General features: G+C 69.6%; 36 protein-coding genes. 31 read left to right on the top strand and 5 right to left on the bottom strand.

All coding sequences use genetic code 11. The features are described 5' to 3' along the window. The first annotated feature begins 174 nt into the window (after positions 1–174). From D7Y11_RS15810 to D7Y11_RS15800, 3 genes are read left to right on the top strand one after another with little or no spacing between them, the layout of a single operon-like run. Positions 175–654, top strand: a complete 480-nt coding sequence (locus D7Y11_RS15810; RefSeq protein ID WP_014400585.1) for an RNA polymerase sigma factor — start codon at positions 175–177, stop codon at positions 652–654. Then, on the top strand, positions 651–1493 hold the full coding sequence (locus D7Y11_RS15805; RefSeq protein WP_126934117.1) for an ActD-like protein: 843 nt from the start codon (positions 651–653) through the stop codon (positions 1491–1493). The genes D7Y11_RS15810 and D7Y11_RS15805 overlap by 4 nt, the downstream gene beginning before the upstream one ends. Beyond that, positions 1490–3754: a caspase family protein gene (locus D7Y11_RS15800; protein WP_126934116.1), complete on the top strand. Its 2265-nt coding sequence runs from the start codon at positions 1490–1492 to the stop codon at positions 3752–3754. The genes D7Y11_RS15805 and D7Y11_RS15800 overlap by 4 nt, the downstream gene beginning before the upstream one ends. A gap of 57 nt (positions 3755–3811) precedes the next feature. Here D7Y11_RS15800 and D7Y11_RS15795 read toward each other — a convergent pair whose 3' ends face one another. After that, entirely contained in the window at positions 3812–4315 is a 504-nt protein-coding gene (locus tag D7Y11_RS15795) for a DUF6748 domain-containing protein (protein ID WP_126934115.1), read from the bottom strand. Positions 4316–4579: 264 nt separating this feature from the next. On the opposite strand from D7Y11_RS15795, the gene dnaN reads away from it, so the two are divergent. The 14 genes from dnaN (at position 4580) to D7Y11_RS15725 (ending at position 22942) form a co-directional block, all read left to right on the top strand. Continuing rightward, positions 4580–5686, top strand: coding sequence for a DNA polymerase III subunit beta (gene dnaN, locus D7Y11_RS15790; RefSeq protein WP_121752558.1), 1107 nt, complete (start codon positions 4580–4582; stop codon positions 5684–5686). Positions 5687–5798: 112 nt separating this feature from the next. Next, the gene (locus D7Y11_RS15785) at positions 5799–7031 is read left to right on the top strand and encodes a hypothetical protein (RefSeq protein WP_233604899.1); all 1233 of its coding nucleotides are present in this window, start codon (positions 5799–5801) and stop codon (positions 7029–7031) included. Between the two features lie 84 nt (positions 7032–7115). Next, a complete protein-coding gene (locus D7Y11_RS15780; protein WP_126934113.1) occupies positions 7116–7850 on the top strand; it encodes a hypothetical protein in 735 nt (244 codons plus the stop codon). Then, complete coding sequence (locus tag D7Y11_RS15775) at positions 7843–8913, top strand: site-2 protease family protein (protein WP_126934112.1); 1071 nt, start codon at positions 7843–7845, stop codon at positions 8911–8913. The genes D7Y11_RS15780 and D7Y11_RS15775 overlap by 8 nt, the downstream gene beginning before the upstream one ends. Next, on the top strand, positions 8910–12308 hold the full coding sequence (locus D7Y11_RS15770; RefSeq protein ID WP_126934111.1) for a serine/threonine-protein kinase: 3399 nt from the start codon (positions 8910–8912) through the stop codon (positions 12306–12308). The genes D7Y11_RS15775 and D7Y11_RS15770 overlap by 4 nt, the downstream gene beginning before the upstream one ends. After that, positions 12305–13105 carry an RNA polymerase sigma factor gene (locus D7Y11_RS15765; RefSeq protein WP_126934110.1) on the top strand — a complete coding sequence of 267 codons (801 nt, stop codon included), beginning with the start codon at positions 12305–12307 and terminating at the stop codon, positions 13103–13105. The genes D7Y11_RS15770 and D7Y11_RS15765 overlap by 4 nt, the downstream gene beginning before the upstream one ends. Then, entirely contained in the window at positions 13102–13983 is an 882-nt protein-coding gene (locus tag D7Y11_RS15760) for a serine/threonine-protein kinase (RefSeq protein ID WP_233607299.1), read from the top strand. The genes D7Y11_RS15765 and D7Y11_RS15760 overlap by 4 nt, the downstream gene beginning before the upstream one ends. Positions 13984–14088: 105 nt before the next feature. Beyond that, entirely contained in the window at positions 14089–14979 is an 891-nt protein-coding gene (locus D7Y11_RS15755; RefSeq protein ID WP_126934109.1) for a nucleotidyltransferase, read from the top strand. Between the two features lie 36 nt (positions 14980–15015). Further along, the gene (locus D7Y11_RS15750; protein WP_126934108.1) at positions 15016–16818 is read left to right on the top strand and encodes an SAVED domain-containing protein; all 1803 of its coding nucleotides are present in this window, start codon (positions 15016–15018) and stop codon (positions 16816–16818) included. Positions 16819–16829: 11 nt separating this feature from the next. Further along, on the top strand, positions 16830–18299 hold the full coding sequence (locus D7Y11_RS15745; RefSeq protein WP_126934107.1) for an SAVED domain-containing protein: 1470 nt from the start codon (positions 16830–16832) through the stop codon (positions 18297–18299). A gap of 145 nt (positions 18300–18444) precedes the next feature. Next, positions 18445–19764, top strand: a complete 1320-nt coding sequence (locus tag D7Y11_RS15740; protein WP_126934106.1) for a hypothetical protein — start codon at positions 18445–18447, stop codon at positions 19762–19764. A 172-nt stretch (positions 19765–19936) separates the two neighbouring features. Next, complete coding sequence (locus D7Y11_RS15735; protein WP_126934105.1) at positions 19937–21220, top strand: hypothetical protein; 1284 nt, start codon at positions 19937–19939, stop codon at positions 21218–21220. A 14-nt stretch (positions 21221–21234) separates the two neighbouring features. Next, positions 21235–21702 carry a hypothetical protein gene (locus D7Y11_RS15730; RefSeq protein ID WP_120577952.1) on the top strand — a complete coding sequence of 156 codons (468 nt, stop codon included), beginning with the start codon at positions 21235–21237 and terminating at the stop codon, positions 21700–21702. Positions 21703–21811: 109 nt separating this feature from the next. Next, positions 21812–22942, top strand: coding sequence for a DNA replication/repair protein RecF (locus D7Y11_RS15725; protein WP_120577953.1), 1131 nt, complete (start codon positions 21812–21814; stop codon positions 22940–22942). On the opposite strand, the gene D7Y11_RS15720 is transcribed toward D7Y11_RS15725, so the two are convergent. Beyond that, a complete protein-coding gene (locus D7Y11_RS15720) occupies positions 22939–23319 on the bottom strand; it encodes a hypothetical protein (protein WP_120577954.1) in 381 nt (126 codons plus the stop codon). The genes D7Y11_RS15725 and D7Y11_RS15720 overlap by 4 nt on opposite strands. Before the next feature lie 337 nt (positions 23320–23656). Between D7Y11_RS15720 and D7Y11_RS15715 the strand changes: the two genes are divergently transcribed. From D7Y11_RS15715 to D7Y11_RS15660, 12 genes are all read left to right on the top strand, one after another. Further along, positions 23657–24163 (top strand): hypothetical protein, encoded by a 507-nt coding sequence (locus tag D7Y11_RS15715; protein ID WP_120577955.1) that lies wholly within the window; start codon positions 23657–23659, stop codon positions 24161–24163. Continuing rightward, positions 24160–24954 (top strand): ABC transporter permease, encoded by a 795-nt coding sequence (locus D7Y11_RS15710; RefSeq protein ID WP_120577956.1) that lies wholly within the window; start codon positions 24160–24162, stop codon positions 24952–24954. Before D7Y11_RS15715 ends, D7Y11_RS15710 begins: the two co-directional genes overlap by 4 nt. Positions 24955–24967: 13 nt before the next feature. Then, complete coding sequence (locus tag D7Y11_RS15705; protein WP_120577957.1) at positions 24968–25798, top strand: ABC transporter ATP-binding protein; 831 nt, start codon at positions 24968–24970, stop codon at positions 25796–25798. After that, a complete protein-coding gene (locus tag D7Y11_RS15700) occupies positions 25795–26979 on the top strand; it encodes an MlaD family protein (RefSeq protein WP_126934104.1) in 1185 nt (394 codons plus the stop codon). The genes D7Y11_RS15705 and D7Y11_RS15700 overlap by 4 nt, the downstream gene beginning before the upstream one ends. A gap of 116 nt (positions 26980–27095) precedes the next feature. Next, positions 27096–27998 carry a zinc metalloprotease gene (locus tag D7Y11_RS15695; protein ID WP_120579780.1) on the top strand — a complete coding sequence of 301 codons (903 nt, stop codon included), beginning with the start codon at positions 27096–27098 and terminating at the stop codon, positions 27996–27998. 171 nt (positions 27999–28169) lie between these two features. Then, positions 28170–29069: a zinc metalloprotease gene (locus D7Y11_RS15690; RefSeq protein WP_120579781.1), complete on the top strand. Its 900-nt coding sequence runs from the start codon at positions 28170–28172 to the stop codon at positions 29067–29069. Between the two features lie 156 nt (positions 29070–29225). Continuing rightward, entirely contained in the window at positions 29226–30389 is a 1164-nt protein-coding gene (locus D7Y11_RS15685; RefSeq protein ID WP_126934103.1) for an alanine--glyoxylate aminotransferase family protein, read from the top strand. A gap of 273 nt (positions 30390–30662) precedes the next feature. Then, on the top strand, positions 30663–31292 hold the full coding sequence (locus D7Y11_RS15680; protein ID WP_120579783.1) for a TIGR02265 family protein: 630 nt from the start codon (positions 30663–30665) through the stop codon (positions 31290–31292). Between the two features lie 230 nt (positions 31293–31522). After that, entirely contained in the window at positions 31523–33151 is a 1629-nt protein-coding gene (locus D7Y11_RS15675; RefSeq protein ID WP_233607298.1) for an ATP-binding protein, read from the top strand. After that, a complete protein-coding gene (locus tag D7Y11_RS15670) occupies positions 33148–33525 on the top strand; it encodes a response regulator (RefSeq protein ID WP_126934102.1) in 378 nt (125 codons plus the stop codon). The genes D7Y11_RS15675 and D7Y11_RS15670 overlap by 4 nt, the downstream gene beginning before the upstream one ends. A 108-nt stretch (positions 33526–33633) precedes the next feature. Continuing rightward, complete coding sequence (locus D7Y11_RS15665; RefSeq protein ID WP_126934101.1) at positions 33634–35799, top strand: cation:proton antiporter; 2166 nt, start codon at positions 33634–33636, stop codon at positions 35797–35799. A 5-nt stretch (positions 35800–35804) separates the two neighbouring features. Next, positions 35805–36623 (top strand): helix-turn-helix domain-containing protein, encoded by an 819-nt coding sequence (locus D7Y11_RS15660; protein ID WP_120579787.1) that lies wholly within the window; start codon positions 35805–35807, stop codon positions 36621–36623. Positions 36624–36630: 7 nt separating this feature from the next. Here D7Y11_RS15660 and D7Y11_RS15655 read toward each other — a convergent pair whose 3' ends face one another. Next, positions 36631–37383: a GNAT family N-acetyltransferase gene (locus D7Y11_RS15655; RefSeq protein ID WP_120579788.1), complete on the bottom strand. Its 753-nt coding sequence runs from the start codon at positions 37381–37383 to the stop codon at positions 36631–36633. Between the two features lie 113 nt (positions 37384–37496). Between D7Y11_RS15655 and D7Y11_RS15650 the strand changes: the two genes are divergently transcribed. Together D7Y11_RS15650 and gyrB are read left to right on the top strand one after the other, a co-directional pair. Next, the gene (locus tag D7Y11_RS15650; protein WP_120579789.1) at positions 37497–37952 is read left to right on the top strand and encodes a hypothetical protein; all 456 of its coding nucleotides are present in this window, start codon (positions 37497–37499) and stop codon (positions 37950–37952) included. Positions 37953–38074: 122 nt separating this feature from the next. Continuing rightward, on the top strand, positions 38075–40528 hold the full coding sequence (gyrB, locus tag D7Y11_RS15645; RefSeq protein ID WP_120579790.1) for a DNA topoisomerase (ATP-hydrolyzing) subunit B: 2454 nt from the start codon (positions 38075–38077) through the stop codon (positions 40526–40528). 152 nt (positions 40529–40680) lie between these two features. Here gyrB and D7Y11_RS15640 read toward each other — a convergent pair whose 3' ends face one another. Together D7Y11_RS15640 and D7Y11_RS15635 are read right to left on the bottom strand one after the other, a co-directional pair. Next, positions 40681–41238, bottom strand: a complete 558-nt coding sequence (locus tag D7Y11_RS15640) for a hypothetical protein (RefSeq protein ID WP_120579791.1) — start codon at positions 41236–41238, stop codon at positions 40681–40683. Between the two features lie 149 nt (positions 41239–41387). Continuing rightward, entirely contained in the window at positions 41388–44219 is a 2832-nt protein-coding gene (locus D7Y11_RS15635; protein WP_126934100.1) for a serine/threonine-protein kinase, read from the bottom strand. Between the last annotated feature and the right edge of the window lie 151 nt (positions 44220–44370).

Below are 44370 nucleotides of genomic sequence, written 5' to 3'. Positions count from 1 at the left end.
GGTGTGCTCCGCTCGCCCAGGTCAGGGCTGGCGGGCGGACGTGCTGGCTTCCTTTCCCGGCCCGGGGTGGCCCGGGTGGGGGGAAACGGGGTAGGCACGCCGCTTTCGTCAAAATGCCGGTGACAGGTTTTCGGGGCACCGGTGTTCCCCTGGTCCAACCGGGAGGCGCGTGCGGTGTCCGTCGATGTGGAGGCCTATTACCGACGCTATGGCCCCCAGGTGCTCCGGCGCTGCCGCTTCCTGCTGCGCGACGAGGAACAGGCCGTGGACGCCATGCATGACGTGTTCGTTCAACTGCTGCGCTACCAGGCCGCGCTGAAGGACGCCGGGCCCTCCAGCCTGCTGCATCAGATTGCCACCCGCGTGTGCCTCAACCGCCTGCGCGGCGCCAAGCGGCGCCCCGAGGACCGCGACGATGAGCTGGTGCTGAAGATCGCCGCGTCCGGCGACACCGAGGCGCGCACCGCCGCCCGGGGCCTGCTGGACCGACTCTTTGGCCGCGTCCCCGCGTCCAGCCGCGACATCGCCGTGCTCCACCTGGTGGACGGCATGACGCTGGAGGAGACCGCCCGCGAAGTGGGCCTGTCCGTGTCCGGAGTGCGCAAGCGCCTCCGGGCCCTGTCCGCTGTCCTGCAGGAGCTGGAGGCCGCATGACGTCCCCCCACCGCACCCCAGACTGGCTGCTGGAGCGAATCGCCCTGGGGGAGCTGCCCCCGGACGAGCTCGCCGCCGCCCGCGACCGCCTGTCCCGCGAACCCGATGGCCCCGCGCGCCTCGCTGCCCTGGAGGCCGACTCGCGTGCCACCCTGGAGGCCCTGCCCCCCGACCGCGTCGCCCGCGAGGTGAAGGCCCGCTTCGCTCGCGCCGACTCGCCCGCCGCGCCTCGCGCCGAGGCCTCGCCATCGCGCCCTTCCTGGCGCTTCCTGCCCGCCCTGGTGCCGGTGCTCGCCGCCGCGACCCTCTTCGTCCTCGTCCGGCCGGGGGCGTCGTCCCAGGAGCAGGAGGCGCACAATCCGTGGACGGGCACCGGCGGCACTCCCGGCGTCCTGGAGCCCACGCGCAGCAAGGGACTCCAGCCCCGGCTCGACGTGCACCGCCAGGTCGGCACCCGCACCGAGCACCTCACCGACGGCGCCCCCGCCCAGGCCGGTGACGTGGTGCAGCTGTCGTACACCGCCGCCGGCCACGCCCAGGGCGTCATCCTCTCCGTGGACGGCCGGGGCACCGTCACCTCGCACCAGCCCGCGCTGGGAGACACGTCCGCGTCCCTGGAGCGCAGCGGCACGCACCTGCTGCCCCGCGCCTACGAGCTGGACGACGCCCCCGGCTTCGAGCGGTTCTTCCTCATCACCTCGGACACCCCCTTCGAACTGGAGGGTGTGATGGCCGCCGCGCGCGTGCTCGCCGCATCCCCCGAGGCGCGCACCGCGCCGCTGACCCTGCCCACGGGCCTGGGGCAGACCTCCTTCCTGCTGGAGAAGCCCTCCCCATGAGAGCGCTCGTCATCCTCCTGTTCGCGCTGGGCGCGGCCACCTCCGCCCACGCCGCCGAAGCCACGGCCGTGCGCCGGCTGGCCCTGCTCGTGGGCGTCAACGACGGCGGCCCGGAGCGCGTGCGGCTGCGCTACGCGGAGACCGACGCGAAGGCCTTCTCCACGGTGCTGTCGGAGCTGGGCGGCGTGCTGCCCCAGGACCGCGTGCTCCTCACGGACGTGGACCGCGCGGGCGTGCTCGCCGGCTTCGACCGCGTGCGCCGCCTGGCGGAAGGCGTCCGCACCGCCGGGGCCCGCCGCGTGGAGGTGCTGCTGTACTACTCCGGCCACTCGGATGACGAAGGGCTGCTGCTCAAGGGCCAGCGCCTGGACTACGGCGAATTGCGCCGCTCTCTGGAGGGGCTGCCCGCGGACGTGAGAATCGCGGTGCTGGACTCTTGCGCGTCCGGCGCGTTCGCGCGCAAGAAGGGCGGCGTCTCGCGGCCCGCGTTCCTGGTGGACTCCGCCATCCAGGTGAAGGGCCACGCCATCCTCACCTCATCCAGCGCGGACGAGGCGTCGCAGGAGTCGGACCGGCTGGGCGGTTCGTTCTTCACGCACCACCTGCTGTCCGGCCTGCGCGGCGCCGCCGACGTCACCCACGACGGCCGCGTCACCCTCACGGAGGCCTACCAGTTCGCCTTCCACGAAACGCTCGCGCGCACCGAGCGCACGCAGGGCGGCGCGCAGCACCCCAACTACGACATCGAGCTGGCGGGCACCGGCGACCTGGTGATGACCGACCTGCGCGCCACCACCGCGGGCCTGGTCCTCACCGAGCCGCTGGAGGGCCGCCTGTACGTGCGCGACGCGGTGGGCACGCTGGTGGTGGAGGTGCAGAAGCAGTCCGGCCGCGCCACCGAGCTGGGCCTGGCCCCCGGCGCCTACCGCGCCCGGCGCGAGTGGGACGGCGGTGTGTCCGAAGCGGCCTTCACGCTGAAAGAAGGCATGCGCACGCCGCTGTCCCCCGGCGACTTCCTGGGCGTGGGCCACGAGGCCACCGTGATGCGCGGCGGTGGCGGCGGCATGGCCCTGTCCCCCCAGGGCCGCACGATGCTTCCGGTGAACCTGAGTCTCGTGCCGAGCATGAGCACCAACACGCTGCGAGCAGGCCGCGCGCAGGTGGAGAACCGCTTCGCGCTGGGCGTCGTCAACGGCGGCGCGGCGCTGGGCGGCGGGCTGGCGTTGGGGCTCGCGGGCAACGTGTACGACGCGGAGGTGTCCGGCCTGTCCATGGCGCTGGGCTTCAACACGTCCGGCGGCGACGTGGACGGCGGGCAGCTGTCGCTGGTCACCAACGTGGCGGGCGGCGCGGTGCGCGGTGCCCAGGCGTCGCTGGGGCTCAACGTGACCAACGGGGACGTGGACGGCATCGGGCAGCTGGCCCTGGGCGCGAACGTCGCGCGCGGCGCGCTGGGCGGTGTGCAGGCGGCGCTGGGTGCCAACGTCACCACCTCGGACGCCACCGGGCTGCAGCTGTCACTGGGTGTCAATCACGCGAACGGCACGATGAAGGGCGTGCAGTTCACGCTGGGCGTCAACTCCGTGGCGACGGCCGCGCGGGGCATCCAGGGCTCGGTGCTGCTCAACCACGCGCCGTCCCTCACCGGCATGCAGCTGGGGTTGATCAACGTGGGCGGAGACGTGTCCGGCATGCAGCTGGGTGTGATCAACGTCGCGGACACGGTGCACGGCATGCAGCTGGGCCTGATCAACGTCTCCGACGAGGTGAACGGCGTGCCGGTGGGCCTGGTGTCCTACGAGAAGAAGGGCCAGCTGCACCTGGAGGTGTTCGGCAGCGACGTGCAGCTCACCAACCTGGCGCTGAAGTTCGGGGGCAAGCACTTCTACACGACGCTGCTCGCGGGCATTGGCCCGGACGACCGCTTCCAGCGCTTCAGCCTGGGCCTGGGACTGGGCGGGCACATCCCGCTGGGCTCGCGCTTCTGGGTGGACGTGGACGTCGCGGCCAGTCAGGTGCTGTCCACGCGAGACCCGTTCTCCAGCGCGTCCAACAGCCTGCTGTCGCAGGCACGCGCCATGCTGGGCTTCCAGGTCATGCCCCGGCTGGCCGTGTTCGCGGGCCCTACCTACAACGTGGCGTTCACCTGGGGAGAGCCGGAGTTCGCGAAGCTGACCACGCTGCCGGTGCGCTCGCACGTCATCAACGCGGACACGCGCATGCAGCGCTGGCCCGGCTTCCAGGTGGGCGTGCGGCTCTGAGGCTCTGGAATCCGGCCGGGGCCGCGCAGGACGCGGTCCCGGTGGGAAGGGGCGCGCTCAGCCGACGATGCGGGTGGCGCGCAGGACGATGGCGTCGCCACCGGGGCCGGCCTTCAGCCGCTTGTCCAGCGAGCCCTCCACCTTGAGGCCGGGGCCGCCCTTGGAGGCGCGCTGCATGAGCTCACCCAGCTTCGCGTCGTCCCCGCCCGTGACGGCGGTCAGGTCGATCTCGTGGAGGGACTGGAGCTTCTTGTCCGGCGCGTCCGCGCTGAACAGGTCGTAGTGGTCGCAGGGCGGCGCGAAGCAGCGCTTCCCGTTGTCCTTGACGATGTAGACGGTGCTGGTGGTCATGGTGGCGTCTCCGGGTGAGGGGGTGGGGGCGGCCGTGCCGGGCTCGTTGGCGGCTCCCGCGGGCGCGTCCACGTCGGTCCGCTTCAGGTCGGCGGGGGCCTCCGCGCCGGACACGTCGCTGGAAGGCTGCGCGGTGGGGGAGGACGGCGTGCTGCACGCCACCGGGCCGAGTACGAGCACGGCGGACAGGAGCAGGGAGCGGGCGTTCATGGCGACTCCGGGAAGGAGAACGGGGTGCCCTCCTACAACGCGGGAAGGGCACGGCCGGGTCCACTCTGCCCGGCCGCGCGCCCGGCCACCAGGGCAACAGGGGCCTTTTTCCTGCCTGTCCCACCTGGACACCCGAACAGTCCAGAATTGGGCCTCCAGCCCGCGGACAAAGGCGCCAAGACGGTGGAAGGGCCCCCCCGTTCGTTGTACACCCGCGCCCCAAGAGATCGGCCTCCGGGGCCGTGACCTGTAAGGACGCCCACGATGGAATTCCGCATCGCCGCCGACGAGCTGAAGAAGGCCCTCTACCGCGCCCAGGGCATCGTGGAGCGCAAGACGACGATGCCCATCCTCGCCAACGTGCTGCTCACGGCGAACAAGGGCAGCATCACGGTCACGGCCTTCGACCTGGACATCGGCATCGTGTCCGAGCACCCGGCGGACGTGTCCAAGCCGGGCGCCGTCACCCTGAGCGCGAAGTACGTCTTCGACATCGTGCAGAACCTCCCGGACGCGGAGGTCACGCTCAAGAAGCTGGCGAACAACTACGTCGACATCTCCTCCGGCTCCGCGCACTTCAAGATCGTCGGCATGGCCGCCGAGGAGTACCCGAAGCTGCCCAAGGAGGAGAACGCTCCCCTGGTGCAGATCTCCGGCAACGTGCTGCTGGAGATGATCAAGAAGACCCAGTTCGCCATCTCCAGCGACGAGACGCGCTACATCCTCAACGGCGTCTTCTTCGAGCCCCAGTCCAGCGGCAAGGTTCGCATGGTGGCCACGGACGGCCACCGGCTGTCGCTCATCGAGCGCGAGATGTCCGGCGACTTCAAGCTCAAGAGCGGCGTCATCATCCCGCGCAAGGGCCTGATGGAGCTCAAGCGCCTGCTGGACGAGGCCCCGGACGCGGAGTGCCACCTGGGGTTCGCGGAGAACTCGGCGCTGTTCAAGAAGCCGGGCCTCACCATGGTGATGCGCCTCATCGACGGGCAGTTCCCGGAGTACCAGCGCGTCATCCCCAAGGAGGGCGAGAAGGTCGTCCTCGTGCCCAAGGTGCGCCTGCTGGAAGGCCTGAAGCGCATCGCGCTGCTGTCCGCGGACAAGAGCAACGCCATCCGCATCGGCCTGGAGAAGGGCAAGCTGCTCATCACCGCCAGCAACCCGGACCTGGGTGAGGCGCGTGACGCCCTGGACGTGGACTACCAGGGCAACGACATCACCATTGGCTTCAACGCCCGTTACCTCATGGACGTCCTGGGCGTGACGGAGACGGACGAGGTCAGCTTCGAGCTGGGTGACGAGCACAGCCCGGGCGTGCTGCACGGCCCCGGCGACCGCAGCTTCACGGCCGTGGTCATGCCCATGCGCGTCTGAGCCGACACAGTCGTCCAACTTCCCACGTCGGCGGGACGTCACCGTTCCAAGTCCGACGCTCCGCGCCATGGGGAGGCCTGCGCCCGGCGCGGGGGGCCCTTATGATGAGGGCGTGGCCACCCGTCCAGACGACCTGAGAGCGCGGCTGGAGGACCGGGCGGACCTCCTGGAGGCCACGCGCCTGCGCTATCGCGCACTCAAGGGCGTACTGGAGTCCTTCTTCTGGAAGGACCGGATCCGCAACCACTTCGAGCTGCTGCGCGAGGTGGCCGCCGACCAGCCGGAGGTGGACGCGACGCTGGCCGCGATGAGGCGCCGCGTGGAGGCGGAAGGCTGGCCACCCAACGCCGCCCCCGTCCGGTTGATGCACGAGGTGGAGCGCCTGCGAGAGGCGGTGGAGCGCGCGGCCGAGAAGCGGCTGTCCGCCAGTGCCTCCCCGGGTTCCGACGACGAAGACACCGCGGAGGAGGACGGCGGCCCCACCACGCTGGGAGAGCGGCTGCTGCGCCTGGAGACGAAGGTGCTGGACGCGGCGCCATTCCTGGGCGGCCGCGTCTGGGCCCAGGCGGTGGAGCTGTTGCCGCGCAACCTGCCGGAGCTGCGCGCCGCATGCGCCGCGGGCGAGGTGTTCGAGCGAGTGTTCATGCGCCCGGTGACGGAAGGGGCGCCGGCCTTCTCCGACGATGAGGCGCGGGAGCTGGCCCGAGCGCTGCCGCTGGGCGCCGCCGCGCTGGTGGCGCTGTGGGAGCGGCTGGAGCGCTACGACAGCCGGGGACGGGTGAAGGACTTCCTCCAGCGGCGCATGCGGCGAGCACCGACGCGGGTGGCGCGCAGTGGGCCGGAGCTGCTGTTGCACGCGGCCTTCTGGCACGACGTGGCGCGGGTGCGGGTGCGCGCGGTGCTGGAGGCGGAGCTCGCGCCGGTGGTGCCGCGCGAAGCGGAACTGCCCACGCTGCTGTCCTGGCGGGCCGCACTGTCGGAAGACCCGGCGCTGCGACTGTCCGCGCGGAGCGTCTTCACGGAAGGGCGCGCGGGGTTGGTGGAGACGGCGGCGGCGCTGGCGGCCCTGTCTCGCGAGCGGCCCCGGGGCGCGTGGAGTGAAGAGGTGGCGTGGTCGCGGCTGGAGCAGGCCGCGATGAGGGCGCGCGCGGAGGAGGGGACGGAGGCGGAGGCCCTGCGGGACGCCCTGCGCCTCTTCGTGATGCTGCGAGGCCAGGCACGCACACCCGCGCGGCTGTTCTCGCCGGAGCACGCGAAGCCCGCGGGGGGCGACGTGGCTCGGAATGGGGACCTGGTGGCGCTGGTGCAGGCGGCGCGGCACGCGGCGCTGCGGCAGGGCGGCTGAAGACAGACACCGGTTTGAGGGGGGCGGAAGGCTTCTGTTAGGTTGGGTGGGCCCGTTTCCCTTTCTCTGTCGCAATCCCCGCCCATGACCCAGCCTGTTCCTCCGCCGTCCGATGACGCGGCGTCGCTCCAGTTCGACCGCGCCGAGTTCACCGAAGCCCCCTCGGCACCGAAGTGCTCCGTCTGTCAGCGCGCCATCAAGAGCGTGTATTACGACCTGAACACGCGCCTGCTGTGTCCCGCGTGCCGCGAGGACGTGGAGGCGGCGATGACGGGCGGCTCGAAGGCGAAGCGCTTCCTGACGGCGTCGGTGTTTGGCTTTGGAGCGGCCATCGCGGGGGCGCTCCTCTACTGGGGGGTGGGACTGACGGGCTACAACATCGGCCTCATCGCCATCGCGGTGGGGTGGATGGTGGGGACCGCGGTGTTCAAGGGCTCGGAGTCGCGCGGCGGCTGGGTCTACCAGGTGTTGGCGGTGGGGCTGACGTACTTCGCGGTGGCGGCCTCGCTCGCGCCGGATGTCTACAAGGAGCTCACGACGCAGCCTCCGGCCGAGGTGGCCACCGACGCGCCGGCGGAGGAAACGGAGGCGGTCTCCCCCGCGGTCAACGTGGTCCTCGCGGGAGTGATTTCCGTGGCTGCGCCGGTGCTGGTCGGAATCAACAGCCCCCTCTCCGGGCTCATCTACGGCTTCGCGTTGTTCGAGGCGTGGCGCCGCACCAGGCGGACGGAGCTGAGCATCGCGGGGCCGTTCAAGCTGGTGGAGGCGCCGGCCGAGGGTGAGGCCGCGCCGGCGGAGCAGGAGCGGTCCGTTGGCTGAGGCGCTCGCGGTATCGCTCCTCACGCAGCGGTGTGAGGGGTGTGGTTCGGAGCTGGCGCCCCGGCTGCTCACGTGTCCGTCGTGCCGGAAGCTGGTCCATGGGAAGCGGCTGACGCAGCTGGCGGCGGATGCACAGGCGGCGTCGCAGAGGGGCGCGTCCATGGAAGCGCTGGCGCTGTGGCGCGAGGCGCTGGACCTGTTGCCGCCGGACACGGCGCAGCACGCGCAGGTGACGGCGCGGGTGACGGCGCTGAGTCAGCAGGCGGATGCGCTGGGGTTGGCGGCGCCGCTGGCGGAGGCGGAGCGCAAGCGTTCGGGGATGCCGAAGGTGTTGGCCAGCATGGGCGCGGTGGGCCTGATGCTGTGGAAGTTCAAGTTCGTGCTGGCGCTGCTGTTGGGCAAGGGGAAGCTGCTGCTGCTCGGGCTCACGAAGGCGAGCACGCTGTTCTCCATGATGTTCGCGGTGAGCGTGTACTGGACGGTTTGGGGTTGGCGCTTCGCATTGGGAGTGGTGGCCTGCATCTACGTGCACGAGATAGGGCACGTGGCGGCGCTGCGGCGGCTGGGCATCAAGGCCAGCGCGCCCATGTTCCTCCCAGGCTTCGGGGCGGTCGTGCGCCTGAAGCAGAATCCGGTGGATGAGCGCGAGGATGCGCGCATGGGGCTCGCGGGGCCCATCTGGGGCAGCGTCGCGGTGGTGGTGACGCTGGTGGCTGCGGTGCTGACGGGGTGGAAGGTCCTGGGCGCCATCGCGCACTTCGCGGCATGGATGAACCTGTTCAACCTGGTGCCGGTGTGGCAGCTGGATGGTTCGCGAGGGTTCCGGGCCCTGGCGCGCCAACAGCGGTGGCTGGTGGTGGCCGTGGTGGGCGCGACGTGGTTCGCCACGGGAGAGAACATGCTCCTGCTCGTCGGAGGGGTGGCGGCATACCGAGCCCTGCTCACGCCTTCGTCGGAGAAGGGCGACCTGCGCACCCTGGTGGAGTTCATCGCGCTGGTGGTGGGCCTGGGCGCGCTGGGCTGGGCCGCGCAGCACTGGACGGGAGCGACGGCGGCACTGTGACTGGACCTGAGACGCCCATCCAGGTGGGCCCCTACCGGCTCCTCCGCCTGCTGGGAAGCGGAGGCATGGGGCAGGTCTTCGCGGCGCTCCACGAAGGAACCGGACAGGAGGTGGCCCTCAAGCTGCTGTCGTCCGAGGCCGCGGAGGCTCCCCATCTTGTCGCGCGCTTCCTTCAGGAAGCGCAGGCCCTGGCGCGACTCGACCATCCTGGCGTGGTGCGCGTCCTCGACAGTGGGCGGATGGGCACCACCGCGTTCCTCGCCATGGAGCTGCTCCAGGGGCAGTCCCTGCGCGAATGGATGAACGCGTCCAGGGGCGACTTCCACGGGGCCCTGGCGCTGTGCCGTCAGATCGCCAGCGTCATGGTGGACGTCCACGCACGCGGCATCGTCCACCGCGACCTGAAGCCCGAGAACATCTTCCTCTGCCCGGATGCCACGACGGCTCCGGGTCAGAGGGTGAAGCTCCTGGACTTCGGCATCGCCAAGCTGCCGCCCGGAGACGCGGGGCCCTTGGATCCGACCCAGGTCCATACGCATGAGTCGACCCTCATCGGCACGTACGCGTACATGGCGCCCGAACAGTTTCGCAGCGCCGCGACTGTCGGGCCCCGCGCGGATGTGTACTCCCTGGGGGTGGTGCTCTTCGAACTGCTCGCGGGCCGCACGCCCTTCGACTCGACCGAGCCCGTTGAACTGCTGACCGCGCATGCGCGGGAGGAGCCTCCCGCCTTGCGGCAATGTGCTCCAGATGTGCCCGGAGCACTGTCCGCATTCGTGGCCACCCTCCTCGCCAAGGAGGCGGAGGACCGGCCCACCATGGCGCGGTGCCAGCAGGTCCTGGAGCAGCCCTGGAAGCCTGAACCCGAGGTCTGCTCCATCCCGGGGCTCGCCTCCTTCACCGAGTCCCAGGCCGCGCTCTTCTATGGCCGTGACGCCGAAGTGGCGGCGCTGCTCGGGCTCCTGGAGGAAGCGCGCGTCGGGGCTCGACGCTGGGTCCAGGTGGAAGGCCCCAGTGGTGGAGGCAAGTCCTCGCTGCTCCACGCGGGACTCCTGACCCGGCTGAGGACCTTGGATATCCGGGAGGGAGCCCGATGGCTCATCGCCACGGTGCGTCCGTCGGCGACCCTCTGGGATGGCCTGGCCCAGGCGCTCACGACGGCGTTGGCCTCCGAGTCGAAGGATGCCCTGCTTGGGACGCTGCGAGCGGGGCCCACCGCGCTGCGGGACTTCGTCTCGTCGAAGACGCCACGGGGCTTCCTCCTGCTGCTGGTCCTCGAGCCCCTGGAGGAACTGCTTACGCTCGACGTGGCGGACCGGCAGGCTGTTGATGCGTTGTTGGCCGAATCCTTGAGGGGCGGCGAAGTGCCACTGCGCCTGCTCACGGCGGTGCGCGGTGATTTCCTCCATCGGATGGAACAGCAGCTCCCCGCGCTGGCCCGGAACCTTCCCGAGGCCGTGCGCTACCTGTTGCCACCCATGAGGGCGTCTGGCCTCGCGCAGGTCGTCCACGGCCTGTCACGCCACGCGGGGCTCCATCTGGAGGAAGCGCTGGCTTCGCGGATGGTGGAGGACGCCCGTGATGAGGACGGACGCCTGCCGCTGTTGAGCCATGCGTTGAGGGGTCTCTGGGGTCTGCATGCGGAAGGTTCACTGACGCTCGCGGACTACGACCGGATGGGAGGCGTGGGCGGCGCGCTGTCGCGGCAGGCAGAGGGCTTGCTGGACGCCTTGGGGCCGCAGGGGAGGGAGCGGGCGAAGTGGCTCCTTCTCGACCTGGTGCAGGTGGGCCGAGGCGTGCCCGACACCCGGCGCCCGCGTTCGCGGCAAGAGGCGCTCCATGCCGCGGGAGGCGATGGGCTGGCGGAAGAGGTCCTCTCGAAGCTGTCGGGGACGTTCCCGGGCCTGGAGCCCGGCCCGCGTCTCGTCATGCTCTCGGGAGACCCCGAACCGGCGCGGCAGCGGGTGGACCTGGCGCATGAGACGCTGTTGCAACAGGTGCCCTCGCTCGTGGGCTGGTTGGACCGCGAGCGGACGCTGCTGGAGCGGCAGGCGGACCTGGAGACGGCCGCGAGCGCCTGGGAGCAGGCCCGGAATCCGGATGAGGGGCTGCCCACGGGAGCGCTGAGGCTGCACTACCAGGGGGGCTCGGATGCTTTGGAGGAAGGCGGTCTCCAGGCAAGGCGGTTGAGTCCGCGCGCCGTGCACTTCCTGAAGGCAGCCCGAAGACTCGAGCAGCGACATGCGCGGACGCGATGGATGTGGCGGGGCTTCGCTACGCTGGCCAGCCTGTTGATCCTCATATCCGCGGTGCGCTCGGAGCAGCAGCGCCAGCGAGCGGAGGCGAATCTGGGCAGCCTCATCCAGTCCACCGACGACTTCGTGGACCAGGTGGACTGGAGGCTGAGCTGGCTGCCCTTCACCCTGGAGCCTCGCGAGACGATGCTTCAGCGCTATCACGAACTGCTCTCCTCGCTCCCCGACTCCGAACGTGAGCGGGCCACGGTCCGCCTCACCCGGATCAAGCTCTTCCACCGGATGGGAGACATGGCTTTCATCGACGCGCGCCTGTCAGACGCTGAGGGCGCGCTGGACAAGTCCTTGGAGGAACTGCGTGCCGGCCGGGCCCTTCACCCGGATGACAACGACTTGCGAAAGGCGCAGGGGCTCCATGACTCCAAGCGAGCCAAGGTGGCCTGGGCCCGGGGCCGCCGGGATGAAGCGCGAGTCCTCCTGGAGGCGTCGCTCGAATCGCTGAAGCGCTCCGACGACGGAAGGGATCCGGAGGACTCACGTCGCAGTCTGGCGGTGAGCCTGACGGAGATTGGAGACCTGGAACTCGCGAATCGGCGGCTGGAGGACGCCGTCAGGCGGTATGGGGAAGCAATCGAGCTTCACGCGCGGAACCCCGGGCCCTACAACAGCGCGCTCCTCGCCGAGACGCTGGCCGTCCGGGGATCAGCCCTTCGGATGCAGGGCGACTTCGCCCGGTCGCGGGTGGACCTGGAACGGGCGTTGGGCCTGGCGCGCGATTGCGTCCGGGCCGATAGGGGACAGCATTACTTCCAGTGGGTGCTGACCCGGGTCCTCGTGGATCTCGCCACGCTCGACACCGAGGAGGGACACGCCGCAACCGCGCGGGAACGTTACGAAGAGGCCATGACGTTGGGACAGCAACTCCGGCAGGGGGAAATGCCCAGCAAGCGCTTCGCCCTGGTCCTGCTGCAAGCCCTGTCGGGGTATGAAACCTGGGCGCGAATGCAGGGGCAGGCCTTGCTGGAACAGAAGCTCCAGCAGGAGCGCTGCGGTCTGGCGCGGGAGTTCCAGCAGAAGGACCCCGAGGACCTGAGGTTCCAGTCCGCGGGGTGCGAGGTGACGAGGGGGAATCGGGAATGAGCGGGGATGGACTGACTCTGACGGAGGCATCGATTGAAGAATTGATCCACCGGGCACGGACGGGGGAGCCCAAGGCACTGGAGGTCTTGCTGAAGCGGTGCCAGCCCGCCTTGCGGAAGTGGTCCACGGCACGCGTGGGGGATGGCCTACCCGGTGGCGCACGGGTTTCGGACGTCGTGCAGGAATCCGCGCTGAGGGCTTTCGAGAAGTTCTCCACCTTTCGTGGGCAGAGCGAAGGGGAATGGATGACCTGGCTTCGCCGTGTCGTCGCCAGTCAGGCCAGCAGCCTCGTTCGAGCGGCCCAGACGGACAAGCGGGACGCGGGAGACGTCCAGGCGCTGGATGAGACGGCGGTGGCGCCCGGACAGAGTCCCAGCCAGTTCTCCTCCCAGCAGGAAGAGTGGCGCCGGCTGCTCACGAATTTCTACGGGCTCCCGGATGACCAGCGCAGGGCGCTTTCCCTCTTCCACCTCAAGGACCTGTCGGTGGCGGAGGTGGCGGACCAGATGGGGCGAAGCCCGACCGCCATCGAGTCCCTGATGCAGCGAGGAATGAAGACGCTTCGTGAACGGATGAGGGGTGTCGAGGCGCCCGACGCGCCCATGTCTTTGCAGGAGGCCCAGCTCCACAACGCAGTGGATGCCGCAGTGCTTGTCTATTTGCGCCGGTGCTCGGCGGGGGAGCGGGTGGATCCGGAGGTCTTCGCAGCCAGCCATCCGGAGTGCGCGGATGAATTGCGCGGGATGCTCCACTGGATGGAGCAGTTGCGCGCACTCAAGCCGCCAGAGGCTTCTTGAGTGCCCGGAAGGGTGCGGGCTCCCATGCTCGCGTGAACGGCTACACGCTCCAGCAGAGGATCGCGGTGGGCGCGATGAGCGAAGTCTACGAAGCCATCCAGGATGGGCAGGGCGCGCGGGTGGCCATCAAGCTCCTGCGGCCCGAACAGTCCCTGCACGCCGAGGTCGTGGCTCGCTTCCTCAACGAAGCTCGGGCCCTGATGGCACTGCAGCATCCGAACCTGGTGCGCGCGCTGGAAATGGGGGTGATTCCGGACGGGCCGCCATTCATGGTCCTGGAATGGCTGCCCACGAACCTGCAGGAGGTGCTTCTCCATGCAGGAGGCCGTCTCCCTGCTGGAGACTGCGTGCGGGTGGTCCAGCAACTGGCCCGGGTCCTGAGCCATCTGCACGGGCAGGGCCTTGTCCACCGAGACCTGAAGCCTGCCAACGTCCTGCTGGCCCGGAGCGAACCCGGGCGAATGGAGGTCCGGCTGGCCGACCTGGGATTCGCCCGGCGGATGACGGAAGCATCGGCCTCCACGGCGGTGCTTGCGGTCTCCACGGCGCGGGAGGCGCGGCTGGGGACCTGGGACTTCATGGCGCCGGAGCAATGGGTTGACTCCAAGCGCGTGGATGGGAAGGCGGACGTGTATGCGTTGGGCATCCTGTGGTTCCAGATGCTCGTGGGGCGCCTCCCCTTCGAAGCGAGGAATGAGCAGGGATTGATGTTTCAGCACCTGCTGGAGGCTCCTCCCGTGGGGTTGCTCGAACCCCGGGCTTCTCCCGTCACCCGCGGCTGGGTGGCCCGGTTGTTGGAGAAGAATCCCGCGGAGCGTCCGGCGCTGGAGGACCTGCTTGGCGCGCTGGCTTCCTTTCCGGAGCTGCAAGGCCCGTAGGACGGCCCTGACAGGGCCCTTTTTTGAAAAGTGCATGGGTCCGCGACGGCTCCCCGCTGGTTTTCGCGTCCTTCCTGTCGAAGGCAAAAAAAGCGAGGAACGGGCATGTGGAGCGTGCGTCACGCCGTTGAGCAGTTCATCCAATCCCTGGAGTTGACCCCTGGCCAGCGCGAGGCCTGCAACGGGCAGCAGACCCGCCTGCGGGAGGTGATACAGGCTGGACTGGGTGCCCAGACCACCTTCCTCTCCGGCTCCTACGGCCGCAACACCGCCATCCGGCCGTTGCACGACATCGACATCTTCGTGGTGCTGCGGGACATCTCACTTGCCGCCCCTGGAACAGGGAAGCCGCTGGCGGACTCCCAGCACGAACTGCTCCTGCAAGTACAAGGGGTGCTTCGTGAGAAGTGGGAGAACAAGGCCCCTCCGCGCATCCAGCGGCGCTCGATCAAAATCGAGTTCTCCGGCACAGGCCTCGACTTCGACGTCGTGCCCGCCTTCAAGCTTACGGGGCGGGATGCCTTCCTCATTCCCGAGCGGGGAACGGACCGCTGGATCCAGACCAATCCACGCCTGCACGCGGAACGGTGCAGGGAGGCGGACCGGGTCGCGGGACACATGCTCAACCCCCTCATCAAGACGGTGAAGAAGTGGAACCGGCAGCAGCAGTCCAGCCCGCTGCGGTCCTTTCATCTGGAGGCAATGAGCTACAGCGCCTTCCGCGCGCCGCCCACCAATGGAGGCAAGCTGGAGACGCTCAAGACACTCTTCGAGCACCTGTCCACGAGCGTCCAGCGGCCCTGCCCGGATCCCGCGCACCTTGGCGAGGACGTGGACGCCGGCATGATCGCGACCCAACGCGTGGCGGCCCAACAGTTGCTGTCCCGCGCGGCGACGCAGTTGGGGCACGTGCTGCGAGAGGAGAAGACCGATCCCGCCCAGGCCCACAGCCGGCTGCGACAGCTCTTCGGCAACGATTACCGGGACCACGACTGAACCCAACGCCACCTCCTTCTATCGTCCGGTGGACCCATGAACCTCACCATCAACAAGAAGACCGATGCACTGCTGCTGCGCTACGAGCACGACCGTGCGGTCATCGACCCGGCGGCGCGGGCGGCCATCACGCAAGCGGGCATGGAAGCCCATCAATACGTTGAGAGTGTGGCGGTCCACGAGCTGGACTCCGAGCGGAACGTGCGCAAGCAGCGCCCTCAGGACTGGGCTGGAGCGTTCGCGGAGAACGACCGCTTCGCCGAGACGCTGACGCGCCAGGAGGCCGAGCTTGGCGTGAATCACGTGGCCGTCCATCTGTTCCCCCTGGCACCGTTGATGCTGGGGATGCACCTGGCTTCACGGCTGGAGCGACGGCCGCTGTGTGTCTACCAGCAGAACCCGAACGGGGATTGGTGGCTGGGCTATCAGCGCGGCCATGCGCCCTCGGATGAGCCCTACTTCGAGGTGGAAGGGCTGCCGACGGGGCCTCAGGGGGGACGGGGCCATGTCGCGCTCGTCGTAGAGGTGACGCGCTCCATCCGTGAGAAGGCCGTCGCGCAGTTCAAGGCGCGTCATCCCTCGGCGCTGCTGGCCACCGTTGTCCTTCGGCCCGTGCGTGGTGTGTCCCCAACAGCGTTCGAGGGCCCGGCCCAGGCCGCGAGGGCGGCGCAGCAGTTCCGGCAGGTGCTGGATGCGCTCCACGAGCGATTGGAGGGAGTGGAGTCGGTGCTACTGGCGATGGACGGTCCTGGCGCGCTTGCCGCGGCGCTGGGCACCGCCATCAACCCGGAGACGCAACATCCCCTGCGGCTGCACCACTTCGACCCGGAGACGAACGAATACATCCCCGTTCATCTCTTGCGCCCACGTCGCAAGGAGGAGCGACCGGCGGTGATCTTGACGGCGGATCAGCTGCTGGAGGCCACCCGGGTGCTGAATGAGGTCCGCAGGATCCATCAAGACTTGGTGGGCTGGCTGGGGCAGGCGGAGCAGTCCTCACTGGTGGAACACATCCAGGGCCGGGACCTGCTCCGGAGCCGCATCGAGGATGTGCCTGCGACATCCAGTGGCCCGTTCTATCGCCACCTCAAGGGACTCTGGAGCTTCCATGCCGACCTGTTGCTTGGCCTGGGGGCCCTGCGTCAGCGGCTTGCATCCGACGAGGACTGGAAAGAGTGCGTGCGCCTGCTGCTGGTGCATGAGGTCTTCCACGTCGGGCAGGGCGGGCTGACCTCCTACAACTACAGCGGGAGCGGGCGCACGGGCTTCGTACTGGAGGTCGCGGACTTCGACGCGGACGAGGTGGCCATTGAGGTGGCACTGGCGTGGCGACGGGCGAAGCATGGCGGCACCGTGAGGGATCAGGGAGAGACCCAGACCGTGGAGCAGATCGTCTGGAACGTGGTGGAGAGCCTGCGCGTCTTCGAGCCGGAGCGGCCAGTCCTGGAGCTGTCCGAGCGCAGGCTGCGGCGCTACCTCATCTGGTTCTTCCATGCCTGCCGCCTCTCGGCGCTCGCGCAACGGGCGGAGAACGCACCCGGATTGGGGCGAGTGACGATGGAGATCGCCGGTCTGCCGACCTTCCCGGACCCCTACGAGCAGTACGCGCAGCAGCGCATCCGGCTGGACAGATTCGAGAAGGACACGCCAGTGGCGGTGGCTGTCTATTTCCAACGTCAGTTGGTGCGCGAAGAGAACCACCGGGCATGGGTCGAGCGCCTGTTCCAGGTGTTCCAGGGTTGGGAGTCGATGCCTCTGAATAAGGCACGCGATGACATGCAGCTCATCTTCGAGGAGTTGTTCAACCGCAACCGTGACCTCGTCGCGCCCGGCTCGTAGGGACCTGCCGCATGGGCGAACAGAGCGCATCCCGGATGGAGGGCGACCGCTATCAGCACCTCTACAGTTGGTTCCTGTTGCTGCCATTGCTCGACGAGGACAGCCCCTTCGAGATGGCCTTCGTTGAGCACCCTGAAGCAGGGGCGGCGGATGACGTCACGCTGCATCCTCGTCCTGGTGCGGCCGTGGCACATCAGTATGTGCAGGTGAAGTGGCACGTGGACCACCGCTCGCTCTACACGCTGGAGGGCCTGACGGAGGTGGTCGGCCGGGGACGGTCGCTGCTCCAGAAGCTCTTCGCGGCCTGGCGGCTGTTGCGCGGCCATGGGCCCGTGGAGGTATGGCTGGTGAGCAACTGGCCCGCGGATCCAGAGCTGGGTCGATACCTCCAGGGGCGGGACTGGCGCCTCACCGAGGACTTCTTCGCGGAGGCTCCGACCGGGGTGCTGAAGATGGCTCGGATGCGATGGCTGGAGCACCTGGGGGCGGAGTGGGATGTCCTGCGCGCCTTCTGCGGGGCTCTTCGCCTGCGTCTGGGATTTGCGAGCATCGCGGAACTGGAAGAGCGCGTGGATGAGCGCATGCGCATGCACGGGCTGAGGCAGGGCCCGGAGCCCCGGGCCATCGCGTTGGATGGGATTCGGGAGTGGATCGAGGCCGGTGGCGAGGCCAAGCGGTTGGATAGGGCGAAGCTCCAGGTCTTCATCCGGGAGCGTGGGCTTCTGTCGCCGAGGACCGACACCCCAGGCGTGGGGTTGTGGATCCACGGGTGGGCCAGGCGCCAGTGGCGCGAACCACCGATGGTGGAATTGGACTGGACGCAGCAGTTCAACAGGGAAACCCGAGAAGTGCCGTCGGAGGTGGTCTGGCGTGAGCGATTGCTTCCTGAACTGCGAGAGGCCCGAGGCAGGCTGGCATCCCGACCACCGGAGGCGCTGATCGACTTCCGGGGCAAGGTGCCGTTGTCGGTTTCGCTGGCCGTGGGTGCCTGTTTCCCGGAAGTCGCGGGCGATCGCTTCCGGGTGGAACAGGCAACACGCGGCGAAACGGTGCTGTGGCGCTCGGACGCGACGCCAACGCGGCGGGAGCTGCGAAGCACCGAGCGAGAGGGAACACCGGACGCGAAGGACCTGCTGGTGGTGTTTCAACTCACGGGTGACGCGGGCCCGGACGTGGAGCGGTTCGAAGCCGAGCATCAGGGGCGCTTCCGCGCGGTCCTGGTGCTGGAGCCGGATGGAGGGCCGCACGATGGTGTGGTGGGCTCTGACGGAGACGCAGTCGCCTTCGCGGTGCGGGCACGCGAACTCATCCGTCAGTCCCGCGTCCGGTTTCGCACCGCCACCACGCACCTCATCCCCTATGCCCCAGCAGGCTGCTGCCTCTTTCTGGGCCAACGCCTCAATGCGATGGGCCTGGTGGTGGCCTACGAGCGGACTGCCAAGGGCGGTTACGTCCCTTTCTGGATGATGGAAACCGGGTGAAGGTCCATCCGCCTTCCAGTCGGCGCCACTCGCGAAGCCCCTCTCTGCTGTCCGCCTTCGTCGAGGGCCGTCAAGTCAGACCACCCTGGTAGTCATTGTCTCGCATGGCTGCGCGGTGGCTTCACGCAAGGCGAGGGGGCGATTCATGGGCGGAAGATGGGGCGTGGTGCTGTGTCTTCTGTTCTGGGCATGGCCTGACCGAGTGGCCGCACAGGAACTGGAACCGTCCAATGCCGCGGAGGACTGGCACTTCCTGACCCGGCTCGACGTGTCGACCCTGGCCCTGCTGCCTGGCGGCGACAGCGGGACACGCGAAGGTTTCATCCAGTTCGGTCCTACCCTGATGCTGGATGGTGGCGCGGGGTTCGGCGTCAACCTGGGGGCGCCGGTGCGGCTGCGCCTGTGGGGCGGCGTAGGGAACGCGGGTGCCTTCCGCCAGGAAGACTGGGACAGTCTGTCCGACTGGGGGCAACTGATTCGGGCTCTCAAGCTGGGGTCGAATGAAGCGCCCCTGTCGCTGTGGATGGGGGCGCTGGAGCGCTACAGCCTGCTGTCCGGGCACCTTGTGCGGCGCTACTCCAACCGCATCAACCCCGACTACCACCCGGCGGGTGGCCTCCTCACCGGGACGCTCGGCCCCCTCTACGTGGAGGCGTTTGCCTCGGACGTCCTGGGTGCTCGGCTCTTCGGGGCGGAAGCCGAGGTGGACCTGGAGCACGTCCTCTTCGGGCGGCCCGTCCAGGCCGGACGATACACGCTGGCCGTGTCCGCGGTGCACGAGAGTGGCAAGGGAGAGGGGACCTCGCCCAAGGTCACGCTGGCCCACCTGGATGGGACCGCGATGGTGTGGACGCGTCCGGGCTTCGAACTGCACCTGCTGGCCGGCTGGGGAGGCCAGCCTGGAACGGGTGGCGCATGGGGCGCGGTGGCCGGAATCGGTGCGGACGTGGAGAGCCCCGCGTTGAATGCGCGGCTGCGCTTGGAGGCGCGGCGGCAGCACGGAGGCTTCCGCCAAGATGCCTTTGGCCCGGACTACGAGCTGGCGCGCTTTCGGGCGGTGGGCGCTTCCAGTCAGCCCCTGGCGAAGGCGTCATTCCCGGACGGGGGATCTGTCTACGCCGAGGCAGACGTGAGCTGGGACGCAGAGCAGTTGGTGGGAAGGGTGCATCGGCACCTGACCTTCTCCTGGGCGGTGGAGGTCTTCACCTGGGGGCGCGTGGACACGGACGGACGCCTCGCGCTCCAGCTCTTCGATCGGAACCTGGAACTCGCCGCGAGCGTGCTGGGAATGGGCCTGGGCCAGCCGGGGGCCCGTGTCCTCGTGTCCGGAGACCTGCGCTGGCGCTTCGCAGGCAGGCTGTACGCGCTGGGGCAGGGAGGGACGCTGTTGTTCCCGGAGGCGGACGGGGCGCTGCGTCCGGGTGCCTATGCCTCGCTGGGTGTGGGAGTCGACAATGCGCGCTGAGGTGATGCTGCTGAGCGCGGTCCTGCTCGTCACGGGCTGTGTTTCCACAAGGCCGCAGTCCGGGCACTCCAGCGTCCTCAATCGAGGCTCGGGGGTCGCGCCCTTGCGTCGTCATCACGCAGAGCGCTCCCTGGACACGGAAGCCGCACGGAGCACACGGAGCCAGGTCGCCGTGCGGGCCGTCCGTCACGGCACCGAGGAGGCTGATGCCTTCGAGCGTTTGTTGATGCTCGCGGGGCTGGCCCCCTGGGACGAACTGCCCCTGCGTGCGTCCGCGCTGACGCCAACGCAGGCCGCGCGATTGTTGTCGGTGTTGCTGAAGAAGCCCGTGACCCTGGGCAACTTCCCGCCTCGCATGGGCGCGAGCCTGCTGCTGCGTGAGGTGCTGGAGGGCAGCAGCGTGTCGCGGGAAGAGCTCTTGCGCCGGACGACCCGCCTCGAACGGCTCGCGGTGTTGAGGCCCGACGGCTATCTCGCGTGGGTCATCAACGGGCGTACGCAGCAACGCGTGGGGCCGGTGGAGTGGAAGGACGGAGCCTTCGTCGCGCTGGGCTTCGAGCTGGGGCGCTTCTACGTCAACACCGGTGGCGTGTTCCGGCCGACGGGTGAGCAGCTCCAGCCCGTGTTCAATGGGTTCGTCGTGGAGGTGTACGACGACGCGGACATCCTCGGCCGCTCACTGGACGGCGCCGGGGACGCGTTCTTCGAACTGGCCATGTCCATCGGGAAGTTCCTCACCGCTCCAACGGACAGCCTCCTGGCTCTTCAACACCTGCCAGAGGGCATCGCCGCCCTCGTCGCTTCCTCGCCCGAGTACCTGGAGCGCTTCACCTTCATGACGCGAGGAGAGCAGGTCAGGGCAGTCGCGAAGCTGTTGACGGCGCTCTATGCCGGAGGAGGTGTCGCGAAGGGCTCCACTGGCGCTCTGACCACGGCGATGGGAGGCGCGGACGCCATGCTCCCCGTGCTGTCCCTCACCGGCGAGGGGGCGCTGGTGATGGAGCGCGTCGCGATTCCAGTGGGACGGATGGCCCACGCGGTGGGGACAGGTGTTGGAGGGCTGTATGTCCTTGCCTCGGCGGAGCCAGGGGGCGGAAGCGGCTTGAAGGTCGCGCCACCCGAGCGTGTGGTGAACGACCTCAAGGACTTCTCGGGGAAGCGATTCCAGGCGGGCGCAGAGACGTTCCTTCTCGACAAGAAAGGGCTCCAGCACATCCTCGAGCGGCATCACCCCCGGTATTGGGATGGGACGACGAAAGAGGCGCAGAGTTTCTTTGGCGCGAAGATGGGCTTCGAGGACGTGATTCGTGCCATCGAGGCGGTCCTTCAGCAGAACCGGGCGCGGATGGTCGGGCGAGGAACACGCGGGATGTACCAACTGAGGGGGACTGTCGATGGAGTAGAGTACGTCCTGGGACTCAACCAGGGCCGAGTCGGTCAGTTCTACCCCCGATAGGTGAAGCAAGACGCATGGTCCAGATCGCCACCTACTTCAGGCAAGGAGAGGTCTTCGTACCAATCGATGCCTTCGTCGGCCCCATCCCCGACGAGGACTACATCGAGGGCGCGATGGAATTCTCCATGGGTGGGCGCTCGATGTTGACCCGCCAGGAGTGGGACTACATCGATCAGCTGTGGGCCTATCTCGTTGGAGGAGTGGCCGACCTTCAAAGGGGGGAAACGTTCCAGACCTTCTTCCCCGATCAACCCATCGAACTGAGCATCACACCCGATGGGGTCGGTGGGCATGCCACGATGCGTGTCGTCATCGGGGGAGACGTTCGCGAGGCATCCGTAGAACTCGCCGTCCTTGTTGCCGAGGTCCTGAAGGAGGCCAGGCACTTCTTCGAGCGGATTCAGAAGGTGCTGCCCCGGGAGGCCTACCAACAGACACTCCAGGAAATCTCCACGCTGGAGCGGATGCAGGGCTCAGCCTGAAGCCGCGCGCTTCCACCCGCCCCCACCAACCGAGCGTCACCCGCTGAATCCCGCGCCCCGCCGGCCGCCGCATCTGTAGTACGAAGGTCGGCCCCTTCACGGTGACGCTGTGCGCCTCCTCTCGCTCCAGGTCCAGGACTTCCGCAACCTCCCGGCGGTGCAGCTCGCACCCAGCCCCCACTCGACCATCGCCGTGGGCCAGAACGGGCAGGGGAAGACCAACCTCCTGGAGGCGCTCTACTTCCTCGCCACCCTCAAGCCCCTCCGCGCCGGACGCCTCTCCGAACTCGTCCGCTGGGGCTCCCAGGCCGCTCGCGTCACCGGCCGCTTCCTCCTCAAGGGCGCCGAGCGCGAAATCTCCGTCGAGGTCGGCGGCGGTACCCGCCAGGCCCTCGTGGACGGCAAGAAGGCCGCCAGCCTCGAGGACTACTTCGGCGGCGTCTCCGTCGTCGCCTTCACCCCGGATGACCTGGAGGTCATCAAGGGCGGCCCCGACTCCCGCCGCGCGTTCCTCGACCGCGCCGTCTTCAACCGCTTCCCCGCCTTCCTCCGGGAAAGCCGCGAGTACGCCCGCGCCCTCAAGAACCGCAACCGCCTGCTGCGTGACGGCGCCACCGTCGACGCCGCGTACCTCGACGCTTACGACGAGACCCTCGCCCGCGCGGGCGCACGCCTCTACGCCCGCCGCCGCTCGCTGATGGCCGAGCTCGCGCCCCGCGCCCAGGCCACCTTCGCGTCCATCGGCCGCACCGTGGACCCCGCCGTCTACGGCTACCACCCCGCGCACCTCGGCGCCGACTTCGCCCACGCCGACGAGGCCGCCCTCGCCTCCGCCCTGCGCGAAGCCCTCTCCGCGCGCCTGCGCCGTGACCTGGACCGCGGCTTCACCTCCGTGGGCCCGCATGTGGACGACGTGTCCGTGACGCTGGGCGGCCGCAGCGCTCGCGCCTATGCGAGCCAGGGCCAGCAGCGCGCTTTGGTGCTGGGTTGGAAGATTGCCGAGATTGAAAACCTGGAGGCCGCCATGGGCTTCCTCCCCCTGCTGCTGCTGGATGACGTCTCCAGCGAGCTGGACCCCGAGCGCAATGCCTATCTCATGGGCTACCTCGCCCGGAGCGGCGCGCAGGTCTTCCTCACCACCACCGACGCGGGGCTCGTCCGAGCCGCCGCCGCCAGTGACTCCCTCTGGCTCACCGTCCACGCGGGACAGGTGGCCACCGAGCCTCCGTCACAACCCTAGTGCACCCGCCGCCGGTGCCAGGGCCAGTGCACCGACCGGCGCGGATGGTGGGGCAATTCCTGCCGCGTCACGTGCCCGAAGTACTCGAAGCGGAACTCCGCCCAGAGCAGCCCGAACGCCACCGCGAACAGGAACACCGCCATCGTCAGCCACCACACGGTGCTCGTCGCCAACGCGACGATGAACAACACCCCCAGCGCCGCCGCCACCCCCAGCGACACGTCGCGCAGGCGCTTCGACTCGCTGAACGCCATCCCCATCGCCAGCATGGAGAGCGCCAGGAGCGGCCACGCCAGCCAGTACGAAGTGCGCGCGTACAGGTTGGCAATCGACAGCAGGAACAACCCGAATCCGAATATCGCCAGTCCGCCGTCCATCGAATCCTCCTCGGGAGAATCCCCGGCTCCCGGCTGAACATGGGACCTCCTCTTGTCCCCATGCACCCCGACTCCCCCAGTCCGACCGGGGACACGGCGGGAGAGCGACCCCGGTACCTCCTCCGGAATAGACGACGCCTGGCCCCGGTCTCCTTCGTGTTCCCACGAACGCGTGCGCACCTGTCGCCCGGAGCCCGTTCGGGGTGCCGGGCCCTCGGCAGGCGCGAGTCCGTGAGTCGACGTTCGCTCCGACGAAGTTCTTGCGGACCTGCCGGGCGTGCACCATGACCATGCCCGCCGTCCCACCGGGCGGACCCGGGACGAACGAAATGGTGCCATGTCGCGTTTGCTGCTGACGCTCGTGCTGTCCGCCCTCCTCGCGGGGTGCCACCGCGCGACGTTCGAGGACTCGGTGCTCCGGAAGTCCGACGTGAAGTACCGCGTCGGCCCGCTGTCCAACGACGTCTGGGAGCGCCGCGGCTTCGACGACAACGACCTGGCCTTCGTGGAGCGCGGCGACACCGGCCGTGTCATCGCCACCAACTCCACGTGCCGGGACCATGACGACCCGTCCCTCCAGGTCCTCACGAAGCACCTGCTCATGGGCTTCACCGAGCGCCAGGACCTGGGCCAGCGCACCTTCACCCTGGACGACCGCGAGGCCCTGCGAAGCCGCTACGTCGCGAAGCTCGACGGCGTGCCCGTGTCCCTGGAGCTCGTGGTGGTGAAGAAGGACAACTGCGTCTTCGACTTCAGCTACGTCGCCCCCGTGGGCGCCGCCGACGCGCGCATGGCGGACTTCGAAAGCCTCTTCCAGGGCTTCCGCGCGGAGCGCCAGCGATGATGCCCGAGGGGAAGCTCTTCTCCGGAGGCGCCAGCCTCAAGGAGCGCCTGCGCGAGCGCATGGAGTCCCTGGGCGCCCTGTCCGTCATGACGGGCCAGGTGTTCAGCCGCGCCGTGCGCCCGCCCTACGACTGGGCCGGCCTCGTCTTCCACACCGAATCCCTGGGCGTGCGCTCGCTGCCCATCGCGCTGCTCACCGCGACGTTCGCCGGGCTCGTCATCTCGCTCCAGTTCGGCTACTTCCTCGCGCGCTTCGGCGTGCAGTACACCGTGGGCCGCGTGGTCATCCTCACGCTGTTCCGGGAGCTGGCCCCCGTGCTCACCGCCCTCACGGTGGGTGCGCGCATCGGGTCCGGCATCGCCGCGGAGCTGGGCTCCATGACCGTGACGGAGCAGGTGGACGCCATCCGCGCGCTGGGCGCGGATCCGTTGCGCAAGCTGGTGGTTCCGCGCGTGTTCGCGTGCCTCATCGTGATGCCGGTGCTCACCGTGTTCTCGGACGTGGTGGGCCTGGTGGGCGGCGCGCTGGTGGTGCGTTCCCAGTACGGCATCTCCCTGGACCAGTTCTTCCAGGGTGCGCTGGACGCGGTGCTGATGGGCGACTTCGTCTCCGGCGTCATCAAGGGCGCCGTGTTCGGGCTCATCATCGGCCTGGTCGGCTGCTTCAAGGGGCTGGCGGTGGAGGGCGGCACGGAGGGCGTGGGCCGCGCCACCACGCAGACGGTGGCCATCACCTCCGTCACCGTGTGCCTGGCGGACTTCTTCATCACGAAAATCACGCTCTACTTCTGAAGCCGCCCGCACCATGCGCAAGGCCCGCCACCACCACCAAGACCCCGCTGTCCCGTTCAGCTTCCGCAAGCCCACGCCGGGCGAGGAGCTCATCCGCTTCGACGGGCTCATGAAGCAGTTCGGACCCAAGCGCATCTACGACGGCGTGGACCTGGACGTGCGCGCCGGGGAGACGCTGGTGGTGCTGGGCGGCTCCGGCGTGGGCAAGAGCGTGCTGCTCAAGTGCCTCATCGGCCTGCTGCACCCGGACGGCGGCAGCATCCTGTTCGAAGGCTACGACCTGGCGAAGTTCTCCGAGGCGCAGTTCCTGGAGGTCCGCAAGCACGTGGCCATGGTGTTCCAGGGCGCGGCGCTGTTCGACTCGCTCAGCGTGGCGGACAACGTGGCGTACCCGCTGCGCGAACACTTCCCCACCATGTCCCGCGCGGAGATCCAGAAGCGCGTGGCGGAGAAGCTGGAGCTGGTGGACCTGCCCAACACGGAGAAGCTGATGCCGTCGGACTTGTCCGGCGGCATGCGCAAGCGCGTGGGCCTGGCGCGCGCCATCGCCACGGAGCCGGAGGTCATCCTCTGGGACGAGCCCACGACGGGCCTGGACCCCGTCACCACGCAGACCATCAACGAGTTGATTGAGTCGATGAAGCAGCGCCTGGGCGCCACTTCCATTGTCGTCACGCACGACATGGTGAGTGCCTTCGTGCTGGCGGACCGGATGGCCATGCTGGCCAACCGGAAGATCGTCCAGGTAGGCACCCCGGAGGAGATGCGCCGCTCCCAGGTGCCGGAGGTGCGCGCCTTCATCGACGCGCGCCGCCTGGAGTTGAACCCCCGGGGAACACCATGAGTCTCTTCACGTCGACCTCGAAGGAGAAACGCCTGGCCGTGCGAGCAGGCCTCTTCGTCGCCGTTGGCCTCGCCGTGGCAGGCGTCGTCGTCTTCTTCATCGGCCGCGAGTCCAACCTCTTCCAGCGCCAGGTCATCTTCCACACCTACTTCCCGAGCGTGGACGGCCTGAGCGACCAGTCCCCTGTGTGGATTGGCGGCCTGAAGGTGGGCCGCGTGAACAGCGTGTCCTTCTCCCAGGACCTGAAGGACAGCCGCCTGCAGGTGGAGCTCCAGGTGGCCAGCGCCTACGCCAGCCGCATCCGCGCGGACTCCGTGGCCCGCCTCACCAGCATGGGCGTCCTGGGCGACAAGGCGGTGGACATCTCCCTGGGCAGCGCGGACAAGCCCGCCGTGGAGCCCGGCGGCGTCATCCAGTCCAGCAGCGGCGGGGACCTGTCCAGTCTCATGTCCAGCGCCAGCCGCGTGATGGAGAACTCCGTCGAAATCAGCGAGTCCCTCAAGGACGCCGTGAAGGCCTACTCGAACCCGGACCTGTCGCGGGACCTGGCCCGGAGCATCGCCTCGCTGCGCAAAATCATAGAGGAGGTGGAGAAGGGCAACGGCGCCCTGCACGCGCTCATCTATGACCCGCGCACGGGCCAGGAGGTGAACACGCTGCTCGCCAACGCGTCCGGCGCCGCGAAGCGCATGGACGGCGCCCTGGGCCACGTGGAGGCCATCCTGGCCGAGGTCCGCCGCGGCGACGGCACCGCGCACGCGCTCATCTACGGGCAGGACGGCGCGGTGGCCATGCGTGAGCTGGGCGCGGCCGCCGGCCAGCTCGCGGGCCTGCTGGAGGACGCGAAGAAGAGCCCCAACGGCGCCGTGCACCAACTCGTCTACGGCGACGCCAAGGGCATGTTCGCGGACCTGGGCAGCGCCGCCGCGGACATCAAGACCATCACCGCCACCGTGGCCAAGGGCGACGGCACCCTGGGCGCGCTCGTCAACGACCCCACCGTCTACGACGACCTGCGCGAGGTGCTGGGCAACGTGAAGCGCAACCGCATCCTCCGCGCCCTGGTGCGCTTCTCCGTGAGCAACCGCGAGTCCCTGGACCAGGTGGGCGCCCCCCAGACGGCGCCCACCCCGCTCACGCCCGCCCCGGACGCGGGTGACGCTCCCGCTCCGACGCCCTGAGTAACTGTTTGAGCACATACTGTTTTACGATGTTTCCAGGACTGTCCGTGGATTGACTCTGGAGTCACTAAAATCGTATTCCTGCTCCCCCCTACTTTTCGAGGAGTTGGGAAACCATGCTTCGTCACGTCGCGCAGCGCAGTGGCCGTATCGCGGTGGTCGTTGGCACCCTGATGTCCCTGGTGGGCTGTAACAACAACGCCCCGACCACCGAGGAGCAGACTCCCGCTCCCGCGGAGGAGACCACCAACGCGCAGGCCATCCCGCACCGTGGTTGTGCGACCGTTGAGCCGTCGGCTGACGAGAAGCTGGAGATCGAGGCTGCGATCGCGGGCCGCGTGTCGGCCAAGCGCGCGGTGGGCTCGGTGAACGTGCCCGTCTACTTCCACGTCATCCGCAAGGGCACGGGCGTCGCCAACGGCGACGTTCCGGACTCGCAGATCACCGCGCAGATGAACGTGCTGAACGCGGCGTACGCCAACACCCCGTTCAAGTTCACGCTGGCCGGCACGGACCGCACGACCAACACGTCCTGGTTCGCCCTGGCGCAGGGCAGCACCAACGAGAAGAACATGAAGAACACCCTGCGCAAGGGTGGCAAGGAGTCGCTGAACATCTACACGGCGAACCTCAGCGGCGGCCTGCTGGGCTGGGCGACCTTCCCCTCCAGCTACACGTCCCAGCCGAAGATGGACGGCGTGGTCATGCTCTACAGCAGCGTCCCCGGCGGCACGGCGTCCCCCTACAACCTGGGCGACACGGGCACGCACGAAGTCGGCCACTGGGTGGGCCTGTACCACACGTTCCAGGGCGGCTGCTCCGCCTCGGGTGACTCCGTCAGCGACACGCCTCCGGAGGCCTCGCCCGCGTACGGCTGCCCCGCCGGCCGTGACACCTGCTCCGGTGGCGGCGCGGACCCCATCTACAACTTCATGGACTACACCGACGACAGCTGCATGAACCAGTTCACCGCCGGCCAGAGCGCCCGCGCGGACAGCCTGACCGCGACGTACCGCTAGAAATAAACAGCGCGGCTGTGGCCGATGTGACGACGCCGGGGTCTCCGTTCAGGGGGCTCCGGCGTTTTCCATTTCAGGATGAAACACAGACTCGCCGCGTCCCGGCCCGGACGCGATGTCTGTTTCATCCGCGCGCCGGTGTTTCACTCATTCGCGAGGAGTTGGAGACACATGCTTCGTTACGTCGCGCAGCGCGGTGGTCGTGTCGCGGTGGTCCTTGGCACCCTGATGTCCCTGGCGGGTTGCAGCAGCAACGCCCCGGCCCCCGAGGAGCAGGCCCCGGCGGAGGAGTCCGCCACCCAGCAGGCCGTCCCGCACCGTGGCTGCGCGACCATCGAGCCGTCCGCCGACGAGAAGCTGGAGATTGAAGCGGCGCTGGCGAACCGCGGCGTGCACGCGAAGCGCGCGGTGGGCTCGGTGAACGTGCCCGTGTACTTCCACGTCATCAACAAGGGCACGGGCCTCGCCAACGGCGACGTTCCGGACTCGCAGATCACCTCGCAGATGAACGTGTTGAACGCGGCGTACGCCAACACCCCGTTCACGTTCACGCTGGCCGGCACGGACCGCACCACGAACACCCAGTGGTTCGCGCTGGGTTCGGGCTCCGCCGCGGAGAAGAAGATGAAGCAGGCCCTGCGCAAGGGCGGCCCGGAGTCGCTGAACATCTACACCGCCAACCTCAAGGGCGGCCTGCTGGGCTGGGCGACCTTCCCCTCCAGCTACAGCAGCCAGCCGAAGATGGACGGCGTGGTCATGCTCTACAGCAGCGTCCCTGGCGGCACGGCGGCCCCGTACAACGAGGGCGACACGGCCACGCACGAGGTCGGCCACTGGCTGGGCCTGTACCACACGTTCCAGGGCGGCTGCGCCAACCCGGGTGACTCCGTCAGCGACACGCCTCCGGAGGCCTCGGCCGCGTTTGGCTGCCCCGTCAACCGCGACACCTGCGCGGGCGGCGGCGTGGACCCCATCTACAACTTCATGGACTACACGGACGACAACTGCATGAACCAGTTCACCGCTGGCCAGGTGACCCGCGCGGACAGCCTGACCGCGACGTACCGCTAGTCCATCCCTTCGCTTCCTGAAGTCCATGACGCCGGAGTCCCCACCGCGGGGGCTCCGGCGTCTGTGTTTCCAGCGTGGACAAGCCGGGCCCGCGCTGGCCACAGTGGGGGACCGCCCTCCGGCTGTCCGGAGGGGGCCTTCAGGAGGAGTGGCGCCGTGAGAGACCTGTTGATGATTCCCGGGCCGGTGGACGTGGACTCGGACGTGTTGCAGGCGATGTCCGGGCCGGTGCCCGGGCACCTGGACGCGGGCTTCATCGCCACCTTCGGCCGGGCCCTGAAGCGCCTGCGCGAGGTGTCGCTCGCCCCCGGCGCGCAGCCCTTCGTCGTCTCCGGCAGCGGCACCCTGGCCATGGAGCTCGCCGTGGCCAACCTCATCGAGCCCGGCGACCGCGCGCTGGTGGTGAACACCGGCTACTTCAGCGACCGCATGGCCCACATCCTGGAGCGTCACGGCGCGAAGGTGACGCACGTGCGCGCGGCCAGCGTGGGCAGCGCCCCGGAGGTGGCCCAGGTGGAGGCGGAGCTGCGGAGCGGCGGCTTCAAGCTGATGACCGTCACCCACGTGGACACCTCCACCGCGGTGCTCGCCCCCGTGGAGCCGCTGGTGAAGGCCGCGCGCCAGTACGGCGTCCTGGCCGTGGTGGACGGCGTGTGCGCCACCGCCGGCGAGTCCTTCCAGCAGGACGCGTGGGGCGCGGACGTGTACCTCACCGCCAGCCAGAAGGCGGTGGGCGTGCCGCCGGGCCTGGCGCTCCTCACCGTGAGCCCTCGCGCGCTCGCCGCGTGGAAGGCGCGCAAGGCGCCCGTCGCCAGCGTGTACGCGGACTGGGCGGAGTGGCTGCCGGTGATGGAGGCCTACGAAGCCGGCAAGCCCGCCTACTTCGCCACCCCGCCCACGTCCCTGGTGTGCGCGCTGGACGTCAGCCTGGGACAGATCCTGGCGGAGGGCATGGAGGCCCGCTTCGAGCGCCACCGCCGCATGGCCCGCGCCTTCCGCGCCGCCTGGAGCGCGCTGGGCCTGCGGCTCGTGCCCACCTCGGAGGCCGTGGCCGCCAACACCTTGAGCGCCGTTTACTACCCGGACGGCGTGGACGCGACGCTCGTGGGCCGCGTGAAGGCGCAGGGCGTGGCCATCGCCGGCGGCCTCCACCCGGAAATCAAGACGCGCTACTTCCGCGTGGGCCACATGAACCGCGTCAGCGCCGGGGACGTGCTCGTCACCGTGGGCGCCATCGAGCGCGCCCTCCACGCCGCCGGTCACCGCGCGTTCGCCCCCGGAACCGCCGTCGCGGCCGCACAATCCGCGCTCTCCGGGTAAGACCCGGAGTGTGGGGTCTGGCCCTCAGCTCTTTCTCAGGGTATAAGAAAGCCCGTTCGCACTCCCATTAGAATTGAGTAATCCGGGAGATAATGGCAGGTACTTCCTGTCTTACTGGGATTTCTTGCCGTTCTGATGGAATTATGTGATTGGGCTGCACGGTGTGAGCGGGGCGTGGGCCCCGGCACCTGTGAGGGGGAAGGGCTGCGCTGGCGGATGGACCCACGAAACGGGGGGCCAATTCCAGCGCCTGAAGTGGAAGTGGAGGTCGGTATGGATCGCGGACCGGTGGAAGGTTCGACGAAGGCGGCGGGCTGGGCGGCGGAGTGCGCGGCGTGGCACCTGACGGAGCGGTGCCTGGCCGCGACCCCGGAAGACGGGGCGCGCGGGATGTTCTTCCAGGGCGTGGTGGGGGTGGTGAACTTCCTCCAGGGCGAGGAAGCCGGAGCACGGTGCCTGGCGGCGTCCGGGTTGAAGGAGCTGAACGCCGCGGAGCTGTACCCGGTGACGCTCTTCCTGGAGATGTCCGCCGAGGCGACGCGGCTCCTGCGCCCCCAGCTGGGCGACTGGGAGCAGGCGCTGCGGTACATCGGGACGCAGGCCACGGTGGACTTCCTGGCCTCCATGTTCGGCCGGGACCTGATGCAGGCGGCCGGCCGCAACCCCCGGCGGATGCTCCAGCACATGATCGAGAACTACCGCGTCGCGGTGAGCTACGGCGAGCGCAGCGTGCTCTGGACCGGGGACAACAGCGCCCGCTTCGTGATGCGCCGGGACTTCATGCCCGCGCCGTACCACGAGGGCGTGCTCCAGGCCGCCCTGGAGGCCGTGGGGGCCCAGGACGTCCAGGTGCATGGGCGGCAGCTGTCCCTGCTCGATACCGAGTACGACGTTTCCTGGTAATCCGGGGCTGTTTCACCCTCGTGGGGTGGGGCGCTGGCGCGGGACGTTCACCAGCCAGCGCTCGGTGCTGAACGTCCGCCATTTCTCCCGCTGGCGTGACAGGGAGGGCCACTAGCATGTGGTGAAAGCGGCCCACACCCCACGGGAGGAGCAACGCGAATGGATGCAGCACGAGGCTCCCGGCCGAAGGGGCGATGTCAGTCCCCTGGGCTGATGGGTGGGGCCCGGGCATGACGCCCTTCCGGCTGTTGCTCGTGGAGGACAGCGTCAACGACGCGGCGCTGGTGACGGCGGAGCTGGAGCAGGCGGGCTACCTGCCCATGGCCCGGCGCGTGGAGACGCTGGAGGCGCTGCGCGAAGCGCTGGCCACCGGACCGTGGGACCTGGTGCTGTGTGACTACCGGCTGCCGCGCTTCAACGCGCTGGACGTGCTGTCGCTCCTGCACTCGCAGGGGCGGGACGTGCCCCTCATCGTCCTGTCGAGCCAGCTGAGCGAGGACCAGGCCGTCACGCTGATGAAGGCGGGCGCGCGCGACTGCTTCTCCAAGGACCGGATGGCCCGGCTGGGCCCGGCGGTGGCTCGCGAGCTGGAGGAGACGCGCGTGCGGCGCGAGCGCGCGCGGGAGGAGGTGGACCGCGACATCCTGGCCAAGGCCAGCGAGCTGCTCACCGCGTCCCTGGAGCAGGCGGCGCGGTTGGATCAGCTGGTGCAGCTGATGGTGCCCCGGGTGGCGGACTGGTGCGCCTTCTTCCTCCAGGACCCGGACCAGGGCGGCCTGCGGCTGGTGGCGCTGGCGCACCCGGACGCGGAGCGGCGCGCCCATGCCTGGAAGCTGGACCAGCGCTTCCCGCTGGACCCCCAGGCCGCCGCGGGCCCCGCGTACGTGCTGCGCACCGGTCAGCCGGAGTTCATGCCGGACGTGCGCAAGCGCCCGGAGCCCATCACCAAGGACGTGGCGCACCAGCGCGCCATCGACGGGCTGGGGCTGCGCTCGGTGGTGAACGTGGCCCTGCCCGGCAACGATGGTCGGCTGGGCGTGCTGTCCATGGGCACGCTGGGCGAGCGCACGCTCGCGCCGGTGGACCTGTCGCTGGCGCAGGAGCTGGCGCGCAGGACGGGGCTGGTGCTGGAGAACGCGCGGCTCTTCCAGGAGGCCCGTGAGGCGGTGCGCCTGCGCGACGAGTTCCTCACCGTGGCCGCGCACGAGCTGCGCACGCCGCTCACCACGCTGCGGCTGCAGCTGGGCACGCTCTTGCAGCGCACGGAGGCGCACAAGCTGGAGCCGGACGTGGTGACGCGCCTGGAGCGCAGCGTGCGCCAGGTGCGCCGGCTGGGCACGCTGGTGGAGGGCCTCCTGGACGTGTCGCAGCTGTCCAGCGGCGAGCTGTCGCTCATGCCCGAGCGCTTCGACCTGGAGGAGCTGGTCTCCGAAGTGCTGGACCGCTACCAGGCGGAGGCCCGCGCGGCCGGGTGCGAGCTGCGCCAGTCGCCTCGCCGCGGACTCTGGGGGACGTGGGACCGGCTCCGCGTGGACCAGGCCGTGGCGGCGTTGATATCCAACGCGCTCAAGTTCGGTCCGGGACGGCCGGTGGAGGTGGACGTGGGGCGGGAAGAGAGCTTCGCGCGCATCCAGGTGCGCGACCGGGGCATCGGCGTGCCCGTGGACCAGGTGGAGCGCATCTTCGAGCGCTTCGGCCGCGCGGTCAGCTCGCATTCGTATGGAGGCCTGGGCCTGGGGCTCTACCTCGCCCGCCGCGCCGCGGAGGCGCACGGCGGTCGGGCCTGGGCGGAGCCCGCCGCGGGAGAGGGCGCGCGCTTCACGTTGGAGCTGCCGCTGGAGAAGGAGTCGCGCGAGTGAGTCGGCCGGTGTTGGTGGTGGATGACGACACGGACCTGCGGGAGGCGCTGGAGGAAGTGCTTCGCGACGCGGGTTACACCGTCTTCGGAGCGGGCAATGGGCTGCAGGCGCTGGAGGTGCTCCGCCGGGAGCCGGTGACGCCGTCGCTGGTCCTGCTGGACATGATGATGCCGGTGATGGACGGCGCGACCTTCGGCCGGCAGATGCGCCAGGTGGAGGCGTGGAGCGGCATCCCCGTGCTCGTCTTCTCCGCCTCCGCCAACGCGCGCCAGGTCGCGGAGGAGATGGGCGCCTGCGGCTACCTGCGCAAGCCGGTGGACGTGGAGACGCTCCTCAGGGCAGTGGCGGCCAACAAGGCCTCCGAAGCCTCCTGACACTCCGGGTGTGTCTTCTCGCGCGGGCGGCCCTGCTCGCGCGTGTTGACGCTGCGCGAGACGCCTTGGTAAGTGCATCCTTAACACTTTCCCAGCGAGGCCTGTCCGATGAATCCCCACATGCTCGCCCAGCTCCTGGTCCAGCTCATCGTCATCATCGCGGTGTCCCGGCTCATTGGCCGGGGCGCTCGTTGGCTGGGGCAGCCCCTGGTCATCGCGGAGGTGGTGGCGGGCATCGCGCTGGGCCCGTCACTCCTGGGCTGGCTGGCTCCGGGCGCCATGCACTGGCTGTTCCCGCCGGAGTCCATGCCGTTCCTGAAGATGCTGGCCGAGGTCGGCCTGGTGCTCTTCATGTTCCTCATCGGCCTGGAGCTGGACCCCAAGCTGTTGAAGGGGCGGGGGCACGCGTCGGTGGCCATCAGCCACTCCAGCATCGTCGTCCCGTTCGCCCTGGGTGCGGGTGCGGGCGCGCTGTGGCTGTACAAGTCGCTGTCCAGCCCGGACGTGCCGTTCTCCTCGTTCGTGCTGTTCATGGGCGTGTCCATGAGCATCACGGCCTTCCCGGTGCTGGCGCGCATCCTCACGGAGCGCGGGCTGATGCAGTCGAAGCTGGGCGCCATCGCCATCGCGTGCGCGGCGGTGGACGACGTGACGGCGTGGTGCATCCTGGCGTTCGTGGTGTCGCTGGTGCGCGCGTCGGACCTGGCGCACGCGGGGCTCACCACGCTGTTCGCGCTGCTCTACATCGCCTTCATGCTGTTGCTGGTGAAGCCGTTCCTCGCCCGGCTGGGCGCGCGCGTGGCCAACCGCGAGGGGCTCACCCAGAACGTGGTGGCCATCACCCTGGTGCTGCTGCTCGGCTCCGCGTGGACCACCGAATACATCGGCATCCACTCGCTCTTCGGCGCCTTCATGTTCGGCGCGGTGATTCCCAAGGAGGGCGGGCTGGCGGTGGCGCTGGCGGAGAAGCTGGAGGACGTGGCCGTCGTGTTGCTGTTGCCCGTGTTCTTCGCCTTCAGCGGCCTGCGCACGCAGCTGGGCCTGTTGGACACCCCGGAGGCGTGGCTCACGTGCGGCGTCATCATCGTCCTGGCGTGCCTGGGCAAGTTCGGCGGCAGCGCGGTGGCGGCGCGCCTCACGGGCCTGCGGTGGCGGGAGGCGGGCGCCATCGGCATCCTGATGAACACGCGCGGCCTGATGGAGCTCATCGTGCTCAACCTGGGCCTGGACCTGGGCGTCATCTCGCCCACGCTCTTCACGATGATGGTCATCATGGCGCTGGTCACGACCTTCATGACCACGCCGTTCCTGCGCCTGCTGTATTCGCCGGAGGAGCAGGCGCGCGACCAGCTGCTGGGCGCGCCGGAGCCAGCGCTGCCCCCATCCGCGTACACGGTGCTGCTGTGCGTGTCGCACGGGCAGGCCGGTCCGGGCATGGCGGTGCTGTCCCGCGCGCTGTCGGGCGAGCGCAACGAGGCGAACCTCTACGCGCTGCACCTCCTGTCCCCGGAGCGCTCGCTCAAGGCCCGAGGGGAGGAGGCGCTGGATCCCACCGCCGCGTCTGGCGGAGCGCTGGCGCCCCTGGTGGGCCGCGCGGAGAAGCTGGGGCTGTCCGTGCGCACGCTGTCGTTCGTGTCGTCGGAGCCCGCGCGGGACATCTGCCGCACGGCGCAGGCGAAGCGCGCGGACCTGGTGCTGCTGGGCTGGCACAAGCCGCTCTTCAGCCAGACGGTGCTGGGCGGCACGGTGCACGAGGTGATGCAGGAGGCGGGCGGCACGGTGGCGGTGCTGGTGGACCGCGGCCTGTCGCAGGTGCGCCGGGTGCTGGTGCCCTTCGTGGGCAGCCGGCATGACCGGGCGGCGCTGGGCCTGGCGCGGCGGCTGGTGAAGCAGGCCGGCGCGGAGGTGACGGTGCTGCACGTGACCTCTCCCGAGGGCGCGGGCGCGGGCCGCGCGCAGGTGGAGGAGCTGTTCCCCGCGGACGAGGGCGCCTCCGTGAAGCTGAAGGTGGTGCGCCACGCGTCGCCGGAAGAGGCCGCGCTGGAAGAAGCGAAGGCGGGTTACGACCTCGTGGTGGTGGGCCTGGGGACCGAATGGGGCCTGGAAGACCGGTTGTTCGGCGTTCAGCGCGAGCGAATCGTGCGCGACGCGCCCGCCTCGCTGCTGCTCGTGCGTCACCCGGAGGGGGCGCCGGTGCTGGCCCAGACTCCGGAGCAGGCCCGGACGCAGGGCGCGACCCCAGAGGCGGCGCAGCCGCTGAGCGCGCGGAGCTGACCGCCATGCACCTGGGTGCCACGCTGCGTCTCCTTCGGGTGGACGCGGGGTTGTCCCTGCGCGACCTGGCGCGCCGCATCGGCGTGTCCAGCGCGTACCTGAGCCGCGTGGAGAACGGCGTGGACGCGCCGCCCACGCAGGAGCGGCTGACGGCCATCGCCCGGGAGCTGGACGTGCCCCCGGGGCTGCTGATGGACGTGGCCAACCGGGTGAGCCCGTACGTCGCGGGCTACCTGGAGGACGTGCCCGCCGCGGGGACGCTGATGTTGGACATCGCGCGGCGCAAGCTCACCGGCGCGCAGCTGGCGCGCGTGCGGGCCTTCCTGGACGCGGAGTTCCCCCTGCGTGAGGTGCGCGGCAACGAACCCGTGCCCCCGCTGGGGCCGCTCCTGAGCGCGGAGCGGGTGGTGTTGCAGCTCTCCTGCGGGGACTACGAGGACGCGCTGGACGTGGCGGCCGGACGGCTGGCGGCGGCCCTGCCCGGCGTGGACGGGGCGGCGCTCGCGGAGGGCCTGCGCCAGCGCGAGGGCACGGCCCCGTCCCAGGTGGGCAGCGGCGTGGCGGTGCCGCACGCGTTCGTGCCCGGCGCGGCCCCGGTGGCGGCGCTGGTGACGCTGGCCCGGCCCCTGAAGGTGGACGCGCCGGACGGCCAGCCCCTGCGGCTGGTGGTGGCGCTGGTGGACGGCCACGTGGGCCGCGCGAGGCTGATGCGGCTGGCGCACGTGGCCCGGCTCGCGGGGCGCGGCCTGGCGGACCGGCTCCACGGCCTGGAGGAACCCCAGCGGGTGCTGGAGACGCTGGAGGAGCTGGAAACGCTGCGCTAGCGCGCCTTCATCGCCCCTGGGGCACCCAGTGCTCCCAGGGGCCCAGGTCGCGGTAGCCCAGGTGGCGGTACACGCGGATGCCCGCCGGGGTGGACTGGAGCACCGTCGCGGTGCACCCGCGCTTGCGGGCCTCGGAGATGATTCCGCGCATCACCGCCGACGCGAGCCCCAACCCCCGGGCCTCCGGGTGGGTGGCCACCAGGTACACGCCCGCCGTGTCCGCCACGTCCACCGCCAGCCCGCAGGACAGCGCCCGGCCGTGCTCGCGCGCCACCACGGTGTGCACCGGCAGGCGGGGCGGCCGCTGCCACACGGAGAGGATGTCCCGCCACTCCGTGCCGTAGGTCTGGACGTTGATCTCCACCAGGTCGTCCATGTCCTCCACGGGCTCCACCGGCACCCCGGGCGCCGCGTCCGGCAGCTCCTTCAGCCAGGCGCCCATGGCCACCACGGTGAAGTCCGGCCGGTAGCCCGCGGCGCCCAGCACCCGCGTCGCGTCCCGCTGCCCCGGCGTCAGGGTGACCCGCCAGCGGGGCAGCCCATGCCCCCGGTAGAAGTCCGTGATGGCCGGCAGCGCGGCCGCCAGCGCGTCCGCGTCCGTGAAGAGGACCTGCTGGAAGTGCGCGTCCTGGTAGCCAGGCAGCGCGAACGCGTCCACGCCGGGGAGGTGCAGGTGGCGCAGCGGGCCGCGCTCGGCCTGGAGGCGTTTGAAGGCGATGAGGTTGGTGTGCAGGCGCAGGGTGAGTTCGGCATCCGTCATGCGTGCCGGCCAGCCTATGCGCGGGGACGACGGCCAAAGAACAGCCCCGGAGGAAAGGACGCGCACACCGTGCGCCAGGGGGTTAGGTTTCCATCCCTTTTGGGCCCGCCACCATGACCCCGCGCTTCTTCTCGTTCGATCCACGTCCCACCCGAATCGGCCTCACCCTGGGCGCGTGCCTCCTGGCGGTCCTCACCGCCTGGGCCCTGGCGGACTACCGGGGCGGCGGGGGGCTGGTCGCCATGGCGCGGGCCGGCATCAGCGCGGGCCTGATGTTGACCTTCCTCGTCTCCGTCCACCGCCTGCGCCCTCGCGCGCAGTGGGGCATCACCCTGGACGCCGCGGGCGTGCGGGTGGCCCGGCCCTTCAGCGGCCAGTCGTTGGAGTTGCACTGGGGACAGATTGATTCCGTGCGCCGGGTCGGCCGCAAAGGGAGCGTGCTGGGCCTGTTCCTCAAGGAAGAGGGAAGGGTGCTCGTCACGCGACATCTTTTCGCCCGCAAGGCTGTTTATGAAGAGTTGATCTCGGCGCTGGAGGACCGCCTCCCGCCCTCGCGTTTTGACGCCTGATTCATGAATCTTTCCGCAGCCTTGCGTGGGCTCCCAGAGCTTGTCCGGGATGCCCGGTGGTGGTAGGCACAACGGGCTTGAGCCCTGTCGCAACGGCAGCCTTTCCCAAGGACACGCTTCACATGGAAAAGACCCCCGCTACCGGTGTCGCGCCGGCCGCGCCGCCCGCCGATTATGGGACGGACGCCATCACCAAGCTCGAAGGGCTGGAGGCCGTCCGCAAGCGCCCCGGCATGTACATCGGCGACACGATGACCTACGGGCTCCACAAGCTCGTCTACGAGGTCGTCGACAACTCCGTGGACGAGGCCCTGGCCGGCCACTGCACGGACATCGACGTGGTCATCCACGTGGATGGTTCGCTCAGCGTCCAGGACAACGGCCGCGGCATTCCCGTGGGCCCGCACCCCGACCCCAAGTTCAAGGGCAAGGACACGCTGGAAGTCGTCCTCACGGAGCTGCACGCCGGCAGCAAGTTCGGCAACGGCGCGTACAAGGTGTCCGGCGGCCTGCACGGCGTGGGCGTCACCTGCGTGAACTTCCTGTCGGAGTGGTTCAAGGTCCGCGTCCAGCGCGCGGGCAAGGTCTACGAGCAGTCCTACGCGCGCGGCGTGGCCAACGGTTCGCCCCAGGAAGTGGGCACCACGGACAAGCTCGGCACGACCATCCACTTCAAGCCGGACACGCAGGTCATGGAGACGGTGGACTTCAACTTCGAGACGCTCAGCCAGCGCCTGCGCGAGCTCGCGTTCCTCAACGCGGGCCTGCACATCACCATCCGCGACGAGCGCACCCAGAAGGAGCACGACTTCAAGTTCGACGGCGGCATCTCCTCCTTCGTGGAGTACCTCAACAAGGCGAAGGAAGCGCTGCACGACAAGCCCGTCTACATCAAGTCGGAGCGCGAGGGCGTGTCGCTCGAAATCGCCATGCAGTGGAACGATGGCTACGACGAGCGCATCTTCACCTTCGCCAACAACATCAACACCCACGAGGGTGGCAGCCACCTGTCCGGCTTCAAGGCCGCGCTCACGCGCACGCTCAACAGCTACGCGGAGAAGGGCAGCCTCTGGAAGGACCTGAAGGAGACGCCCACGGGTGAGGACGCGCGTGAAGGCCTGTCCGCGGTCATCTCCGTGAAGCTCTCCAACCCCCAGTTCGAGGGCCAGACGAAGACGAAGCTGGGCAACAGCGAGGTGAAGGGCCTGGTCGAGCAGATGGTGAATGATCAGCTCGCCAGCTTCCTGGAGGAGAACCCGCCGCTGGCCAAGAAGGTCGTGGCGAAGATTGGCGACGCGTGCCGCGCCCGCCTCGCCGCGCGCAAGGCCCGTGAGACGGTGCGCCGCAAGGGCGTGCTGGACGGTGGAGGCCTTCCCGGAAAGCTCGCGGACTGTCAGAGCCGAGACCCGCACGAGAGCGAGCTGTACATCGTGGAGGGTGACTCCGCAGGTGGCTCCGCGAAGCAGGGCCGGGACCGGCGCAACCAGGCCATCCTCCCGCTGCGCGGCAAGATTTTGAACGTGGAGAAGGCGCGCTTCGAGAAGATGCTGACCAGCGCCGAAATCGTCACGCTCATCACCGCGCTGGGCACGGGCATCGGGGCGGAGGACTACGACCCGGAGAAGGCGCGCTACCACCGCATCATCCTGATGACGGACGCAGACGTGGACGGCAGCCACATCCGCACGCTGCTGCTCACGTTCTTCTACCGGCAGATGCGCGAGCTCATCGACCGGGGCTACGTCTACATCGCGCAGCCGCCGCTCTACAAAGTCACGCGCAACAAGAAGGACAGCTACGTCAAGGACGAGCGCGCCCTCAACGAGTACCTCCTGAAGATCGCCGCGGAGCACTGCCGGGTGAAGACGCCGGCCGGTGAGCTGGGCGGCAGCGACTTCAAGGCGCTGCTGGAGAAGGTCATCACCTACGAGGAGCGGCTGGAGAAGCAGGCCAAGCGCCGCGACGCGCGCATCGTGGACGCGCTGGTGCAGGCCACCCAGCTGCGCGCGGAGATGCTGGCGGACGAGGCCGCGGTGAAGGTGGAGCTCGACGCCATGCGCGACTACTGCCAGCGGCGCATGCCGGAGGTGATGGGCCGGCTGTCCACCGACCTGCCGCAAGACGCGGAGAACCAGTCCCGCAAGCTGGTGGTGACCACGGACGTGAACGGCTCCATGCGCGAGTCCGTGTTCGACCACGCCTACCTGTCCTCGCCGGAGTACCTGGAGCTCGTCGCCCTGCGCGAGGTGTTCCACTCGCTGGGCAAGGCGCCCTACCTCGTCCAGGTGGACGCGGGCGAGGTGTCGGCGTTCTCCGTGCAGGAGGTGCTGGCCGCGGTCCGCAAGGACGCGCAGAAGGGCCTGGGCCTGCAGCGCTACAAGGGTCTGGGCGAGATGAACCCGGAGCAGCTCTGGGAGACGACCATGGACCCCACCCGCCGCACGCTGCTCCAGGTACGCGTGGAGGACATGGTGGAGAGCGACGAGATCTTCTCGCTGCTCATGGGTGAAGCGGTGGAGCCGCGCCGCGAGTTCATCGAGCGCAACGCGCTGGACGTGCAGAACCTGGACATCTGAGGTTCGCCACACGCAGTGCCTGAAGCACTACGCCGGGCCCAGGGGACAAAGACCCGTGGGCCCGGTGCCGTTTTCGGCTCCGCGCCCACGTGCCCTTCCCATCCTTTTCGAGCCGGGCCGCGGAAGTGACGCACGGCGGCCCCCGTGAGCCCTTACGGAAGGAACCTGGCAACCAGTGACCAGCGCGAGGACGCTCCCGCGCGCATGTTGAGGATGGCGGTGATGCCGATGACGCCCGCCATGGCGGCGAGGTTCGCGATGCCGCCCACGTCCAGCGCCCGCATCGTCTTCGCGGCCTTCTCCGGCGTGCTCGCGGTGGGCGTGAGGCCCGTCTCCACCGGGACGGCGCCCTCGGGGGCCTGCTTCGCCAGGTAAGCCCCGCCGAAGACGTTGGCCGCGCCCAGCGCCACGGTGGCGCCCAGCAGCACGTCCTTCGCGATGACCAGCCCGCGCGTGGTGCGGTCGATCTCCCGGCCCGTCAGCCGCGAGCGGCCCACCAGCCAGGTGATGGCCGCCAGGCCCACGGACGCGGCGTTGACGATGTTGAAGCCGTTCCACGCGGCGTTCACCACCTGTCCCCGCTCCGCGTGGGAGCCAATCACCTTCACGGCGGGGTTGAGCGCCACCTTGCCGAAGAGCGAACCGCCGAACCCCACGGCGAGCCCCAGGTTGTGCAGCACCAGGCCGGTGGAGGACAGGACAGGCATCATGAACGGACTCCAGAAGAGAAGAAGTGGATGTCCGTCAGGGTAGGCACTGCCCTTTCGCGCGGGACTCGCGCGTCAGGGGGGCACTGGGGAGTGGATGCGACGGCCGCCTGCTGGACGTGCTCCCGGGCGGGTGCCCGGGTGCCTGTCCGCTATCGCTCGGAGCGCTTGGCGCCGCGCAGCGCCTCCGCGCGTTCCTTGCGGGACATGTTCGTCACGTCGACGATGTCGAAGTCGAGCGCGCCCTGGTTGTCCCCCAACTGCAGGTCGGGGAAGACGCAGCGCAGGTCCTCCACGCCGGACACCTGGTAGCGCTTGCCCGTCTCGAAGAGGCGGTGCGAGCTGCGCACGGACCCGGCCTTGGGGCCCTTCTCCACGCACAGCACCGTGTGCACACGGCCATGGGTGCCGGAGCGCACCTCCGCGAAGTCGTCGCGCACGGTGAAGGCGTAGGTGGACTTGGGGTTGAGGCCGCGCAGGTGCATCTGGTGCTGGGGCTTCACAACCAGGGCGTTCTTCTCCGGCTCGAACAGCACGGAGCGGGGCGGGATGTACGCGGACTGCCGCAGGTGCACGCGGATGGAGCCGCGGTTGTCCTCGAGGCCGGTGTCGTCCAGGGCGAAGAAGTGGAGCTTCTTCGCGCCCTTGAGGGTGCGCGGCGCGCTGCTGATGAAGCCCACGGTGTTGTCCGCCGGCAGGTCGCCTTCCGCGTAGTAGACGAGCGTGCCGGACGCGGTGCCGTCGCCGTCCGCGAACGCCGCGCTGCCCTCGGTCCACACGGAGTAGGCGGCGCCGGGCGACACGTCGATGGTGGCCGTGGGGTACTCCGGCAGCGGCAGCCCGTTGTACATGGGGCGCAGCACCAGCAGGCGCGTGGGGTAGTCCGCGCGCCGCATGTCGCGGTCCTTGTCGTTCGCCAGCGGGTCGGCGGCGGGCTCGGTGGACCCGGTCCCCGCGTCCGTGGTGGCCAGGCCTCCGTCCAGATCCAGGGAGGTGCCCGCGTCCTCGCCAGCATTGACCGCGGCGACGACGGCGCCCGTGCCCGCGTCCGTGGCCTCAGCGCCCGCGTCGAGCTTGTTGGAGGTGGGAATCTCCGACGCCATCTGGCTGGTACCGGGCGCCACCTCCAGCTCCGCCTTGACGTGGACCTCCGCCTGGTTGGGCGTGAAGCGCCGCGTCCAGGCGCGGTAGCCCGGGCGGGTGACGACGATGGTGTGGGGCGTCCGTTGATCCGCGCCGATGATGCGGCTGGGCGTGTTCCCCACCGGCCGGCCATTGACGACGACGGAGGCGCCCTCCGGCTTGGAGGTGATCCACAGGACGACGGGCTCGTTGGAGACGTCGCCCTCCTCGGCCGGGGACAGGAAGTGGATCAACAGGCCGATGACGAGCAGCACGCCGGTGATGCCGAACACGACCTTGCTCAGCTGGCGCACCTGCTTCGTGCGCTTGCCCTCGCGCTCGGCGGCCTCGGCGGCCAGCTTCTCGCGCGCGTCGTCCGCCGTGGTGCGGGCGCGCGGGGCCTCCTTCTCCTCGGGCTCGGGCGGCTCGGGCGGCCGCGGCGATTCCGGCGCGATGGCCGTCTCCACCGGCGTGTCATGCGGCGCGGCCAGCGTGGGCAGCGCCCGGGGCATCGCCGTGGGCTCCGTGCCCCCGTCGGTGTCCGGCTCGGCGGCAAGCTCGGGCGGCAGGGGGCGGCGGCCGGTGCCGGTGTTCTCGCGGGTGCCCCCTGGCGTCGTCACGCGGCGCACGCCGGTGGTGCTCCTGCGCACGGCGGTGGCCTGGGTGGCCGAGCGGCGCGGGGCGCCATCCGTGGAGGGGCGCAGGCCGGGTGAGCTGCCGGAGGCGCGCACGCCGGGGCTGGAGGGCCGCGCCACGCCCGGGCTGGACGGGCGGGACACGCCGGGGCTGCCGGGGTTGGACGACCGGCCGTTGCTGGACGGCATCCGCGCGCGGCCCTGGGACGGCTCCGACGACGGCGACTGCCACGCGGCCAGCTGCTCCTTGAAGCCGGGCGGCAGCTCCACCTTGCGTCCCTCGGCGGCCAGCTCCTCCGCGAAGAGGTACGTCATGAGCTGGCTCAGCATCGTGGGCGTGAAGCGCGGCGTGTCCCGGTAGAGCAGCTCCACCGCGGACTCGCTCAGGTCCTTCGCCGTCTGGTAGCGGGCCTCGCGGTCCACCGCCATGGCGTGCGCGACGATGGTCTCCAGGTCCTCGCCAATGGCCGGGTTGACGGCGGACGGGGGCAGGCAGTCGCCCTGGATGATGCGGGGCAGCACGGTGACGAACTCGCCCTCGAAGGGGCGCCGGCCGCAGAGCATCTCGTAGAGGACGATGCCCGCCGCGTACACGTCCGTGCGCGCGTCCAGGTCCTGACGGCCCTGCGCCTGCTCCGGGGAGAAGTACGGGTACTTGCCCTTGAGCGTGCCCGGCGACGTCCGGGCCTCCACGGCGCTCGTGGCCTTGGCGATGCCGAAGTCGATGACCTTGACCTCGCCCTCATAGGAGATGAGGACGTTGTCCGGGGACACGTCGCGGTGGACCAGGCCCAGCAACTGGCCGTCCTCGCCCACGTGGCGGTGCGCGTAGTCCAGGCCCTCGCACAGCTTGCCGACGATGTGCAGCGCCAGCGGCTGCGGGAAGAAGCCGACGCCCGCGCGCGACGCGCGCCGCAGCACCTTCGACAGGGGCTGGCCGTGCACCAGCTCCATGGCGATGAAGTACTGCCCGTCCACCTCTCCGAAGTCGAAGACCTGCGCGATGTTCCCGTGCGTCAGGCCCGCCACGAGGCGCGCCTCGCTGATGAACATCTCCACGAAGTCGTGGTCGTCCACGAAGTGCGGGAGGATCTGCTTGATGACGCAGGGCTTGGTGACGCCCATCGCGCCCGTCATACGCGCGCGGTAGGTGACCGCCATGCCTCCCGCGGCAAGCTTGGAGACCAGGACGTACTTGCCGAATTGCTGGGGACTGGGTTCTGCCACGGGCGGGGAGGCGAGGCCGGGTTTGGGGAAGCCCCAGCATACTCGCCTTCCACCGAAAGTCCCGACCGCGCTCGCATGGCATGCGAAGATTTCGCTCCGGGTGCTGTCCGGCCAGGAGCGGACGTCCTGGTGGGTCGGAACGGCCCTCGGG

It is taken from the genome of Corallococcus sp. AB018, assembly GCF_003986945.1.
In the GTDB taxonomy this organism is placed as follows: Bacteria; Myxococcota; Myxococcia; order Myxococcales; family Myxococcaceae; genus Corallococcus; species Corallococcus exiguus.
This window is presented reverse-complemented; position numbering and strand designations above follow the sequence as displayed.

What these genes read in the sequence shown, in the direction of transcription:
- D7Y11_RS15805 (WP_126934117.1), top strand. Translation starts at nt 651, where the DNA reads ATGACGTCCCCCCACCGCACCCCAGACTGGCTGCTGGAGCGAATCGCC.
- D7Y11_RS15800 (WP_126934116.1), top strand. Translation starts at nt 1,490, where the DNA reads ATGAGAGCGCTCGTCATCCTCCTGTTCGCGCTGGGCGCGGCCACCTCC.
- D7Y11_RS15795 (WP_126934115.1), bottom strand. Translation starts at nt 4,315, where the DNA reads ATGAACGCCCGCTCCCTGCTCCTGTCCGCCGTGCTCGTACTCGGCCCG.
- dnaN (WP_121752558.1), top strand. Translation starts at nt 4,580, where the DNA reads ATGGAATTCCGCATCGCCGCCGACGAGCTGAAGAAGGCCCTCTACCGC.
- D7Y11_RS15780 (WP_126934113.1), top strand. Translation starts at nt 7,116, where the DNA reads ATGACCCAGCCTGTTCCTCCGCCGTCCGATGACGCGGCGTCGCTCCAG.
- D7Y11_RS15765 (WP_126934110.1), top strand. Translation starts at nt 12,305, where the DNA reads ATGAGCGGGGATGGACTGACTCTGACGGAGGCATCGATTGAAGAATTG.
- D7Y11_RS15755 (WP_126934109.1), top strand. Translation starts at nt 14,089, where the DNA reads ATGTGGAGCGTGCGTCACGCCGTTGAGCAGTTCATCCAATCCCTGGAG.
- D7Y11_RS15750 (WP_126934108.1), top strand. Translation starts at nt 15,016, where the DNA reads ATGAACCTCACCATCAACAAGAAGACCGATGCACTGCTGCTGCGCTAC.
- D7Y11_RS15745 (WP_126934107.1), top strand. Translation starts at nt 16,830, where the DNA reads ATGGGCGAACAGAGCGCATCCCGGATGGAGGGCGACCGCTATCAGCAC.
- D7Y11_RS15740 (WP_126934106.1), top strand. Translation starts at nt 18,445, where the DNA reads ATGGGCGGAAGATGGGGCGTGGTGCTGTGTCTTCTGTTCTGGGCATGG.
- D7Y11_RS15730 (WP_120577952.1), top strand. Translation starts at nt 21,235, where the DNA reads ATGGTCCAGATCGCCACCTACTTCAGGCAAGGAGAGGTCTTCGTACCA.
- D7Y11_RS15720 (WP_120577954.1), bottom strand. Translation starts at nt 23,319, where the DNA reads ATGGACGGCGGACTGGCGATATTCGGATTCGGGTTGTTCCTGCTGTCG.
- D7Y11_RS15715 (WP_120577955.1), top strand. Translation starts at nt 23,657, where the DNA reads ATGTCGCGTTTGCTGCTGACGCTCGTGCTGTCCGCCCTCCTCGCGGGG.
- D7Y11_RS15710 (WP_120577956.1), top strand. Translation starts at nt 24,160, where the DNA reads ATGATGCCCGAGGGGAAGCTCTTCTCCGGAGGCGCCAGCCTCAAGGAG.
- D7Y11_RS15705 (WP_120577957.1), top strand. Translation starts at nt 24,968, where the DNA reads ATGCGCAAGGCCCGCCACCACCACCAAGACCCCGCTGTCCCGTTCAGC.
- D7Y11_RS15700 (WP_126934104.1), top strand. Translation starts at nt 25,795, where the DNA reads ATGAGTCTCTTCACGTCGACCTCGAAGGAGAAACGCCTGGCCGTGCGA.
- D7Y11_RS15695 (WP_120579780.1), top strand. Translation starts at nt 27,096, where the DNA reads ATGCTTCGTCACGTCGCGCAGCGCAGTGGCCGTATCGCGGTGGTCGTT.
- D7Y11_RS15690 (WP_120579781.1), top strand. Translation starts at nt 28,170, where the DNA reads ATGCTTCGTTACGTCGCGCAGCGCGGTGGTCGTGTCGCGGTGGTCCTT.
- D7Y11_RS15680 (WP_120579783.1), top strand. Translation starts at nt 30,663, where the DNA reads ATGGATCGCGGACCGGTGGAAGGTTCGACGAAGGCGGCGGGCTGGGCG.
- D7Y11_RS15675 (WP_233607298.1), top strand. Translation starts at nt 31,523, where the DNA reads ATGACGCCCTTCCGGCTGTTGCTCGTGGAGGACAGCGTCAACGACGCG.
- D7Y11_RS15665 (WP_126934101.1), top strand. Translation starts at nt 33,634, where the DNA reads ATGAATCCCCACATGCTCGCCCAGCTCCTGGTCCAGCTCATCGTCATC.
- D7Y11_RS15660 (WP_120579787.1), top strand. Translation starts at nt 35,805, where the DNA reads ATGCACCTGGGTGCCACGCTGCGTCTCCTTCGGGTGGACGCGGGGTTG.
- D7Y11_RS15655 (WP_120579788.1), bottom strand. Translation starts at nt 37,383, where the DNA reads ATGACGGATGCCGAACTCACCCTGCGCCTGCACACCAACCTCATCGCC.
- D7Y11_RS15650 (WP_120579789.1), top strand. Translation starts at nt 37,497, where the DNA reads ATGACCCCGCGCTTCTTCTCGTTCGATCCACGTCCCACCCGAATCGGC.
- gyrB (WP_120579790.1), top strand. Translation starts at nt 38,075, where the DNA reads ATGGAAAAGACCCCCGCTACCGGTGTCGCGCCGGCCGCGCCGCCCGCC.
- D7Y11_RS15640 (WP_120579791.1), bottom strand. Translation starts at nt 41,238, where the DNA reads ATGATGCCTGTCCTGTCCTCCACCGGCCTGGTGCTGCACAACCTGGGG.